General features: G+C 67.3%; 55 protein-coding genes (2 of these 55 only partly in view). 28 read left to right on the forward strand and 27 right to left on the reverse strand.

The features are described from left to right. Both AC0QC4_RS12405 and AC0QC4_RS12410 read left to right on the forward strand, forming a co-directional pair. On the forward strand, positions 1 to 715 hold the end of the coding sequence (locus AC0QC4_RS12405) for a phytoene desaturase family protein (RefSeq protein WP_483660211.1). 893 nt of this gene lie to the left of the window's left edge; only the last 715 of its 1,608 coding nucleotides appear in the window; its start codon lies off the left edge, out of view; the stop codon is at positions 713 to 715. Next, positions 712 to 972 carry a hypothetical protein gene (locus AC0QC4_RS12410; RefSeq protein ID WP_483660212.1) on the forward strand — a complete coding sequence of 87 codons (261 nt, stop codon included), beginning with the start codon at positions 712 to 714 and terminating at the stop codon, positions 970 to 972. Before AC0QC4_RS12405 ends, AC0QC4_RS12410 begins: the two co-directional genes overlap by 4 nt. Here AC0QC4_RS12410 and AC0QC4_RS12415 read toward each other — a convergent pair. Then, on the reverse strand, positions 960 to 2,240 hold the full coding sequence (locus AC0QC4_RS12415) for an APC family permease (RefSeq protein WP_483660213.1): 1,281 nt from the start codon (positions 2,238 to 2,240) through the stop codon (positions 960 to 962). The genes AC0QC4_RS12410 and AC0QC4_RS12415 overlap by 13 nt on opposite strands. Positions 2,241 to 2,332: 92 nt before the next feature. Between AC0QC4_RS12415 and AC0QC4_RS12420 the strand changes: the two genes are divergently transcribed. From AC0QC4_RS12420 to AC0QC4_RS12430, 3 genes are all read left to right on the forward strand, one after another. Next, entirely contained in the window at positions 2,333 to 3,943 is a 1,611-nt protein-coding gene (locus AC0QC4_RS12420; RefSeq protein WP_483660214.1) for a tetratricopeptide repeat-containing sulfotransferase family protein, read from the forward strand. Between the two features lie 160 nt (positions 3,944 to 4,103). Next, positions 4,104 to 6,632, forward strand: coding sequence for a TonB-dependent receptor (locus AC0QC4_RS12425; protein ID WP_483660215.1), 2,529 nt, complete (start codon positions 4,104 to 4,106; stop codon positions 6,630 to 6,632). Between the two features lie 104 nt (positions 6,633 to 6,736). Beyond that, positions 6,737 to 6,979: a hypothetical protein gene (locus AC0QC4_RS12430; protein WP_483660216.1), complete on the forward strand. Its 243-nt coding sequence runs from the start codon at positions 6,737 to 6,739 to the stop codon at positions 6,977 to 6,979. Positions 6,980 to 7,188: 209 nt separating this feature from the next. Here AC0QC4_RS12430 and AC0QC4_RS12435 read toward each other — a convergent pair whose 3' ends face one another. Both AC0QC4_RS12435 and AC0QC4_RS12440 read right to left on the reverse strand, forming a co-directional pair. After that, the gene (locus AC0QC4_RS12435; RefSeq protein WP_483660217.1) at positions 7,189 to 10,260 is read right to left on the reverse strand and encodes a VIT domain-containing protein; all 3,072 of its coding nucleotides are present in this window, start codon (positions 10,258 to 10,260) and stop codon (positions 7,189 to 7,191) included. Positions 10,261 to 10,349: 89 nt separating this feature from the next. Next, on the reverse strand, positions 10,350 to 12,059 hold the full coding sequence (locus AC0QC4_RS12440) for an alkaline phosphatase family protein (protein ID WP_483660218.1): 1,710 nt from the start codon (positions 12,057 to 12,059) through the stop codon (positions 10,350 to 10,352). Between the two features lie 168 nt (positions 12,060 to 12,227). On the opposite strand from AC0QC4_RS12440, the gene AC0QC4_RS12445 reads away from it, so the two are divergent. The 9 genes from AC0QC4_RS12445 (at position 12,228) to AC0QC4_RS12485 (ending at position 23,844) form a co-directional block, all read left to right on the forward strand. After that, positions 12,228 to 14,327, forward strand: coding sequence for a protein-disulfide reductase DsbD family protein (locus AC0QC4_RS12445; protein ID WP_483660219.1), 2,100 nt, complete (start codon positions 12,228 to 12,230; stop codon positions 14,325 to 14,327). Between the two features lie 66 nt (positions 14,328 to 14,393). Then, positions 14,394 to 15,164, forward strand: coding sequence for a TlyA family RNA methyltransferase (locus AC0QC4_RS12450; protein WP_483660220.1), 771 nt, complete (start codon positions 14,394 to 14,396; stop codon positions 15,162 to 15,164). Beyond that, the gene (locus tag AC0QC4_RS12455) at positions 15,164 to 15,730 is read left to right on the forward strand and encodes a TspO/MBR family protein (RefSeq protein WP_483660300.1); all 567 of its coding nucleotides are present in this window, start codon (positions 15,164 to 15,166) and stop codon (positions 15,728 to 15,730) included. Before AC0QC4_RS12450 ends, AC0QC4_RS12455 begins: the two co-directional genes overlap by 1 nt. Positions 15,731 to 15,777: 47 nt before the next feature. Further along, entirely contained in the window at positions 15,778 to 16,074 is a 297-nt protein-coding gene (locus AC0QC4_RS12460) for an accessory factor UbiK family protein (protein WP_483660221.1), read from the forward strand. A 124-nt stretch (positions 16,075 to 16,198) separates the two neighbouring features. Then, positions 16,199 to 16,699: a type III secretion system chaperone family protein gene (locus AC0QC4_RS12465; RefSeq protein WP_483660222.1), complete on the forward strand. Its 501-nt coding sequence runs from the start codon at positions 16,199 to 16,201 to the stop codon at positions 16,697 to 16,699. Further along, positions 16,696 to 17,511 (forward strand): pyrroline-5-carboxylate reductase family protein, encoded by an 816-nt coding sequence (locus tag AC0QC4_RS12470; RefSeq protein WP_483660223.1) that lies wholly within the window; start codon positions 16,696 to 16,698, stop codon positions 17,509 to 17,511. Before AC0QC4_RS12465 ends, AC0QC4_RS12470 begins: the two co-directional genes overlap by 4 nt. Before the next feature lie 92 nt (positions 17,512 to 17,603). Continuing rightward, positions 17,604 to 19,316 (forward strand): type I secretion system permease/ATPase, encoded by a 1,713-nt coding sequence (locus tag AC0QC4_RS12475; RefSeq protein WP_483660224.1) that lies wholly within the window; start codon positions 17,604 to 17,606, stop codon positions 19,314 to 19,316. After that, positions 19,313 to 20,701: an HlyD family type I secretion periplasmic adaptor subunit gene (locus AC0QC4_RS12480; RefSeq protein ID WP_483660225.1), complete on the forward strand. Its 1,389-nt coding sequence runs from the start codon at positions 19,313 to 19,315 to the stop codon at positions 20,699 to 20,701. Before AC0QC4_RS12475 ends, AC0QC4_RS12480 begins: the two co-directional genes overlap by 4 nt. 41 nt (positions 20,702 to 20,742) lie before the next feature. Beyond that, positions 20,743 to 23,844 (forward strand): DUF2339 domain-containing protein, encoded by a 3,102-nt coding sequence (locus tag AC0QC4_RS12485; RefSeq protein ID WP_483660226.1) that lies wholly within the window; start codon positions 20,743 to 20,745, stop codon positions 23,842 to 23,844. 51 nt (positions 23,845 to 23,895) lie between these two features. Here AC0QC4_RS12485 and AC0QC4_RS12490 read toward each other — a convergent pair whose 3' ends face one another. Continuing rightward, on the reverse strand, positions 23,896 to 24,498 hold the full coding sequence (locus tag AC0QC4_RS12490) for an SOS response-associated peptidase (protein ID WP_483660227.1): 603 nt from the start codon (positions 24,496 to 24,498) through the stop codon (positions 23,896 to 23,898). A gap of 212 nt (positions 24,499 to 24,710) precedes the next feature. On the opposite strand from AC0QC4_RS12490, the gene AC0QC4_RS12495 reads away from it, so the two are divergent. The 5 genes from AC0QC4_RS12495 to AC0QC4_RS12515 all read left to right on the forward strand — a co-directional run bounded on the left by AC0QC4_RS12495 (position 24,711) and on the right by AC0QC4_RS12515 (position 28,819). Then, positions 24,711 to 25,367: a hypothetical protein gene (locus AC0QC4_RS12495; RefSeq protein ID WP_483660228.1), complete on the forward strand. Its 657-nt coding sequence runs from the start codon at positions 24,711 to 24,713 to the stop codon at positions 25,365 to 25,367. Further along, entirely contained in the window at positions 25,345 to 26,838 is a 1,494-nt protein-coding gene (locus AC0QC4_RS12500; protein ID WP_483660229.1) for a DNA-packaging protein, read from the forward strand. The genes AC0QC4_RS12495 and AC0QC4_RS12500 overlap by 23 nt, the downstream gene beginning before the upstream one ends. A 48-nt stretch (positions 26,839 to 26,886) precedes the next feature. After that, positions 26,887 to 27,192: a hypothetical protein gene (locus AC0QC4_RS12505; RefSeq protein ID WP_483660230.1), complete on the forward strand. Its 306-nt coding sequence runs from the start codon at positions 26,887 to 26,889 to the stop codon at positions 27,190 to 27,192. 38 nt (positions 27,193 to 27,230) lie between these two features. Further along, a complete protein-coding gene (locus AC0QC4_RS12510) occupies positions 27,231 to 27,545 on the forward strand; it encodes a DUF2793 domain-containing protein (RefSeq protein ID WP_483660231.1) in 315 nt (104 codons plus the stop codon). Positions 27,546 to 27,694: 149 nt separating this feature from the next. Further along, positions 27,695 to 28,819, forward strand: a complete 1,125-nt coding sequence (locus AC0QC4_RS12515; protein WP_483660232.1) for an OmpA family protein — start codon at positions 27,695 to 27,697, stop codon at positions 28,817 to 28,819. Positions 28,820 to 29,025: 206 nt separating this feature from the next. Here the strand turns inward: AC0QC4_RS12515 and AC0QC4_RS12520 are convergent, their stop codons facing one another. The 8 genes from AC0QC4_RS12520 to AC0QC4_RS12555 form a co-directional block, all read right to left on the reverse strand. Then, positions 29,026 to 29,499, reverse strand: a complete 474-nt coding sequence (locus tag AC0QC4_RS12520; RefSeq protein WP_483660233.1) for a pyridoxamine 5'-phosphate oxidase family protein — start codon at positions 29,497 to 29,499, stop codon at positions 29,026 to 29,028. Between the two features lie 141 nt (positions 29,500 to 29,640). Further along, complete coding sequence (locus tag AC0QC4_RS12525) at positions 29,641 to 30,228, reverse strand: carboxymuconolactone decarboxylase family protein (protein WP_483660234.1); 588 nt, start codon at positions 30,226 to 30,228, stop codon at positions 29,641 to 29,643. After that, on the reverse strand, positions 30,228 to 31,409 hold the full coding sequence (locus AC0QC4_RS12530) for an acetyl-CoA C-acyltransferase (protein WP_483660235.1): 1,182 nt from the start codon (positions 31,407 to 31,409) through the stop codon (positions 30,228 to 30,230). The genes AC0QC4_RS12525 and AC0QC4_RS12530 overlap by 1 nt, the downstream gene beginning before the upstream one ends. Beyond that, positions 31,402 to 31,965: a carboxymuconolactone decarboxylase family protein gene (locus tag AC0QC4_RS12535; RefSeq protein ID WP_483660236.1), complete on the reverse strand. Its 564-nt coding sequence runs from the start codon at positions 31,963 to 31,965 to the stop codon at positions 31,402 to 31,404. The genes AC0QC4_RS12530 and AC0QC4_RS12535 overlap by 8 nt, the downstream gene beginning before the upstream one ends. A 13-nt stretch (positions 31,966 to 31,978) precedes the next feature. After that, the gene (locus AC0QC4_RS12540) at positions 31,979 to 32,437 is read right to left on the reverse strand and encodes a MaoC family dehydratase (protein ID WP_483660237.1); all 459 of its coding nucleotides are present in this window, start codon (positions 32,435 to 32,437) and stop codon (positions 31,979 to 31,981) included. A gap of 128 nt (positions 32,438 to 32,565) precedes the next feature. Further along, positions 32,566 to 33,732, reverse strand: coding sequence for a mechanosensitive ion channel family protein (locus AC0QC4_RS12545; RefSeq protein WP_483660238.1), 1,167 nt, complete (start codon positions 33,730 to 33,732; stop codon positions 32,566 to 32,568). A 74-nt stretch (positions 33,733 to 33,806) separates the two neighbouring features. Next, positions 33,807 to 35,225 carry a putative O-glycosylation ligase, exosortase A system-associated gene (locus AC0QC4_RS12550; RefSeq protein ID WP_483660239.1) on the reverse strand — a complete coding sequence of 473 codons (1,419 nt, stop codon included), beginning with the start codon at positions 35,223 to 35,225 and terminating at the stop codon, positions 33,807 to 33,809. A gap of 12 nt (positions 35,226 to 35,237) precedes the next feature. Next, positions 35,238 to 35,387, reverse strand: a complete 150-nt coding sequence (locus tag AC0QC4_RS12555) for a hypothetical protein (protein WP_483660240.1) — start codon at positions 35,385 to 35,387, stop codon at positions 35,238 to 35,240. A gap of 68 nt (positions 35,388 to 35,455) precedes the next feature. On the opposite strand from AC0QC4_RS12555, the gene AC0QC4_RS12560 reads away from it, so the two are divergent. Together AC0QC4_RS12560 and AC0QC4_RS12565 are read left to right on the forward strand one after the other, a co-directional pair. Continuing rightward, positions 35,456 to 36,715 carry a TIGR04063 family PEP-CTERM/XrtA system glycosyltransferase gene (locus AC0QC4_RS12560; protein WP_483660241.1) on the forward strand — a complete coding sequence of 420 codons (1,260 nt, stop codon included), beginning with the start codon at positions 35,456 to 35,458 and terminating at the stop codon, positions 36,713 to 36,715. Beyond that, positions 36,712 to 37,863 carry a hypothetical protein gene (locus AC0QC4_RS12565; RefSeq protein WP_483660242.1) on the forward strand — a complete coding sequence of 384 codons (1,152 nt, stop codon included), beginning with the start codon at positions 36,712 to 36,714 and terminating at the stop codon, positions 37,861 to 37,863. Before AC0QC4_RS12560 ends, AC0QC4_RS12565 begins: the two co-directional genes overlap by 4 nt. Positions 37,864 to 37,870: 7 nt before the next feature. On the opposite strand, the gene AC0QC4_RS12570 is transcribed toward AC0QC4_RS12565, so the two are convergent. Both AC0QC4_RS12570 and AC0QC4_RS12575 read right to left on the reverse strand, forming a co-directional pair. Then, the gene (locus AC0QC4_RS12570) at positions 37,871 to 38,191 is read right to left on the reverse strand and encodes a hypothetical protein (RefSeq protein ID WP_483660243.1); all 321 of its coding nucleotides are present in this window, start codon (positions 38,189 to 38,191) and stop codon (positions 37,871 to 37,873) included. Then, positions 38,191 to 38,397: a hypothetical protein gene (locus AC0QC4_RS12575; RefSeq protein WP_483660244.1), complete on the reverse strand. Its 207-nt coding sequence runs from the start codon at positions 38,395 to 38,397 to the stop codon at positions 38,191 to 38,193. Before AC0QC4_RS12575 ends, AC0QC4_RS12570 begins: the two co-directional genes overlap by 1 nt. Before the next feature lie 111 nt (positions 38,398 to 38,508). On the opposite strand from AC0QC4_RS12575, the gene AC0QC4_RS12580 reads away from it, so the two are divergent. After that, positions 38,509 to 39,180, forward strand: a complete 672-nt coding sequence (locus tag AC0QC4_RS12580) for a S24 family peptidase (RefSeq protein WP_483660245.1) — start codon at positions 38,509 to 38,511, stop codon at positions 39,178 to 39,180. 25 nt (positions 39,181 to 39,205) lie between these two features. Here AC0QC4_RS12580 and AC0QC4_RS12585 read toward each other — a convergent pair whose 3' ends face one another. The 7 genes from AC0QC4_RS12585 to AC0QC4_RS12615 form a co-directional block, all read right to left on the reverse strand. After that, the gene (locus AC0QC4_RS12585; RefSeq protein WP_483660246.1) at positions 39,206 to 40,123 is read right to left on the reverse strand and encodes a glycine zipper 2TM domain-containing protein; all 918 of its coding nucleotides are present in this window, start codon (positions 40,121 to 40,123) and stop codon (positions 39,206 to 39,208) included. Between the two features lie 136 nt (positions 40,124 to 40,259). Further along, positions 40,260 to 40,751, reverse strand: a complete 492-nt coding sequence (locus tag AC0QC4_RS12590; RefSeq protein WP_483660247.1) for a GAF domain-containing protein — start codon at positions 40,749 to 40,751, stop codon at positions 40,260 to 40,262. Between the two features lie 118 nt (positions 40,752 to 40,869). Continuing rightward, positions 40,870 to 41,295 carry an alternative ribosome rescue aminoacyl-tRNA hydrolase ArfB gene (arfB, locus tag AC0QC4_RS12595; RefSeq protein WP_483660248.1) on the reverse strand — a complete coding sequence of 142 codons (426 nt, stop codon included), beginning with the start codon at positions 41,293 to 41,295 and terminating at the stop codon, positions 40,870 to 40,872. 6 nt (positions 41,296 to 41,301) lie between these two features. Next, on the reverse strand, positions 41,302 to 41,976 hold the full coding sequence (locus tag AC0QC4_RS12600) for an RluA family pseudouridine synthase (RefSeq protein WP_483660249.1): 675 nt from the start codon (positions 41,974 to 41,976) through the stop codon (positions 41,302 to 41,304). 26 nt (positions 41,977 to 42,002) lie between these two features. Further along, entirely contained in the window at positions 42,003 to 42,812 is an 810-nt protein-coding gene (locus tag AC0QC4_RS12605) for a DODA-type extradiol aromatic ring-opening family dioxygenase (protein ID WP_483660250.1), read from the reverse strand. A 5-nt stretch (positions 42,813 to 42,817) separates the two neighbouring features. Beyond that, positions 42,818 to 43,417 (reverse strand): NAD(P)H:quinone oxidoreductase, encoded by a 600-nt coding sequence (wrbA, locus tag AC0QC4_RS12610; protein WP_483660251.1) that lies wholly within the window; start codon positions 43,415 to 43,417, stop codon positions 42,818 to 42,820. A gap of 132 nt (positions 43,418 to 43,549) precedes the next feature. Then, a complete protein-coding gene (locus AC0QC4_RS12615; RefSeq protein ID WP_483660252.1) occupies positions 43,550 to 44,245 on the reverse strand; it encodes a pirin family protein in 696 nt (231 codons plus the stop codon). Between the two features lie 110 nt (positions 44,246 to 44,355). On the opposite strand from AC0QC4_RS12615, the gene AC0QC4_RS12620 reads away from it, so the two are divergent. Both AC0QC4_RS12620 and ctrA read left to right on the forward strand, forming a co-directional pair. Further along, entirely contained in the window at positions 44,356 to 45,318 is a 963-nt protein-coding gene (locus AC0QC4_RS12620; RefSeq protein WP_483660253.1) for a LysR family transcriptional regulator, read from the forward strand. Positions 45,319 to 45,433: 115 nt separating this feature from the next. After that, the gene (gene ctrA, locus AC0QC4_RS12625) at positions 45,434 to 46,141 is read left to right on the forward strand and encodes a response regulator transcription factor CtrA (protein ID WP_483660254.1); all 708 of its coding nucleotides are present in this window, start codon (positions 45,434 to 45,436) and stop codon (positions 46,139 to 46,141) included. 130 nt (positions 46,142 to 46,271) lie between these two features. Here the strand turns inward: ctrA and AC0QC4_RS12630 are convergent, their stop codons facing one another. After that, entirely contained in the window at positions 46,272 to 46,715 is a 444-nt protein-coding gene (locus AC0QC4_RS12630) for a PilZ domain-containing protein (protein ID WP_483660255.1), read from the reverse strand. Positions 46,716 to 46,900: 185 nt separating this feature from the next. Here AC0QC4_RS12630 and AC0QC4_RS12635 point away from each other — a divergent pair, with 185 nt between their 5' ends. Then, positions 46,901 to 47,299: a hypothetical protein gene (locus AC0QC4_RS12635; protein ID WP_483660256.1), complete on the forward strand. Its 399-nt coding sequence runs from the start codon at positions 46,901 to 46,903 to the stop codon at positions 47,297 to 47,299. Here the strand turns inward: AC0QC4_RS12635 and AC0QC4_RS12640 are convergent. From AC0QC4_RS12640 to rsmI, 4 genes are read right to left on the reverse strand one after another with little or no spacing between them, the layout of a single operon-like run. After that, a complete protein-coding gene (locus tag AC0QC4_RS12640; protein ID WP_483660257.1) occupies positions 47,271 to 47,876 on the reverse strand; it encodes a DedA family protein in 606 nt (201 codons plus the stop codon). The genes AC0QC4_RS12635 and AC0QC4_RS12640 overlap by 29 nt on opposite strands. A 42-nt stretch (positions 47,877 to 47,918) precedes the next feature. Next, the gene (gene gshB / locus AC0QC4_RS12645) at positions 47,919 to 48,875 is read right to left on the reverse strand and encodes a glutathione synthase (protein ID WP_483660258.1); all 957 of its coding nucleotides are present in this window, start codon (positions 48,873 to 48,875) and stop codon (positions 47,919 to 47,921) included. A gap of 4 nt (positions 48,876 to 48,879) precedes the next feature. Next, positions 48,880 to 49,236 carry a YraN family protein gene (locus AC0QC4_RS12650; RefSeq protein WP_483660259.1) on the reverse strand — a complete coding sequence of 119 codons (357 nt, stop codon included), beginning with the start codon at positions 49,234 to 49,236 and terminating at the stop codon, positions 48,880 to 48,882. After that, positions 49,233 to 50,081, reverse strand: a complete 849-nt coding sequence (gene rsmI / locus AC0QC4_RS12655; RefSeq protein ID WP_483660260.1) for a 16S rRNA (cytidine(1402)-2'-O)-methyltransferase — start codon at positions 50,079 to 50,081, stop codon at positions 49,233 to 49,235. Before rsmI ends, AC0QC4_RS12650 begins: the two co-directional genes overlap by 4 nt. Here rsmI and AC0QC4_RS12660 point away from each other — a divergent pair. From AC0QC4_RS12660 to AC0QC4_RS12670, 3 genes are read left to right on the forward strand one after another with little or no spacing between them, the layout of a single operon-like run. Then, positions 50,080 to 51,276, forward strand: a complete 1,197-nt coding sequence (locus AC0QC4_RS12660; protein WP_483660261.1) for a penicillin-binding protein activator — start codon at positions 50,080 to 50,082, stop codon at positions 51,274 to 51,276. The two genes, rsmI and AC0QC4_RS12660, sit on opposite strands and share 2 nt — an antisense overlap. Positions 51,277 to 51,307: 31 nt before the next feature. Beyond that, positions 51,308 to 52,087 carry an ATP-binding cassette domain-containing protein gene (locus tag AC0QC4_RS12665; protein WP_483660262.1) on the forward strand — a complete coding sequence of 260 codons (780 nt, stop codon included), beginning with the start codon at positions 51,308 to 51,310 and terminating at the stop codon, positions 52,085 to 52,087. Then, on the forward strand, positions 52,084 to 53,649 hold the full coding sequence (locus tag AC0QC4_RS12670; RefSeq protein ID WP_483660263.1) for an ABC transporter permease/substrate-binding protein: 1,566 nt from the start codon (positions 52,084 to 52,086) through the stop codon (positions 53,647 to 53,649). The genes AC0QC4_RS12665 and AC0QC4_RS12670 overlap by 4 nt, the downstream gene beginning before the upstream one ends. Here AC0QC4_RS12670 and AC0QC4_RS12675 read toward each other — a convergent pair. Continuing rightward, positions 53,625 to 54,573: the 3' portion of an amidase gene (locus tag AC0QC4_RS12675; RefSeq protein ID WP_483660264.1), read on the reverse strand. 668 nt of this gene lie beyond the right edge of the window; only the last 949 of its 1,617 coding nucleotides appear in the window; its start codon lies beyond the right edge, outside the window; its stop codon occupies positions 53,625 to 53,627. The genes AC0QC4_RS12670 and AC0QC4_RS12675 overlap by 25 nt on opposite strands.

Raw genomic sequence — 54,573 nt, forward strand, 5'->3', positions numbered from 1 at the left:
GGCTTTGCTCTATCGCCAGCTGGTCGAGCGCAGCGACATGCCCGAAGCCTTCGCGCGGCGGATGGACGGCTACAAGACCGGCAGCGGCACCTTCCGCATGAATGTCGCGCTGTCCGAACTGCCTGATTTCACCGTGCTGCCGGGCAAGTCGATGGCCGAGCATCATACCTGCGGCATCATCATTTCTCCCACGCTCGATTATATGGACAAGGCGTTCACCGACGCGCGGGCCAAGGGCTGGTCGGACGCGCCGATCGTCGAGATGAAGCTGCCGACGAGCGTCGATGACAGCCTCGCCCCGCCGGGCCAGCATATCGCCAGCCTGTTCTGCCAGCAGTTCGCACCGGTGCTGCCCGATGGCCGTTCATGGGACGACGAGCGCGAGAAGGCGGCGGAGGTGATCATCGACACAGTGACGCAGCACGCGCCCAATTTCCGTTCGTCGATCATCGCCACGCAGATCCATTCGCCCAAGGATCTGGAGCGCAAATTCGGGCTGATCGATGGCGACATCATGCACGGCCATCTGACGCTCGACCAGATGTGGTCGGCGCGGCCGGTGCTGGGCCACGGCGATTATCGCGCGCCGATATCGGGTCTCTACATGTGCGGATCGGGCACGCATCCCGGCGGCGGCGTGACCGGCGCGCCGGGGCATAATGCGGCGCAGGAGATATTACGGGATCGGAGTTTCGTAGGGCGGTTGTTTGGGTGATGCAGGAAAAGCCATTTACCTTTCAGCCACGTTGGAAAGAGGAATTGGTCGTGACCGGCCAAGGAGGCGCTTTTGTGCTGGAGCTACCGATGGGCATCCTCTCGGTCTATCTTCCGACGGAGGGACGGTGGGCCGAGGCAGCACCGATCTGGGCTCGCGATCAGTGGGTACAGCTCCGGGCTGAACTGCTGACCTGGTGCGCAGACAACAACGCTCAATTTCATGAAGACCCGGCAGCTTCAGTTTATTGCGACTGAGTCCTCGACTGGCCCCGCAACCAATAGAGTGGCAGCGCCGTCAGCATCAAGCCCAGACTCAGCGCGCTGACCTCTATCCCCGCGCCGACCATCGCGACGAGCGAGAAAGCGAGCCCTGCCCCCGCCGCAACCACCGCCACGCGCCGCACCAGCGCGGCGATGCAGATGGCCGCGAACAGCCACAGCGAGGCCGAGGTCGTCAGCAGGGCAACGAAGGTGAAGACGCCGCCCAATGTCGGGCTGCTGGTCGAGAGCACCAGCAGGCTGGCCAGCACGGAGGAGGCGAGGAGCAAGCGCACCGGCACGTCGCGTGCGCCGGTCTTGGCCAGCCACGCGGGCAGCAATCCGGCGCGGGCCATGCCGAGCGGGACTTCGCCCTGCAGCAGCACCCAGCCGTTCAATGCGCCGATGGCGGCAATCGCGGCGAAGGCGGCAACCGCATAGCCGGCGCTCGCCCCGGCCCAGGTGCGGATGAACAGCTCGAACGGCGCGCTGGACGCGGCAAGCTGGTCTGCCGGCAGGGTCAGCGCGATGCCGGAGCAGACGATGATGTAGAACAGGCCGGTCAGCGTCGTGCCGATCATCGTCGCCCGCATGATGGTGCGGGCGGGGTCACGGACGCGCTCGGCGGCGATCCCCGCGCATTCGAAGCCGAGCAGCGGGAACAGGGTGAGGGTGACCGCAGCGAACAGTCCGGCAGTCCAGCCATCGCCGGCGGGTAGCGGCGGCAGCGGGGCCTGTCCGGTCGGGACGATCACGGCGAGGATGATGGCGACGGCGATCAGCGGCAGCAGTTTGAGGATGGTGGTCAGCACCTGGAAGCGCCCTGCCGCCGCCGCGCCCGCCAGATTGAGCGCGGTCAGGCACCAGAGGATGGCGACGGCGGTCATCGCCCCGGTCAGCGGGGTGGCATCGAGCGCGGGGAAGAAAACGCTGAGATAGCTCGCCGCCGCGATGGCAATGGCGGCGACGGCGGCCCACACCGATACCCAATAGCTCCAGCCGACCAGCAGACCGGGAATCGGGCCCAATATCGCGCCGCAGATGGCGACGATGCCGCTTTCCTGCGGCATCGCCTGTGTCAGCCGGGCAATGGCAAAGGCGATGCACAGCGCGCCGGCAATGCTGATCGCCCATGCCAGCACCCCCGTCCAGCCATAGGGCGCGATGGAGACGGGCAGCAGGAATATGCCCGACCCGATCATTCCGCCGACGATCAGGGCGGTGGCGGTCCAGAAGCCGAACGGGCGCTCTGCGGTGTCGGTCATGCTCTTATCCCCCCAGGGTCCTGACCCTGGAGCCAGAGTGGCAGATAAGCATGGTTTGATTGCTGTGGCGAATCCCGGCTAGTGCACCGACGATGACGACCGCTCCCCGCACCGATTGGCTCGCCACACGCGGCCGCTACCATCCGCGGCTGATCGAAGCGGCGCTAGCCCTCGCTGACAACCGGCTGCCTGAAGCCGAGCCGGTGCTGCGCGCGCATCTCAAGGAGCGGCCGTTCGATGTGGCGGCGATCCGCATGCTTGCCGAACTGGCCGGGCGCATCGGCCGGTACAAGGATGCCGAGACGCTGCTGCGCCGGGCCATCGAGCTTTCCCCCGCTTTCACCGCCGCACGCGCCAATCTCGCCATCGTGCTGCACCGGCTCAATCGCCCGGCGGAGGCGATTGCCGAGCTCGACCGGGTGATGGCCGAGCGGCCTGACAATCTGGGCGATGCCAATCTCAAGGCCGCAGCCTTGGGGCGGGTCGGTGGATTCGATGAAGCGATTGCCCTCTACGAGACGGTGCTGGAGAAGGCGCCGCACCAGCCCAAGGTGTGGATGAGCTATGGCCATATGCTCAAGACGGTCGGTCGGCAGGCCGATGGTATCGCCGCCTATCGCCGCGCCATCGCGCTGACACCGGAACTGGGCGAGGTGTGGTGGAGCCTCGCCAATCTCAAGACGGTCCGGTTCGACGATGCGGATATCGCCGCGATGCAGGCGCAGCTGGCGCGCAACGACATTGCGGACGAGGATCGCTTCCACCTCGATTTCGCGCTGGGCAAGGCGTTCGAGGATCGGCGCGAGGCGGCGATTGCATTCGGCCATTATGCCGCCGGCAATGCGCTGCGGCGGCAGGCGCTCAGCTATGACGCCGACGAGACCGCGGCCTTTGTCGACCGGTCGATCGCTGCCTTCGACGCGGCGTTCTTCACCGCGCGCGCCGCCCAGGGCTGCGATGCGGCGGATCCGATCTTCATCCTCGGCATGCCGCGCGCGGGATCGACGCTGGTCGAGCAAATCCTCGCCAGCCACAGCCTGGTCGAAGGGACGTCCGAACTGCCCGACATTCCCGCGCTGGCACGGACGGTGGAGAATTATCCGCATGGGCTGGCGAATGTGCCGCCCGAGCGGCTGCGGGCGATGGGCGAGGAGTATCTGGCGCGCACCCGGGTGCAGCGACGTACCGACCGGCCATTCTTCATCGACAAACTGCCCAACAACTGGGCGCACGTACCGCTGATCCTCTCGATCCTGCCCAAAGCAACGATCGTCGATGCGCGGCGGCATCCGCTGGGCTGCTGCTTTTCCAACTACAAGCAGCATTTCGCGCGCGGGCAGGCGTTCAGTTATGACCTGACCGACATGGGGCGCTATTACCGCGACTATGTGCGGCTGATGGCGCATGTCGACCTGCAGGCACCGGGGCGGGTGCACCGGGTGATCTACGAAACGATGGTCGACGATACCGAGGCCGAAGTGCGCGCGCTGCTGGCGGCGTGCGGACTCGATTTCGAGCCGGCCTGTCTCGAGTTCCATCGCACCGAGCGGGCGGTGCGGACGGCAAGTTCGGAGCAGGTGCGCCAGCCGATCTATCGCAGCGGCACCGAAGCACACGAAACGTTCATGCCCTGGCTGGGACCGCTCGAGGCGGCGCTGGGCGACGTGCTGACGGGCTACCCGGCGGTGCCCGTCAGCGTCTAAGGCGCTTTGCTCGCACAAGGGCGCCACAGGGCATGCGGGCGTGGCAAGATTGTCACTTAATTCCTTGGAAATGACGCGGGGCGTGTCATCCGCTTGACGCATATTATGCAGCGCGACACTCTGGCGCAGGTAAATTGCTTATGCCGGGGGGCTGCGCCTTATGATTTCGTTCCGTCGTTCCGCCATCGCCATCGGCTTGCTGGCGACCACTGCCTTGCCGACGGCGGTGGTGCAGGCGCAGGAGGCTCCGCAGGCGGAGGCCGACGATTATGGCGACGACATCATCGTCACCGCGCAGAAGCGCGAGGAGAATCTGCAGGACGTGCCGATCAGCGTGCAGGTGCTCGGAACGCGCCGGCTCGACCAGCTGAACATCGTCAACTTCAACCAGTTCACCGCGCTGCTGCCATCGGTGGCCTTCCAGTCGTCGCAGCCCGGCCAGACCACCGTCTATTTCCGCGGCGTCGCCTCGGGCGGGGATGGCAACCACTCGGGCTCGCTGCCGAGCGTCGGCGTCTATCTCGACGAGCAGCCGGTGACCACCATCGGCGGCACGCTCGACGTGCATGTCTATGACATTGCGCGGATCGAGAGCCTCGCCGGGCCGCAGGGCACGCTCTATGGCGCGTCGAGCCAGGCCGGCACCATCCGCATCATCACCAACAAGCCCGATGCCTCCGAATTCTCCGGCCGGGTCGATGGCGAGATCAATACCGTCAACGAGGGCGGCATCGGCGGGCGGATCGAAGGCGTGATCAATACGCCGATCAGCGAAACCGCGGCGTTGCGCGTGGTCGGCTTCTATCGCCGCGATGCGGGTTTCATCGACAATGTCCCCGGCACGCGCAGCTTCCTGCCGCGGCCGGGTGGCTTCACCATCAACAACAATGCCTTCGTCGAGGAGGATTACAACGATCTGGAGGTCTATGGCGGGCGCGCCGCGCTGCAGATCGATCTCGACGAGAGCTGGACGGTCACGCCGACAGTGCTTTATCAGGAGATGCACTCGACCGGGAGCTTCGGCTTCGATCCGCAGGTCGGCGATCTCGAGGTGCAGCGCTTCGGGCCCGAGTTCCGGAACGACCGGTTCGTGCAGGCGGCGCTGACCATCGAGGGTGAGATTTCCAACTGGGACATCACCTATGCGGGCGCCTATCTCGACCGCAAGGTCAACCAGTCGAGCGACTATACCGACTATGCCGAGGCTTATGACTCGCTCTATTCATCGGTCGGTGGTGTCGCCGGCTATTTCTATTTCTCGGACGCCGCGGGCAACCCGATCAGCTCGCGTCAGCAGGTGCTCGGCTCCGACCATTTCAGGAAGCTGAGCCAGGAACTGCGCATCGCCAGCCCGCAGGACGAGCGACTGCGGTTCGTCGGTGGCGTCTTCTACCAGCGGCAGTCGAACCAGATTTTCCAGGACTATCAGGTCGCCAACCTCGCGCCGCTGCTCTCGGTCAACGGTCGCCCCGGTACGCTGTGGCTGACCCGGCAGGAGCGTATCGACCGTGACTATGCCGCCTTCGGCGAGGTCAGCTTCGACCTTACCGACAGCCTGACGCTGACCGCAGGCGGGCGCGTGTTCAAATATGACAATACGCTGATCGGCTTCTTCGGCTTCGGCCGCAACCCGGCCTTCATCCAGGGCGCGATGGGCAACCCGCCGCCCAATGCCGCTGGCAGCAGCCGTACCGGCGTTGCCGGATGCTTTACGCAGAGCGGCGTGCGGCTGCGCGAGGCGCAACTGGCCGGGCAGGCCAACACCACGCTGATTGCGGGCAGCGTGCCCGGCACGCCGTGCACCAATCTGGGCGTGTTCGAGAATGGCGAGGTGGTGCCGGTGCAGGCGGAGGACGATGGCTTCACCCATCGCCTCAACCTCAACTGGGACGTGACCGAAGATGTTCTGCTCTACGTCACCTGGTCGCGCGGCTTCCGCCCGGGCGGCATCAATCGGCGCGCCGACGTGCCGCCCTATGATGCCGACTATCTGACCAATTACGAATTCGGCTGGAAGACGACGCTGGCGCCCGGCCTGAGGCTGAACGGCGCCATCTATCAGCAGGATTGGGACGAGTTCCAGTTCAGCTTCCTCGGGCCGAACAGCTTCACCGTCATCAACAACGGCCCGAACGCTCGCATCAGGGGCATCGAGGCAGACGTGAGCTATACCGCCGGCGGGTTCAACCTGACGGCGGCGGCAAGCTATACCGATGCCGAAACGCGGCAGAATCTGTGCGCGATTGCCGACCCCACCTACACTTGCACGGGTCCGGACAATTTCATCACTGCCCCGCGCGGGACCCGGCTGCCGATCACGCCCAAGTTCAAGGGCAACATCACCATGCGCTATGGTTTCGGCATCGGCGATGCGGATGCCTATGTGCAAGGGGTGCTGGCGCATCAGGGGTCGGCCTCGTCCGACATCCGCACCAACGTGCAGCAGGTCGGCACCGGCGACTTCGTCAATCCTGCGGCTCTACTCGGGCGGTTGGAGAGCTGGACGACGGTTGGCCTGTCCTTCGGGCTCGATTGGCAGAGCTGGACCTTCCAAGCCTTTGCCAGCAACCTGTTCGACGAGCGGGCCCAGCTTTCCCGCTATCAGCAGTGCGGCAGCTGCGGCCAGCGGCCCTATATCGTCCCCACCCAGCCGCGCACGCTGGGCATTCGGGCAGGCTATCGCTTCTGACGCGTGCGCCGGCGGGAATATTTCTCGCTGGCGGCGCATCCTTGGCCGGTGAAGGCCGTTGAACGGGGAAGAGCCAGTATTCCCCGTTCGATGGAGTTGCCGCCATGTCCCTGTTTCGCCTCCTTGCCGTCGCCGGTGGCGGCTATGCGCTGTGGCGCTGGACCCAGTCCCGCGAGGCCCGAGCCGAGCCAGCGGCGTTTGCGAAGGGTGAGAGCGCCCACGGCAATTTCGACCAGACGCGCAATGCCGGCCCCGATGCGATGCGGGACACACCGCGCCGCGATTGGGACAAGGTCGACCAAGCGGTCGACGAGAGTTTTCCGGCAAGCGACCCGCCGTCCTATTGAGACGGTCGATCAGGCCTGACCACTAAGCCAGCAGCCTGAGGCAGACCCTTGCCGGAGCCCTGCGCCAGTCGAAGGGCGCTTCGCTGGTCAGGCGCAGTCTTCGACGGCAAGGCGTGCTTCGACACGCTCAGCGCTGTGGGTGCGATCGCGTCACCAGTCACTCGCCTGCACTGCGCGTGGGGCGAGCCTGCTCCCTCAGTCCGCCTGGATCAGCGCACGGTAATCGTGCCGACCCGGCGCATGCCGTCGTCGGTCGGGTCCATCTCGACGTCGATCAGCTCCTCGCTCTGATCGGCCCGGCCGAAGTTGCGGATGATACGCGCCTGCACGGTCGACGGACCGTTAGGGTTGGTGCGATCGGCGGCGAAGCTGTCGATTTCTATGGTGTAGGTGCCGCGCGGGGCCACTCGCAGCATGAACTCCTCCGGCCCGAACCCGTTGGTGACGTCCGCCGTCAGGCGGCCGCCGGTCTGCGACAGGCGGTTGGAGTAGCCGACACGCTCGCCATCCGGCTGCGTGATCCACAGATCGAGATCGGTGCGCGGCGTGTTCCATTCGACGACGATGCGGATGTCGACATCGAGCATGGCCACCAGCGGAGCGGGCAGGGCATGCTCCGACCCGCCGAGCGCGCGATAGCGCTGCACCGCGAGATTGGCGTCCATCAGCGCCAGTGTCTCGAAACCGCGATAATGCTCGCGGCGTACGGTCAGCACCGCATCGGCAAGCAGTTCGATAGCGCTGCGCAGATCCGCCAGCGCGGCATCGCGGTGACCCGCTGCCCGGTGCGCCTCGGCGCGTGCCATCAGCACCAGCGCGCGTTGGCGCTGCGGCTGCGGGCGTTCGCTCTCGCGATCGGCAAGCTGGGCATAGAGCGCGAGCGCGCGATCGAGATCGCCATAGCGGACCAGCCGACCGGCGACGATTTCCAGCGTCTGGTTGTCCCGCGCTTCGAGATCCAGAGCGGATTCGACAGCGCGGCGGGCCTCGGCGGCGCGCTGGTTGCGCCAGTGCCATTCGGCGAGATCGAACCAGAACAGCGGCAGGGCACCATGACGTGCGCGCTGCCGTTCGGCTTCCTCCGCCCAGTTCGCACCGGCCGCGTCGATGGCGACAATCCACGGGCGTTCGGGTGACCATTCGACGGTCTGGATGCGCCCCGACGTGGGTTCGGAATCGTCGCTCGAGCGGGCGCTGGCAGACGACCCGTCGGCCGGGGCGGGTGCGTTGCCTGCCAGACTTTCCTCGCTGACTACCGACACCGCCACCGGCGCGTCGAATTGCGGCTCGTTCAGGCGGGTGGCTGTCACGACGATGTTGTCCCCGGCCTCCTCATCGGCCGAGCCCGGGACCGGCGGCGCCATGGCTGGCGGCGGTGGAGGAGGGGGCGGCGGGGGTGGTGGAGGGGGAGGATGTGGCGGCGCGGGCGGCGGCGGGACACTGAGCGGGATGGCTGCCACTTCGGTGTCATCGCCACCATAGCTTTCCACGGGCGCGCTGCGTGTGCGCGGATCGGAATCGAACTTCTGCGTCCACCAGTTGCGCGTTTCCGACCATTCCGATGCCACCTGATCCAGTCGACCGGCTTGCTGCGCGGCGATCTGCCTATCGGCTGCGGCGCGTAGCGCGGCATATTGGTCGAACAGGGCCTTGGGATAATTGGCCGGCGGCGGGATGTTGGCCTCGACATAGTCGGCGGGCGCTTCGAGCACGATGAACGAGGCGTAGGGAGAGGCGACCGAGTAGCGGCGCGCCAGTGCGACCAGCGCTGCGGTAGCCATGTCGCTGGCGCCAGCCCCGATCGTCCGGCTTGCCCAAAGCGCACCGGTGCCGGAGAAGAGCGGAGCAGCGGTGGCGGGGCGCGGATAGGTTCCCTCCACGCGATTCCCGACCATGCGGCGCAATCCGCCGCGGTCGGGCATGCGGCCGATCATCCGCCACTGGCCGTTGCCGCCATCGACCACCACCGTGTCGATGATGTTGCCCTCGTCATCGACAATGCGGCCGGTACGGCGCTGGGCGCGGGCGATGGCATTGCGCGCTTCGCTGGTCGACATCCGCGTGAGTTCGACGAACGTCCCGTCGCCCTGCTCCGCCACCGCAGCCAGCCAGCCGCGATCGACCTCGCGATCGGAGGCGACGGTGTGGGTACGGCACGGCAGGCGGAAGCCGGCGCGCGAATCGATGGTGGCGCGCCCGTCGCTGACGAGGACGCACACCGCGTCGCTGTGGACCGGAACCGCGGCTAGGCCTGCATAGCTGGTCGCTCCGCCATAGCGGATGCCGCGAATGCGCGTTTCCAGATCGGCATCGCTGGTGACGCGGACGGTTTCTACACCGCTGCTGTCGAACAGCGTCAGCATCACGCCGTCATCGCCATAATGGGTGACCAGAGCGCGCACGAGCCGCAGCTCAGCATCGATATCGTCGTCGGCGCGGCTGGTGGAGCGGTCCCAGAAAATATGCAGCGGGTCGTTGCTGGGTGCCGCCACTGCGCCGAGACGGCTGGGGCGCGGCAGGATTTCGAAGAAACTTTCGCCATTGGCGTGGCGGCTGAGCACCAGCGGGTCGGCGGGGACGGCGGGGACCAGACGCAGTTCGCCGCCAAGCCGGGCGTCCCAGCGGTCGAGCGTGAAGCGGCCATCGCTCCAGCGGCCGCTGACGCCATCGGGCAGCACCACCCGGGGCGGGGTGCCGGCATCGGCCTCTATGGCAAGGGTGAACCGCCCGACACGGGCGGCCGGGCGCAGCGGCAGGACATAGCCGCCGTCGGCCACCGGTGAGGTCATCACCAGCCGGATGGTGCGGCTGCCGCGCGCCGGGATGGGGAAGATGCGGGTGGAGAACCGGTCGCTCCACGTCACTTCGGCCAGACCGGGGTCGATGCGCTGGACAACGCGGCGCTGATACGCCTCGCGCGCCTGATCGCGCCCGGCGAGGACGCCATCGATCAGGTCCGGCCCGACATCGAGCGCATAGCCGGTGATGACCGAGCCGGCGGGCATGTCGAAAGAGAAATCGCCTTCGAGCACGTCGGCGCTGTCATTGCGGAAGGTAGCGGTCATCCGCGTTTCGGCAACGCCGCCACGGATGCGCACATCGAGCGCGAGCACTTCTATCGCGAGCTGGCGGCTGGTGGTGCTGTCCGAGCGGACACCGCGCACATTGCCGGTCAGCGCCAGCGTCGGCTGGGCCGCCGCCCGTTCGCTCCGCGCCGTCTGCGCGTGCAGCATCGCGGGAGTGCCGAGCGTGACCAGCGCGGTCAAGGGCAGCAGTGTCAAGCACTTGCGCCAATGTGACATGATGATTTCCTCCCCTGTTCGGCTGCTGCAGTGTCACAGCTTCCGGCTGTAGGGAAGATGAACGGCGGTCAGGGCGCCGGGCAGCTGCTGGCCTGGCCGGCGACGAGATCGAGGCAGCGGCCGTCGATGCTGCTGCTGTCGACCGGCAGGCCGATGAGCGCGGCGAGGGTCGGCAGGATGTCCACCACCATCACCGGATTGGGCTGTTCGAACGGGCGCAGGCCGGCGCGCCAGAACAGGATCGGCACGCGCCGGTCATAATCCCAGACCGAACCGTGCGTGGCGATGTAGCCGAGGCCGGTCTCGGGGATCGGCGTAACACGATCTTTCAACACCAGCAGCAGATCGCCCGAGCGTTCCGGATCATAGTTGGCGCGCAGCCGTTCGGCGATGGTCCACAGCTCGGGCGACCGGCGCGAGACCGACATCGCGGCAATGTCGCTGCCGCGCCAGACATGCTCGACTTGGCGATGCGCGCTGAGACGGCGGACGGCGGCGTCGATAACCCGGGTGCGCTGTTCGGGAGAGAGGGCGCGGCTGACGTAGAGATCGCCGAACGGGGCGTCGCCATAGAGCAGCGGCCCATCGAGGGTGATGCCAAGCTCGGCCTTGAGCGCATTGCCGAGCGCTTCGGGGGCAAGCGCGGGGTCGACGCGTTCGGCCGATGGAATGGCGTTTTCCCGGTTGCGTTCGGGCGTGTCGTGTCCGCCATGATCGGCGGTCAGCACCACGGCATAATCGATACCGGTCGCGTCCATGCGCGCGAAGAAATCGCCGAGCTCCCGGTCGAGCGCGAGCATCTGGATGCACATTTCCGCGCCTTCGGTACCGGTGGCGTGGCCGACATAATCGGTGGCGGACAGGCCGAGGATCAGCAGGTCGGTCTGCGGGCCTTCGCCCAGATGCCGCGACTGGCGCAGCGCGGCACCGGCGGCGAGCACGGTGCCGTCAGCTTCGGGGGATGCGAGGAACATGCGGAAGTTGGTCGAGTCCGTGCCGCCCGGCCGGGCAAAACGACCGGTCCCGACGGTACGATTGCCGACCGCGACCGGATAATCGCGCGCGGCGCAGGCCTGTGGCAATTCGAGCGCCGGGCGCGGGGTGGCGATGGCTTGCGCGACCGCGCCGGAAATGCGTGCGACATCGGGCGCGGCCTCGCGACCGCGGAAGCTGGCGAGGCCGGTGGGGGCGAGCCACCATAGTTCGTCCGCCTCGCGTCCGCCCATCATGATTGCGGCGCGATCCTTGCCGGCGACCGAGATGACCTGCGTGCGCGGATCGGCGGCGCTCATCCGGTCACCCAGCGTGGGCACGCGCAGATACTGGTTGGAGGGTGCATAGCGGCCTGATGCCGAAGAGGTGCCTTCGACGGTCGGGTCTTCGGAACAATAGACGCGCTTGTCATCGCGCGAGAGGCCGAGATCGAACCAGTTGTTGGCAATGATGCCGGTGCGGCTGGGGAGCGATCCGGTGAGGATGGTCGAATGGCCCGGGCAGGTTTCGGTCGCGGCATGTGCCTGATAGCCCGACGGGAAGACGATGCCGCCAGCAAGGCGGGCGAGGCCACCGGTGAACAACTGGCGATATTGCGCGAACAGATCCGCGGAAAACTGATCGACCGAGATGGCGATGATCAGCTTGGGCGGGGTGGCCGGCGCGCCTTCGGCAGGAGCGGGCGCGGGCGTGGCGGCGGCGGGCATCGGCGCCGCCTGCTGGGCAACCGCCGCCGAAGTCGCGGTAGCCGCGAGTAACGCGAAGGCGGAAATCAACGAACGCATGGCGACACTCCTGCTTTTGAACATTCTTGCGGCAGCCGCTTACCGCGCACAAGCCTATGGACTCGCTCTGCGCCGACAAGCGGTTATATCGCAAGTGCCAACCGACATGCGCCCTGGATGGTGCGCGCCCGATGAGGATTGCCCGTGCCCGTTTGCAATGACCGTTCGATGACCATCTGGTCACGCCTGCTGCTGGTGCTGGCATTGGCTTTCACCGCGATGGGCGTCCCGGTGCAGGCGCAGGTCGGTCCCGGACCGCATATCCGCCACAGCATCGTTGCCGAGAGCGCCGCACCGGCCCCGGGCAGCAGCGTCGACGTCGCGCTGGTGATGGTGCCCGATGCAGGGTGGCACGGCTATTGGAAGAATGGCGGCGATGCCGGGTTCGGCATGCAGATCGAATGGACGCTGCCGCCGGGGGTGAGCATCGGCGAGCTCAACTATCCGGTGCCCGAGACGCTGGTCATCGCCGGGCTGATGAACCATGTCTATGAGCATCCCTATGCGCTGATTGCGCCGCTGCGCATCGCCGGCAATGTCGCGCCGGGAACGCGTCTACCCATCCGCGGCGAGGCGACGTGGCTCGCCTGCACCGATCAGGTGTGCGTGCCGGAAACCGGGACTTTCACCCTCGACCTTACCGTCGGTGACGGCCGCATCGACGCGGGCACGCGCTCCCGGTTCGATGGCTGGCGGATGGCGCTGCCGCAACCGCTGGGCAGCCCGGTGACCTATCAACGCGAAGGCGATTCCTTGCGCCTCGGCATCCCCTATCCGGCTGGGCTCGCGATCCGCGCGCCACACCTGTTCGTCGCAACGCAACGCGCCGACCAGCCGGGGGCGGCGCAGGGGTTCAGCCGCAGCGGCGACCTGTTGATCGTCGAGACCAAGGCCGGATCCGACCTTGGCAATCTGCGCTCGTTCGACGCGCTGATCGCGACGGGAGACGGGCGCGGCTTCAGCTTCACCGCAGAGCCCGGCAATGTCCCGCCGCCGGGCGCGCCGGTCGGGGCCGATGTGCAGGAGGCGATGGCGCAGTTCAACTGGGGGCTGTTCCTCACTGCGCTCGCCGGAGCAGTGATCGGCGGTCTCATCCTCAACATCATGCCCTGCGTCTTTCCAATCCTGAGCCTGAAGGCGCTAGCACTGGCGCGTGCCGGGGGCGAAGCGCGCGAGGCGCGGATCGAGGGTTTTGCCTATACGGCAGGCACCATCTTCACCAGTCTCGCACTCGGCGCGGTGTTGCTGCTGCTGCGCGCGGGCGGCGAGGCGGTCGGTTGGGCCTTCCAGCTGCAGAGCCCGCCTTCGGTGCTGTTGCTGATCGTGCTGACCGCAGCCATTACCGCCAATCTCGCCGGGCTGTTCGAGATCGGATCGCTGTCGTTCAACTTCGGTCGGGCGTCCACCGCTGGCGGCACGCCGGCGAGCCCGGCCAAGCAGGCATTCGGCACCGGGGCGCTAGCGGCTTTCATCGCGACGCCGTGCAGCGGACCGTTTCTGGGGGCCGCGCTTGGCGCGACGCTGGCTTTGCCGGCCTGGGCAGCCTTGCCGATCTTCGGCGGGCTGGGCCTCGGCCTCGCGCTGCCCTTCCTGCTGCTCGCCCTCATTCCGCGCCTGCGCACGCGGCTGCCCAAGCCGGGGCCGTGGATGGAACGGATGCGGCGCTGGCTGGCCATCCCGATGGTGCTGACTGTCGCTGCGCTGATCTGGCTGCTGGGGCGGCAGGTCGGGCTCAACGGCTGGCTGGTCGGGGCGGCGATGGCGCTGGTCACCTTCGCGCTGGCGTGGCTGGCGGGCCGGCAACAGGGCGGCGGGCGGCATGCCGGGCCGGTCTTCATCGCCATGGCTGCGGCTATCGTGCCAGCCGCGCTGCTGCTGCCGCAGCCTGTGACCCGCGATGGCGCGGCGCTGGCTCAGGCGAGCCTGCTAGAGGCCGAACCGTGGAGCGCGGCCCGGGTCGCGGCGCTGCGCGCCCAGGGGCGTCCGCTGTTCGTCTATTTCACCGCCGACTGGTGCGTGAGCTGCAAGGTCAACGAGGCGAGCTCGATCGAGCGCGAGGAAACGGCGGCGGCCTTCCGCGCGGCCGGGGTGAAGACGCTGGTCGGCGACTGGACCAATGCCGACCCCGAGATCACCCGCGAGCTGGCGACACACCAGCGCAACAGCGTGCCGCTGTACCTGTGGTATCCGGCCGGCGGGGGCGAGCCGCAGATCCTGCCGCAAGTGCTGACCCCTGGTTTGCTGACGGGGCTAGCCGCGCAACCTTGACTTCGCGCCGCGACTGCCCTGAGCGTGGCAGGAGACGGTCGGAGGGAATAGCATGGCCTTGCCAACATGAAGACGCGCGCCGACCAGCGCATCGTCGACCTGGGCCTTGCCGAAAGCCGCGCGCGGGCGCAGGCGCTGATCATGGCGGGGCACGCCTTCCTTGGCGATCGCAAGATCGACAAGCCGGGGCAGCAAGTGCCCGCCGACGCGTCGATCGATGTGCGCGGGCGCGACCACCCGTGGGTTTCGCGCGGCGGGATCAAGCTCGATCACGCCCTGGCCGCGCTGGGCTGGGACGTCAGCGGGGCTGTAGCGATCGATGTCGGGAGCTCGACTGGCGGCTTTACCGACGTGCTGCTGAGCCGGGGCGCGGCCCGGGTCTATGCGGTCGACAGCGGCACCAACCAGCTGGCGTGGAAGCTGCGGCAGGATGCGCGGGTGATCGTGCATGAACAGACCAGCGCCCGCATCCTGACCGCTGAGCATATTCCCGAGCCAGTCGACCTCGTCGTCTGCGACGCGAGTTTCATCGCGCTGGCCAAGGTGCTGCCGGTGCCCTTGTCCTTCGCCCGAGCGGGCACGCGGCTGGTGGCGCTGGTCAAGCCGCAGTTCGAGGCAGAGCGGCACGAGGTGGGCAAGAAGGGCGTGGTGCGCGACGAGGCGGTGCACGCCCGGGTATGCGCTGCAGCGGCGGCATGGATCGTTGCGCAGGGGTGGCGCGTTGAGCCGCTGATGACCAGTCCGATCACCGGCCCGGAAGGCAATGTCGAGTTTCTGCTTGCCGCCACCCGCGTCGGCGATGCAATAGCCGACACTGAAACGATGCAAGGTGCATGATGACCGAAATCGCGTCCCCCGGGCAGCTGCGCATGTCCTATCTGCGCTGGGCGCTGGTGACCGTGCCGCTGATCGTTGCCATCGGATCGCTGGTCGGGCGCTTGTCCAACAGCGGCTTCGGCAATGGCTGGTTCGACGCGCTCGACATCCCGCCGATCATGCCGCCGGGCTGGGCGTTCGGCGTGGTGTGGCCGATCCTCTACATCCTGCTCGGCCTCTCTTTGGCGATGATCCTTAACGCGCGCGGCGCTGCCGGGCGCGGGGCGGCAATCGGGCTGTTCCTGCTGCAGCTCATCGCCAATTTCCTGTGGAGCCCGCTGTTTTTCGGCATACACCAGATCAGCGCCGCCTTCTGGCTGATCCTGTTCATCCTGACGACCGCGGCAGCGACGACATGGCTGTTCTGGGGCATTCGCCGGGCGGCGGCGTGGCTGATGCTGCCGTATCTGGCGTGGCTGAGCTTTGCCGCCGTGCTCAATTATCAGTTCGATGTGCGCAACCCTGACGCGGAAACCCTTGTGCCACCGGCTGCCAGCGCCAATATCAGCATCGGGCAAGGGGAATAAGGCGGTACGGCAGAGGGCCGGCCGCGCTGATTTCCGGAGTGACGAACATGCAGAGCCAAGGCAAATTCTTCGACGATCTTTCCAAGGTGCTGAACGGCGCGGCGGGCACCTTTGCCGGGATGGCGCGCGAGGCGCAGGCCAATGCCCGGGAAAAGGCGCGCGACTTTGTCGGTGGCGACTTCGTGACGCGCGAGGAATTCGATGTCGTCAAGGACATGCTGGCCGCTGCCCGCGCCGAGATTGCGGCGCTCAAGACCCGCGTCGACGTGATCGAACGCACCGGTGCGGCTGCGGCGTCCGAGGCGCCTGCTGCTCCCAAGGCGGCCAAGAAGCCCAAGGGCTGAGCCTGCCTGCCGCAGTGCGGCGGAACGGCGGGTACCCGTTCCGCTTCGCTCGCAATGGCGCTTTTCTGTGTATAACTGCGCGGCAGCATTGCGCGCCGCCATCGCCGTCGCGTAGAGCGGACCCATGACTCCCGACGACCATATCGACGAGGACGGCGGCGAGCCGATCGAGATGCTGGAACGCTATTGCGATGCGCATGGCTGGCCGCACGAGCTGATCGGCGACGACGAGATCGTCATGCAGGTGCAGGGCAGCTGGACCAACTACGAGCTGCGCGGGGTGTGGCGCGCCGAGGATGGCGTGCTGCAGATCCTGCTGTTCCCTGAAATCAAGATCGTCGACGAGCGGCGCGTCGCCGCGCTCGAGGCGCTGGCGCTGATCAACGAGCAGTTGTGGATGGGCCATTTCGAGCTGTGGTCGGCGAGCGGGATGATCCTCTATCGCCACGCGACCTTGCTGGGTGTCGACGGCAGCCTGCCGCTCGACATGGCCGAGACGCTGGTCGGGACCGCCATCGACGAGGCCGAGCGCTTCTATCCGGTGTTTCAGTTCGTGCTGTGGGGCGGCAAGTCGCCGACCGAGGCGATTGCCGCAGCGCTGATCGAGACGCGCGGCGAAGCATGACCGGCGCACTGCCGCTGACCGGGCTCGACTGCCGCATCACCATGTTCGGCTGCGGCACGATGGCGGGGGCGATGCTGCGCCGCTGGCTGGCCTGCGGGCTCGACCCGGCGCTGGTCACGGCAATCCGTCGCAGCGATGCGCCCGTCGCGCCTGGCGTGGCGCAGCGCCGCGATGCCGAAGGGCTGACGCCGCCCGACCTCTTGGTGATCGGCATCAAGCCCCAGCAATATCGCGACCTGCTGCCTGCCATCGCCCCGCTGGCGGGCCCGCAGACGCTGGTCGTTTCCATCCTTGCCGGCATTCCGCTGTCGACATTGTCTGCCGACTGGGCGGGTGCGCGGGGCGTGGTGCGCGCCATGCCCAATCTGCCGGTCGAGACCGGGCAGGGGGTGGTGGCGGTGGCGCGCGGTGCCGGATTGACGGACGAGACGCCTGCGCTCGATTCGCTGCTGGCGACGCTGGGGCTGGTTTATCCGGTCGGCGACGAGCGCGGGTTCGACGATGTCACCGCGCTGGCGGGATGCGGCCCGGCCTTTGCCTATCGCTTCATCGATGCGTTGGCGGCGGCCGGCGCGGGGATGGGGCTCGATGCCGGCGATGCCGACCGGCTGGCGCGCGCGACAGTTGCCGGAGCGGCGCTGACGCTGCTGAATTCCGCGGATAACGGGCGCGCGCTGGCCGATGCGGTGGCAAGTCCGGGCGGGATGACGCGCGCCGGGCTGGATGTGCTCGACGCCGATCGACGGCTGGAGCGACTGATTGCCGAGACACTTGCCGCTGCGGCGGAGCGGGGCCGCGCCCTCGCGCAATAGAGGCGGCGCGCCGCGCCGATGGTTTGACTTGTGCGACAGGCCCTTTTCCATGCTATGACGCTGGGACGACAACAACCGGAACCTTGTCTGCCTTGAAACTTCTCAACGTCAACTGGTCCGGTGAATTGGGGCGCGCGCTGGGCCAAAGCCGGCGCGGCCTGATCGGCGTCGGCCTGCTCAGCGCCGGGCTCAACATCCTGCTGCTGACCGGCTCCATCTACATGATGCTGGTCTATGACCGGGTCTTGCCCTCGGCCAGCCTGCCCACCCTGTGGGGGCTATTCGTGCTGGCCTGCATGCTGTTCCTGTTCCAGGCAGGGTTCGACGTGCTGCGCGCCTGGCTGCTGTCCGACATCGGCGGGGCGATGGAAAGCCGGATGCTGCCGCGCGTGCTCGACGTCGCGCACCGGCTGGCGATCAAGGCGCCCGATACGGCGCGCGGGCAGAGCCCCATTCGCGACCTCGACCAGATCAAGCAGTTCATCGCCGGCCCCGGCCCGGGCGCGCTGATCGATCTGCCCTGGGTGGTGCTGTTCCTGGCCGTGCTGACCCTGATGCATGTCTGGCTGGGCCTTGTCACCTTTCTGGGGGCGGTGGTGCTGGCGATCACCACCTGGCGGTCCGACAAGATTACCCAGCATTACACCGGCGAGCTGACCGGCATGCAGGTGAAGCGCGCGCAGGCGACCGAGCGGTTGCGCCGGCATGCCGAACTGATCCAGGCCAATGGCATGGTCGGCGCGATGACCAACATGCATGGCGGGCTGAGCATGAAGCTGGCCGAGATGCAGCGGACCTTTGCCGAGAAGCTGTCCTCGATGCAGGGCGGCAGCCGCGTGTTCCGCATGTTCCTGCAGTCGCTGATCCTGACCGTCGGCGCGCTGCTGGTGCTCGACGGACAGGCGACGGCGGGCATCATCTTCGCTTCGTCCATCCTCTCCGGCCGCGCGCTGGCGCCGATCGACCAGGCCATCGGCCAGTGGCGCAATTTTGCGAGCGCGCGCGACAGCTGGAACCGGCTGGAGACCACCTTCGAGAAGCTGCCCGCGGAAGGGCCGCGCATGGCGCTGCCGCCGCCGAGCCGCAGCCTTGCCGTCGACCGCATCGGCATCGTGCCACCGGGCAGCGACCGGCTGGCGGTTGCCGAACTGTCGATGTCGGCGGGGGCGGGCCATGTCGTCGGCATCGTCGGGCCGAGCGGCAGCGGAAAATCGACGCTACTGCGCGCGATCGTCGGCGTGTGGCCGATCGTGCGGGGCTCGATCCGTGTCGATGGCGCGAGCATCGACCAGATTCCCCCCGACGTGCTGGGCCGCCATATCGGCTATCTGCCGCAGAGCATCGACCTGTTCGCCGGCACGGTGGCGCAGAATATCGCGCGCTTCCAGCCCGATGCCGAGGCCGGGGCAATCATCAACGCGGCGCGGCTGGCCGGGGTGCACGAGCTGATCCTGTCATTGCCCGACGGCTATGAGACCGAACTGGGTGAGGAAGGCGGGCGGCTGTCTGCCGGCCAGCGCCAGCGTATCGGCCTTGCCCGCGCGCTCTATGGCGACCCGTTCCTGATCGTCCTCGACGAGCCCAACAGCAACCTCGACCCCGCAGGCGAGGGCGCGCTGGTGCAGGCGATTCTGGCGGCGCGGCAGCGCGGCGCCATCATCCTGGTGGCGACGCACCGCCAGTCGGTGCTCGACGCTGCGACCCATGTGCTGTTCGTGCGCGATGGCAAGGCCGCCGACTTCGGCCTGCGCGACGATGTGCTTTCCAAGATACGCCGGGCAGCGGCACCAGGGACCACCCAATGAACCAGATGATGCCGCCGCCGGTCGATGGCGATCCTGCGCCCGAGCCGGGCAAGGAGCTGACGCTGGCGCATGCCAATCTGCCGATGGTCATCCCGCAGCCGCTGGAAGAGCGGCTGGGCCGCCGCCTGCGCTGGGCGGCGATTGCCGGTGGATCGCTGATCATCCTGTTCCTGCTGGCCGCGACGCTGATCCGCATCACCGGTGCGGTGGTGGCGGGCGGCGCCGTCGGCGTCACCTCCCAGATCAAGGTGATCACCCACCCGACCGGCGGTGTCCTCTCCGAACTGCTGGTGCGCGATGGCGCGCGGGTGGAGGCGGGCCAGCCGCTGATGCGGTTCGACACCAATGTCAGTGCGATGGGCGCCGAATTGACCGGTGCCTCGACCGACGAGCTGCGCGCGCGCCGGGCGCGGCTGGAGGCCGAGCGCGACGGGGCGGCGGCGATCCGCTTCCCCGACGAGCTGCGGCGGAGCGACAGTCCGGCGGCCGCTGCGGCGATGCTGCGCGAGCAGCGCCTGTTCAGCCTGCGCCGCAACGAGCAGTCGGCACAGGCGCGGCTGCTGCGCGAGCGCGAGCAGCAATCGCTGGCCGAGATCGACAGCTATCAGGCGCAGATCGCCGCGGTGCGCGAGCAGGAGCGGCTGATCGCGCCCGAGCTGGAGGGTTTGCGCGAACTGTACGATCGCAAGCTGGTGACGCTGAACCGGCTCAACCAGCTCGAGCGGACCGCGGTGAGCCTGGAGGGCACGGCAGCCTCGCTCGAGGCCAATATCGCCCAGTCGCGCGCACGGATCGCCGAAATCCGCCAGCAGCTGGTGACCAACGAGACCAATGTCCGGTCCGAGGCGGGGACCGAGCTTGCCAACATCATCAATGCGCTGAACGATGCCGAGGTGCGCAGCGTCAGCGCGCAGGATTCCTTCGACCGCAGCGTGCTGCGCGCGCCGCAGGCTGGCATCATCGACCGCATCGCCTTTTCGACAGTCGGCAGCTTCGTGCCGCCTGGCCAGCCGATCATGCAGATCGTGCCGACCGGCGACGACCTGCAGATCGAGGCGCGGGTGAGCCCGGCGGACATCGACCAGCTGCGCGTCGGCCAGCCGGCGCGGATCCGCCTGACCGCCTTCAACATGCAGACGACGCCCGAGTTCGACGGGCGGCTGACCTTCGTTTCCGCAGAGCGGGCGACGGACGAACGTACCGGCGAGAGCTTCTATCGGGTGCGGGTGTCGATCGATGCGGCAGCGGTGAAGCGCGAGACCGGGCTCGACCTCTCCCCCGGCATGCCGGCAGAGCTGTTCATCACCACCGGCGACCGGACCTTGCTGTCCTATCTGCTGAAGCCGCTGTTCGACCAGATGGGTCGCGCCTTCCGGGATCCCTGATTTGACCGATTGGGCAGGCGGGGCAGGGGGCTGAGGGCGGCATGACCGAACTGCTGTTCCTGTGCCTGCTGGTGGTCATCGCCGTGCTCGGCAATGTGCGGGGACGGCTGAAGCTGGCCGAGCAGCGACTGGCGGCGCTCGAAGCGCGCGAGGCGGCTGCCAAGGGTGGGTTTGCGAACGATGCGGCTGCGCCAGCGACTGTCGCGCGGCCGCCGGACAGCGCGGTGCCCGAGCGGGCCAGCGCGCCTGCGCCCGAGCCGCCGGCAGATGCAGGTCCGCCCGAGCGGCAAGCGCCCGATGTCGAACCGGCTGCTTTGCCGGAGGTCGCAACGCAGCCGGCGATGGCGAGCGCCGGGGAGGCGGAGCCGGTCGCGCTCTCTGCGCCATTGGCCGAGGACCGCGCCGATGCAGAGCCAGCGCGCCCGGGCAGGGCGAGGACGACATCGCCGCCGCGGCCGGCTTTCTCGTTCGAGGATTTCTTCGGCCGGCGTCTGCCGATCTGGGCCGGCGGCATCACTCTGGCGGTGGCCGGGGTGCTGATCGTAAACTATGCCCTTGCTGCCGGACTGCTGACCCCCTGGGTGCAGGTGGCGGGCGCGCTGATGTTCGGTTTCGGGCTGCTGGCGGGGGCGGAAGCGGCGGCGCGCAATGCCATCCGCGTCGGCGACCCGCGCGTCGCGCAGGCGCTGGCCGGGGCAGGGCTGGCGACGCTCTATGCCGCAGCCTTCGTGGCGGGCAATGTGCATGGGCTGATCGGGCCGTTGGTGACTTTTGCCGCGATGGCGGCGGTGACGGCTGGCGCGCTGGCGCTGGCCGGGCGATTTGGCGCGCCGACCGCTCTGCTGGCGCTGGCGGGCGGCTTTGCCACTCCGGCGCTGATCGGGAGCGCCGAGCCCAATATCCCGCTGCTCGCCGGCTATCTGGCGCTGACTGTAGCAGGACTGACAGTGGTCGGGCGCGGGCAGCGCTGGGCGTGGCTGGGCCTCGCCACGCTGGCGGGGGGTGGCCTTTGGACCTTGGCGCTCATCGCATCGGGCGCTCTCGATGTCGCCTCTACCTTGTCCGTTGGCCTGCTGGTCATCGCTCTTGCCGTAGCGGTGCCGTTGCTCGGCCATATGGGGACGCGCGACTGGCTGGTGCGGCAGCTGGCGCTGCTCGCAGGGCTGGCGCAGCTTGGCGCTATGGTCGCGAGCGGCGGCTATGCGCTGACGACCTGGGGGCTTTATCTGCTGCTGGCGGTGGCCGGGCAGTGGCTGGCGTGGCGCGAGCCCGGGCTGGCGCTGATTCCGCGTCTGTCGGCAGGGCTCGCCGCAGCCTTGCTGTTCCTGTGGCCCGAGCCGTCGGCAGGAGACTATGCGCTGGTCGGGCTGGCGATGCTGGCAGTGCATGCGCTGCCCGCGCATCTCAGAGTGTGGCGGCAGGGCGGGCGGGCTGCGGCGGCGGACGTGAGCGCGCTGGCGCTGGCGACATTCTTGCTGCCGTGGTGGCGCTATTATGCCGCGCCGGTCTTTGCCGATGGGACGCCGGACGCCGTCTGGCCGGTCGCCTGGATCGCGCTGGGCGCGGCGGCGGTCAGCGGAATCGGGCTGGTTACCGGCTGGAGGAGCGCGGAGCGGCAGGGCGACATGCGCTATGTGCAACTGGCGACCGTCAGCGCCGCGCTGATCGCTGCCGCCGGGGCGCTGGGTCTGGCAAGTTGGGCGCTGCCGCTGGTCTTTGCCGGTCTCGCGCTGCTGTTGCTGCTGGGCGGCGAATGGGCCGAGGATGCGCGGTTCGAGCTGGTAGCGACAGTATTTGGCTGCATCGGCTTCGTGGCGCTGATGGTGAGTGGGGTCGCTCCCGAGCAGGAGGTGCGGCGGCTGTTCGGGCAGGGCGATGGCGCCCCGGATTGGCTGGCGCTGCTGCGCTGGAGCGGCATCGGCGTGGCGCTGGCGATAATCGGCTGGCGAGCGAAGCAGGCGCAACTTGGCGCGATTGCGCAGCTCGTCGCGGCGATGGCGGGCTATGGCGCGCTGGCGCAGATCTTGCCGGTTCGGGCCTTGCAGTTCGCCCCGGCGCTCGCGTTGATCGGCCTGGCCCTGTGGACGCGCGTGGCGGCCTGGCCGCGTCTGGCCCCTGCCGTTGCGGTGATGCTGGCCGCGCTGATCGGCTGGGCCCTGCCGGTGTTCGCGCAATGGGCGGTGCCGGCGCTCGAATCGCTGGCGGGGCAGCCGCTGATCGTCGATGACTTCTTCCCCAGCGCCAGCATGCTGGCGCAGCGCCTGCTGGTGCCGGCCATCCTGCTCGGCGCGGCTTGCTGGCTGCTCGGTGGGCGCGCGGGCCGGGCGTTGCTGGGCGGGATGGCGGGGATCGCAGGGGTGCTGGCGCTGGTCGCGCTGCACGGGCTGTACCGGCATGGCTTTGCCGCCGCCTGGCCGGGCGATTTCATCCTGACCGGCATTCCGCAGCGGCTGCTGTGGGCGGCGTTGCTGATCGGTGCGGCATGGGGCGTGGGACGTCTTGCGGGCGCGGCAGCGTGGCGCAAGGCCGCAGTGACCGGCCTTGCCGGAACGGCGCTGGCGCACGCCATCTGCCATGGGCTGATCATCCACCATCCGCTGTGGGCCGAGCAGGCGGTGGGCGGGTTGCCGCTGCTCAACTGGCTGATCCCCCTGCACCTGTTGCCCGCCATCGCCGCATGGATTGCCTTGCGCGAGCATGGCTTCGTGGCGAAAGCGCTCGACCCGGTGGTGCAGGTCGGCGCGATGCTGCTGACCGCGCTGCTCGGCCTTTCGCTGCTGCGGCAGGTTTTTTCAGGAACGTTGCTGATGGCGACGCCGGTCGGCCAGAGCGAGGAGGTGCTGCGATCGCTGCTCGCCATCGTGCTGGCCATCGGCTTCCTGCTGTGGGGCGCGCGGATGCGGCGGCGCGACTGGCGCATAGCCTCCCTGCTGCTGATGCTGGCCGCGGTTGCCAAGGTCTTCCTGTTCGATGCCGCGGGGCTGGAAGGGCTGGCGCGGATCGCCTCGTTCGTCGCGCTGGGCTTCAGCCTGATCGGCATCGGCTGGTTCTATGCGCGCCAGTTGCGCAGCGAACGGCCGGCGGCGGAAGACGAGGGCGGAGTGGCGCAGGGCGAGGATGCGGGATCACGACCGCAGCACTGAGCTTGCTTCGACGGGCCCGGCACTAAGGACCATTATTGGCCGGGGGCTGTTTTACAGCAGGCGGGAGGAGAGGGGTTCGCTGGTTTCGGCCATGAGCTGCGAGGGGTAGGGTTCGACGAGCTTTTGCGCATCGGCCCAGTCGGCGGTCAGCCAGCGGTCATGGTCATAGCTGTGCAGGATCAGCGGCATTGCCTTGGGGTGGACCGCGCCGACCAGCGGGTTGGGTTCGCAGGTCAGGAAAGCAAAGCTCGGCACCTCATGGTCGCGCCAGATGCCGGCGAAAGCGAAGACGGGCTCTGCCGGGAGCGAGAACCAGTGCTGGCGGCGCGCACCCTTGACCCCGCCCCATTCCATGAAGCTGGTGACGGGGACGAGGCAGCGCAGCTCCGGATGGCGCAGCGTGCCGACCCAGAAGGGCGACGCGAGGTTGCGGACATTGGTGACCGGGCGGCCGCCCTCCGCCGCGATGCGCGGCGGCGGGGGCACGCCCCACAGGCGGGGGACGAGGCGGCGCCCTTCCCGGCCGGAGATGATGACGGGGGCAAACTTGCCGGGCGCGACATAATCGCCGGTCCAGGCATCGCGCCCCGGATCGGCATCGAACAGGCGGGCGATGTCTGCCGCGGGACGATCCAGCCGGTAGAGATTGCACATGCGGCGGATGATGGCGGATTTGCGCGCTGTGGCAAAGCGGCGGCCATAAAATAACCAGATAGGCACAAATATCTTGACAGCGTCACGCTGTTATGGCACTATCTGTCCATAGTCGAAAAATGCGAGTCGCCGCAGCGGCGCGGTCCCCCTCAGTCGGGGAGCGCGCCTTTTTTGTGCGCGGGTGGCGGACTGGGCGGACAATGGAGGCCGGCATGGCACAGCAGCGGGACGCGAAGGGACGGTTTGTTTCTGCCGATGGTGCCCGCCCGGCACCGGCGCGTGCGGGCGGGAAGGGCAATACGGGAACGGGCAAGGTGAGGGCGGGCAGGCGGCGGAACCGGCGGCGGCCGCTGATCCTGATCGGCGGGGGGCAGGGGGCCGAAAAGATCATCCGGCTGGAGCAGGCGCGCAGCAACAGCTTCACTGCGAAGCGCAAGGCGCGCTTCCTGACGGTGCTGTCCGAGACCAGCAATGTCAGAGCGGCTGCGGCGGCGGCGGGGATCACCTCGGAGACCGCGTACCAGCATCGACGGCGCGATGCGGCCTTCGCCCGGGGGTGGGAGAAGGCGCTGGCCGATGCGATTGCCGATCTGAAGATGCTGGTGGCGCATCAGGGCCGGTTCGGTGCGATCGACGAAGTGTCGACCCGCACCGATGCCGACGGCGTGCGGCATGTGCGGCGCACGCGGCAGGTGGCGGATTCGGCGCTGCGCACGCTGGTGCAGGCGGCGGGGCGGGCGGCGCTGTCCGATGCCGAGGACCGCGCCGAGGCCGAGGCGCTGGAGCGCGAAATCCAGATCGATGCCGCGGAGCGCATCATGCTGCGGCGAATCAGGGAGATGGCGGATGACCCGGCTGACGGCGAGTGAGCGGCGGCGCGCCAGCCACCGCGCGCTCTGGGAGGCGGACCATCCGGAGGAAGTGACCGCGGTGCGCGAGCGGCTTGGCGAGGCCAACTGGGCGCATATGGCGTCACGCTGGACCAGCGCGGCGCGCAAGGCGCAGACGCCGCCCGAGGGCGACTGGCGGGTGTGGCTGATCATGGCCGGGCGCGGGTTCGGCAAGACGCGGGCCGCGGCCGAGTGGATCGACGCCGAAGCCAGGGCGCGGCCGCGCAGCCGCATCGCGCTGGTCGGAGCGACCATCGACGATGTGCGGCAGGTGATGATCGAAGGGGAGAGCGGCTTGCTGTCCTGCGCCCGGACCCGCCCGGCGCCGATCTGGAACCCGTCGCTGAGGCGGCTGATATGGCCGGGCGGGGCGATGGCGATCTGCTATTCGGCGGCCGAGGCCGAAACATTGCGCGGGCCGGCACATCATCTGGCATGGGCCGACGAGGTGGCGCGCTGGGACGCGGGCGGCGGCGCCCGGGGCGACGGGCCGGCGGCGCGGACGCGCGGACAACGGGCGTGGGACAATCTGCTGCTGGGGCTGCGGCTGGGCCCGGCGCCGCGCGTGGTGGCGACGACGACGCCGCGCAACGTGCCGGTGCTGCACAGCATCCTGGCGATGGACGGGCTGGCGCTGAGCCGCGGGGCGAGCGCGGACAATGCGGATAACCTTTCGGGTTCGTTCATTGAGGCGATGCAGGCAATTTATGGTGAGACGGCGCTGGGGCGGCAGGAACTGGGCGGTGAGCTGATTGCCGATGTGCCTGGCGCGTTGTGGACGCGCGGGATGATCGAGCGGTGCAGGATGGCGAGCGTTCGTGCTGTACCGCCCCCCTCTCCAAGCGTCGCTAGTCAGCAAGCTGACAACCTTCGCTATCCTCCCCCTCAAGGGGGGAGGGATGAGGTGAATGCAGACGGCCTGGCCTTGTCTCGGGTGGTGATCGGGGTCGATCCGCCGGCGTCCAGCACCGGGGATGCGTGCGGGATTGTCGTGGCGGGCGTGCTTTCCTGTCCTGAACCCGAGGGTTTCGAATTTGTCGTGCTGGCGGATGCCAGTGTCGAGCGGGCTTCGCCGGAGCGCTGGGCGCGGGCGGTGGCCGAGGCGGCGATGCGATGGGGTGCGGATCGCATCGTCGCCGAAGCCAACCAGGGCGGCGAGATGGTGCGCCGCGTGCTGGAAGCCGAGCGGCGGTTTCTGCCGGTGGAGTTGCGGTTCGCGTCGGTGGGCAAGTCTGCGCGGGCCGAGCCGGTGGCGCTGGCCTATGCGCGTGGCCGGGTGGCGCATGCCGGGGTGTTTGCGGCGCTGGAAGATCAATTGTGCGGGATGCAGGCGGGCGGCGGTTATGCGGGGCCGGGGCGTTCCCCCGACCGGGCGGACGCGTGCGTGTGGGCGCTGGCGGAGCTGATGCGGGTGGCTGAGGCTACGGGGCCGCGCGTGCGGATGGTGTGAGGGCTTAACTCCTCTCCCGCAAGGGGAGAGGTGCTGGGATGGTGCTTCATGAACATATTCGGATGGAAGGGCTGGGGCCGTGGGGCCCGGCCGGTGCTGGCGCGCGGGTGGGTAACAGGGTGGCCGCAAGAGGAGCGGGTGCCGGTGAGTTATGCCGAGCGGGTGCGCAGTGCCTATGAGGTCAATCCGCTGGCGCAGCGGGCGGTAAAGCTGGTGTGCCAGGGTCTGGTGGAGGCTCCGTTGGTCGGCGAGAGCGATGCAGCGGTGGCGCTCGTCACCGCGCGCTCTGGCGGGCAGGCGTTGCTGGAGACGGTGGCTCTGCATCTGCTGCTGCATGGCAGGCGCTGGCGCTGATCGACGGCTGTATTGCGCCGCTGGTCGAAGCGGTCGGGGTGACCGTACCGCCGACCGAGCCGATCGCTGGGCAGCAGTGGATCGTCGGTGCTGCTGCGGGGGGCGCGTGGAGCGGCGAGGACGGCAGCCTGGCCTGGTGGAGCGGGGCCGGCTGGCGATTCGTGGCGCTGCCGACGGGGGCACAGGTGACCGAGCGCAGCGGGCTGCGGACGTGGCGGCAGACCGCCGACGGCTGGACCGCTCCGGCAAGCGTGGCGGCGCCGAGCGGGGGCAGCGTGATCGATTCTGAGTGCCGCACGCAACTCGCCGCGGTGATTGCGGCACTGGTGGCGGCAGGTCTTTTGAGCGGGTGACGACAAGCTTGTAGAAACAGTAGTTTGGTGCCGCAACTAGTGTTGCGCAAAGGCAACAGTCGCGAAAAACCCGGCTTGCACGGCAACCTTTGTCCGAGTAAGGCTTTGAGCGAGCGTTCTTACCGTTCACTTGAGAAGGGGATTATCCAATGAGGAAGCTTGCCGTAGCTATGGCACTGGCTTCCACTGCCCTCGCGTCGCCCGCACTGGCTGCTGACGATGCATGGTATGTGGGAGTCGAAGGCGGCGTCATGATCGTCGAGGACCTGAGCCTCGATATCGGCGCCAACAACGACGCTGCGACCGTCGACCAGGATTATGGTTATGATTTCGGCGGCTATGTCGGCTATGACTTCGGTGGGTTCCGTGCGGAAGTCGAAGTCGGCTACCGTCAGGCCGATGCCGAGAGCATCACGGTTGCCGCTGGCGGCATTCCGGACGGTGCCGGTGGCCCGCTGTTCTTCGGTCGTACCGCAACCAATGGTCAGGCGAGCGCGCTCAGCTTCATGCTGAACGGCATGCTGGACTTCGGTGAGGACGATGGCCTGCAGGGTTATGTCGGCGGTGGTGCCGGTGTTGCCCGCGTTTCGGTCGAAAACGTTTTCGCCAACCCGGCTTGGCTCGATGATTCGGACACCGGTTTCGCATGGCAGGCGATCGCCGGCGTGCGTGCGCCGATCACCGACAACATCGACGTCGGCCTGCGCTATCGCTTCTTCAACGCCGACAATGTCGACCTGGTCGACATCCGCGGCCGCGACATAAGCACGCGCTTCCGTTCGCACTCGCTGCTGGGCACCTTCACCTACAACTTCGGTGGCGAAGAGCCGGCTCCGCCGCCTCCCCCGCCGCCGCCGCCCCCGCCGCCGCCTCCTCCGCCCCCGCCGCCTCCGCCTCCGCCGCCGCCGCCTCCGCCGCCGCCGTGCAACAGCGGTCCGCACATCGTGTTCTTCGATTGGGACAAGGACAACATCACTGCCGATGCTGCCCAGACCCTGAACGCGGCCGTGTCGGCTTACGCGAGCTGCGGCAACGCTGCGGTGATGATCGCCGGCCACGCCGACCGTTCGGGTGCGACCACCTACAACGTGGGCCTGTCGAACCGTCGTGCGACCAACGTCCGCAACTATCTTGCGGCCCGCGGTATCCCGGCTGGTGCGATGACCACCCGCGCGTTCGGCGAAACGCAGAACCTCGTGCCGACCCCGGATGGCGTCCGCAACGACCAGAACCGTCGTGTGGAAATCACCTACGGTCCGGGTGCAGGTCGCTAAGCGACGTCGCGACTGACAAGATTGAGGGCGGTGCCGAAAGGCGCCGCCCTTTTTCTTTGGTCCGTCGATTGCGTGGCCAAGTGCCTAAGAGACCGGCGCGCGTGCGCGGGCCCAGCGAAATACTCCAGAGGGACTGAGCACTACAAATTCGGCCCGCCGTGCGTGACACGGCGGGCCGATTTCGGTTTGCTGACCGGGACGTTCGATCAGCCGTTGGCGAGGCTGACTTCGGCATGACGGCCGAGTTCGTCGCCGTTCATGGTCATGCCGGTCATCATCTTGAACAGGCCCTTGATGCCCATGTCAGCGGTCCAGATCTCGGCGTCGCCCAGATCGAAGCGCAGCAGCAGCAGCTTCGGGTCGCTCTTGCCGCCTTCGTACCAGGCCTCGATGCTGTTGTTCCACAGCCGGTCGAGCACGGCGCGATCTTGTTCCTCGCTCAGCGTGCCGGCGACGCAGGCGAACAGGTCATGCCCCTTGCTGGCGAACTGGACCATCGCCGGACCGCCCGGTGCCAGGCGATTGTCGCGCGCGGTGAAGAACCAGAAAGCGCCATGGGCGTCCTTGTCCAGCTGGGCGTTCATTGGCAGGTTGTGCATCGGCTGGCCCTCGAGGCCGACCATCACGAACGGGCTGGCGGCGAGGCTTTTCCAGAAATCATGTTTGATATCGTCGGTCATCGTAACTCTCCTGTGGGGACGACAGGAGAATGATCGGATGGGCGAAGGGTTGCCTCGCCTGTCGAATCCTCCGCAGCACCGGCGCTGCCGACGGGCGGCCGTTGCGGCGCGCGCTTCGAGACGTGCGCGAGCCCTGATCCGTTACTGGCGGATCAGATCGGGATCGACCGGCGCGCCATCCTCATACTGGACGCCGAAGCTGTTCAGCATCATCGACACCTGGGTATATTGGCCGACGGTGAAGACCAGATCCATGCGCCCCTTGTCACCGAGGCCGACGAGCGCAGCCCAGTTGGCATCGGAAATATGATGATCGCGCACAAGATCGTCGGTGGCGCGCAGCATGGCGCGATCGAGATTGCTCCACTCGGGCGCATCCGGACCGAGCTTGATGCGTTCGATCTCGACTTCGCTCAGTCCGCAGTCGAGCCCGATGCGGCGATGCTGCATCCATTCATAGCCTGACCGGCAGTTGTAGCCGGTGCGCAGGATGACCAGTTCGCGATCCCGCGGGCTGAGCGCGTTGCGCTTGGAGAGGATATAGTTTCCCCAGCCGAGGAAACTGGTCAGCGCGCTCGGCGCATGGGCGAGCGTGCGGAAGATATTGAGTATCCTGCCGCCGCCGACCCTTCCCCCGCCAGTGGAGAGGAAAGGATCGAGGGCAGCCTGCTGATCGGCATCGAGCCGGTCGAGACCGACCGGCTCGATACGCGGAGCGGTCAGCCGCATCAGAGGACTTCGAACAGACCCGCTGCGCCCTGTCCGCCACCGATGCACATGGTGACCACGACATATTTGGCGCCGCGGCGCTTGCCCTCGATCAGCGCGTGGCCGGTGCAGCGCGCGCCGGTCATGCCGAAGGGGTGGCCGATCGAGATCGAGCCGCCGTTGACGTTGAGCAGCTCGTTGGGGATGCCGAGCTTGTCGCGGCAATAGAGCACCTGCACGGCGAACGCTTCATTGAGCTCCCACAGCCCGATGTCGTCCATCTTGAGGTTGAAGCGCTCGAGCAGCTTGGGAATGGCAAAGACCGGGCCGATGCCCATTTCATCGGGCTCGGTACCGGCAACGGCCATGCCGACATAGCGGCCGAGCGGGGTCAGGCCGCGCTTTTCGGCAACCTTGGCTTCCATCAGCACCGCCGACGACGAGCCGTCGCTGAGCTGGCTGGCGTTGCCGGCGGTGATGCAATGGCCTTCCCCCATCACCGGCTTCAGGCTGGCAAGCCCTTCGAGCGTGGTGTCCGGGCGGTTGCAGTCGTCGCGGGTGGCGGTGACTTCCTTGTAGGAGACTTCCTTGGTCTCTTTGTCGACGACCGCCATGGTAGCGGTGCAGGGCACGATCTCGTCATCGAATTTGCCGCTTGCCTGGCCGGCGGCGGTGCGCTGCTGCGACTGCAGCGAATATTCGTCCTGCGCTTCGCGGCTGATGTTGTAACGCTTGGCAACAACCTCAGCGGTGCCGATCATCGGCATGTAGATGTGCGGGTGCATTTCGAGCAGTTCGCGATCGGGCTCGACGAACAGCTTGCCGCTGCCGACACCCTTGGAAATGGTCTCGACGCCGCCGGCGACGCAGATGTCCATGTTGTCGACGATGATCTGCTTGGCTGCCGTGGCGATGGTCATCAGACCCGACGAGCACTGGCGATCGATGGTCATGCCGGGGACGGTGACGGGCAGGCCGGCGCGCAGCGCGGCGAGGCGGGCGACGTTGGTTCCCGTAGACCCCTGCTGGACAGCGCAGCCCATGATCACATCGTCGATCTCGCCACCTTCGAGCCCGGCGCGCTCGACTGCGGCCCGGATCGAGAAGGCACCGAGCGTCGCGCCGGTGGTGTTGTTGAAGGCGCCCCGCGCCGCCTTGACGAGCGGGGTGCGGGCTGTGGAAACAATGACGGCGTCACGCATGATTTGACTCCTTGGCAGCCGGAAAACGGGCCGCAGTGGCTTCGAGTGGAAGATCGAGCGCGCCGCAGATCAGCGCCACGCCATGATAGAAAGCGGTCAACTGGATGATTTCAAGAGCCTGCGCCTCATCGACATGCGCACGCAGACTTGCCCATTCAACGTCGCTCAACCGCTTGTGGTCGAGCAAGGCGTCGACCGTGGCGATGAGGATCTGCTCATCGTCGGTCCATAGCCCATTGTCTGCCGCGCCATGGACGGTTGCAGCGACCTGATCGTCCGTGAGGCCGACGTGGCGGGCAAAGCCGCTGACATGGACACCCCATTCATATTCGCAACCGCTGCGCGCGGTGACGCGCAGGATGACGATCTCGCGCTGGCGCATCGACAGCGGGCTATGCTTGTCGAGCAGCGAGCCGCCGCCGAACTTGCTCCAGGCACGATCATGCTTGGCGAGCGTGGTGAACAGGCGCAACGGCTCCGCCCCGCGCATCAGCACTTTCATGTGCGCGGCGAAAGCCTCCGGATAAGGCTGGGCGAGGGGTTCGATACGGGCCATCGGTCGGTCGGCTTCAGACAAAGAACTGGCTGATCCATTCCGCGATCAGCGCCGGCTTGTCCTCGCCTTCGATCTCGACGCTGAATTCGAGCGTCTGCTGCCACTGGCCGGGACGCTTCTCCTCAAGATCGAGCAGCTTGAAGTGGCCGCGAACGCGCTTGCCCGAGCGTACCGGCGTCAGGAAGCGGACTTTGTTGCCGCCATAGTTGACGCCCATCTTCACGCCTTCGACCCGCGGGCAATCCGACTGGGCCATCAGCACCGGAAACAGCGAGAGGGTGAGAAACCCGTGGGCAATGGTGCCGCCGAACGGCGTCATCTTCGCCATCTCTTCGTTGATGTGGATGAACTGGTGATCGCCGGTCGCGTCGGCGAACTTGTTGATCATCTCCTGATCGACCAGCAGCCATTCCGACGTGCCGAGCGTTTCGCCGACCTTGGCCTGCATGTCCTGAGCTGTGATGGTTGCCATTGGCTGTTCCCTTCCCTGCCAATTGTCCTTTGCCAGTGCGGCCGCGCAATCCCCTCAACAGGATTCGGTCCGTTGGCAATGGCAGCCTCTTGGCAGGGTCTGGGACGATTATCAAATCTGCGGTTTGGTCATCTGCCGGAATCCTGCTCTCCCGCCGGCGGGGCCCAGGGCATGACCAACGTGCCGTCGGGAGCGGCCGCGTAGCTCACCTGAGTGGGATAGGCGAAGGCGATGCCATCGGCGGCGAACCGCTCGATCAGCGCCATGCCGATGCGGTGGCGTGCCTCGAAGGCGACGGCATAGTCCGGGCTGTGCACATCGAACTGCAACTCATAGTCGATGCTCGAAGCGCCAAAGCCGGTCATGCCGCAGCGAACCAGGCTGTGCCCTTCGCGCTCGACCAGCTCGCGCGCGATGTCGGGCACGCGGCGCAGCCGCTCCAGCGGCGTTTCGTAGGTGACACCGAGCACCAGGCTCATCCGGCGGCGTTGCAGCTGATCGAAATTGGCGAGCTCCTTGCCCAGCAGCGCGGTGTTGGAGACGATCAGCTCCTCCCCGGTGAGCGCGCGCAGGCGGGTCGATTTGAGGCCGATGCGCTCGACCGTGGCGGAGCGCCCGTCGAAGCCGATCGTCTCGCCGCGCCGGAACGGCCGGTCGAAGATGATCGACAGCGAGGCGAACAGGTCTTCGAAGATGCCCTTGGCCGCGAGGCCGATGGCGATGCCGCCGATGCCGAGACCGGCGACGAGACCGGTCACATTGACCCCGAGATTGTCGAGCACGACGATGCTGGCGATCGCGAACAGCGCGATGCTGACCAGCACGTTGATCAGCGACATGGCGTTGGACAGCAGCTCGTGACCGCCGTTGCGCGCGCGATGGCGGACGATGCCCATCACCACTTCGCGGGTCCAGATCGCCGCCTGGAAGGCGAAGGCAACGATGAACAGGAAGCGCACGACAGTGGAGATGACGTCTGGCGGGTTGGCGAATCCGACCACCAGACGCAGCGACACCATGATCAGGAAGAAATGGCGGGTGCGGGCGAGCACACGCAGCGTGGTCGCCCAGACGCTGTCGGTTTCGGGCTGACGCGCCGCCGCCTTGCGGATGGTACGGCGGATGTAGCGCAGCACCAGGTAGAGCAGCAGCCCGGCGCCTGCTGCGAGCACTATCTCCAGCCAGTGGAGCGCCAGCCAGTTCTGGACATAGGTCACGTCGCCCTGAAGCTGGGCGAAGGGATCGACCGGACGTGCCGTTGCGGGCGGGGCGGCAGCAGGCGAGGGTGGCGACATGACGAACAGGTGTTTCCCTATGGGGTGAATATCAGCGGTATAACCGCCTGATGCCGCATTCGGCTCCCGTTCGTCTATCCCCGGCCGCCCCACATGCTGCCCGGAGCCAGTTCCGGATTACGCGCCGCCAGCGGTGCCGGGCCTGCGGGCGCATCGCCGAGCTGGTGGACGATCGGTCGCCATTTCGCCTCCGCCTCGCGCCGGCGCAGATAGGTCCACAGCGACATCTGCATCGCCAGCAGCATGTAGATGAACGGCTGGAAGGCGATGCCGACGAACATCGCGCCGAGCAGATAGACGATATGCCCGCCCTGCAGCGCGGTTGCGAGCGGGCGCACCCAGGCATTGTCGGGCGAGGTGTTGCGATAGCGGCGGCGCAGCTTTTCCATGCGGACCTGACAGACGATCTGCAGGTAGAGCCATAGTGCCAGCCCCGGGAAACCCTGCTCCCCCAGCATCTCGAAATAGCTGTTATGGAAGGCGCGGGCCCTGTCGGTGTAGGGCAGGATCTCGCGACTGGTCGATCCGCCCGCCTCGCTGACCACCACCTTGTTCACCTGCAGCTCGTTGGCGCGGTACATTTCGAAGCCGCCGCCGAGTGGATTGTGCAGCGCGTAATTCCACGTCCAGCGCCATACGGCCACGCGGGTCGAGGCGGATTCGTCGCTTTGCCAGTTGGTGATCGTATCCATGCGCGCGGCAAAGGCCGCCGGCACCAGCGGCAGCGCGATCAGTCCGATCGCCGCCACCCCCCCGACATAGGCCATACGATGCTTGCTGTCCCTGAGGCCGAGCACCGCAAGCAGCGCCGCACAGACCAGGCCGGTGCGCGCCTGGGTGCCGACGGGAATAAGCAGGCAGGCAAACACCAGCGCCAGTGCAAAGCCCCAGACGTAGCGACTGGGCGGATAGATGGTGCCGTGGCGCGCCAGCCACAGGATCAGCGGAATGATGGCGATGGCGACGGTCGAGAAGATCGATCCTTCGAACAGACCGCTGTTGTCGTCGAGCAGCAACTGCAGCGAGCCATAGCCCGATCCGCCCATAGCCGTCTTGATGCCGCCGGTGATGGCAAGCGTGCCGGCGGCGAGCACCATGGTCAGCGCCAGCGCCTCGATGCGCAGGCGGGTGGTGAGGGTGAGCGGCAGGAAGATCGACCAGACCAGCGCCTTCCACACCCACTCCCATTTTTCCTGCGCTTCGACCGGAAAGTCGGCATAGTGGGTCGTCACCGCGCAATAGGCGAGCAGGGCGACCAGCACCAGCTGCAGCTGGTCGAAGCGCATGCCCTTCTTGCTGTCGGCCACCAGCCAGCTCAGCACGGCGCAACTGAACACCACCAGCGAAAGCGGCACGCTCGCCAGCAACGAATAGCTCAGCCGTTGCGGCGCAACGATGTCGACGTAGCAAAAGGTGAGGATGAACAGGAACGGCCGCTTGATCGCCAGCCCGAGGATGGCGACCAGGAACAGCAGGAAAAAGACGTCGCGCATGCGGCCCGGCCGTCAGTCGCGGCGGCCCTGCCAGCCGAAGCCGGGCGGGGCATGCTTGAGGCCGGGGGCGGCTTCATCATCGAGATCGTCACGGCTGCGCAGGCGCCAGAAGGCGACCAGCAGCAGCGTGTGCGTGAGGAAGATGGAGAAGGCGTCGATCATCTGGAAAGGGCGCTTAGCCTGAACGGGGTTGACGGCGGCTTAAACTTTCCCTGCCAATCAAGCGAGTCATGACCCGTGTGCTGCACATACTCGACCACAGCCTGCCTGCGCAGAGCGGTTACACCTTCCGCACGCGCGCGATCCTCAAGGCGCAGCAGGCGCTGGGGTGGGAGGTTGCCGGCGTCAGCAGCCAGCGCCACCCGCTGCCCGGACCGGACGAGGAAATCGTCGATGGCCTGCGCTTTTTCCGCACGCCGGGCCAAGCGCACGGCCCCAGCCCGCTGCGCGAATGGCGCGAGATTCGTGCGCTGGCGCAGCGCATCGACGCGGTGGTGCGCAGCTTCCGCCCTGACATCCTGCACGCCCATTCGCCGGTGCTGACTGCGCTCGCCGCGGATGGCGTCGCCAGGCGCCACCGGCTGCCGCTGATTTACGAGATTCGCGCGTTCTGGGAGGATGCGGCGGTCGGCAACGGTACCGGGCGCGAAGGCACGCTCAAATATCGCGCGATCCGGGCGCTGGAGACGCGGGCGGTGCGGCGTGCCGATGCGGTGGCGGTGATCTGCGATGGCTTGCGCCGCGACTTGGTGGCGCGCGGCATCGATCCCGCCAAGATCATGGTATCCCCCAATGGCGTCGACCTCGACCTGTTCGGTGAACCGCCGCCGCGCGATACGGCGCTGGCGGGACAACTGGGGATGGACGATGCCGATGTCATCGGGTTCATCGGCAGCTTCTACGATTATGAAGGGCTCGATGTGCTGCTGGCGGCGATGCCCGAGCTGGTGCGCGCGAATCCCAGGCTGCGATTGCTGCTGGTCGGCGGCGGGCCGATGGATGCCGCCTTGCGCGCCCAGGCCGCGGCGTCGCCGGTCAGCGGCGCGATCCATTTCATCGGCCGCGTCCCCCACCAGGAGGTCGAGCGCTATTACAGCCTGATCGATGTGCTGGTCTATCCGCGCAAGGCTATGCGGCTGACAGAGCTGGTCACCCCGCTCAAGCCGCTCGAGGCGATGGCGCAGCGCAAGCTGGTGGCCGCCTCGGACATCGGCGGCCATCGCGAGCTGATCGAGGACGGGGTGACCGGCACGCTGTTCGCACCCGATTCGCCGATGGCGCTCGCGACGGCGATCGCCGGAATGTTCGCCGAGCGTGCCGATTGGGACCATCGCCGTGCCGTCGCCCGCGATTTTGTCGAGCGCGAGCGTAACTGGTCGTCAAACATTCGCCGTTACGAGCCTGTTTACCAGCGCTTGCTGGCACGGCATGGACAAGTGGACAGGATGGCCGACGTCGGCCGCACGGTCCGCAAGACTGGGACGATATGAGCGAACGCTATCGAGTGACGAGGGAAACGCCGCGCTGGGCAGTGCCATTCGGCGCATCCGGTGTGGCGGTCGCGGCCGGGTTGCTGACGGCGCTCGTCGTCGCGCTGCTGCCGCGCGCGTGGCTGGAGGCGGCGGCGTTCCAGCTCTATCTCGATCTCGTCATTCCTTCGGCGCGTGCGCCGTTGGGCCTCACCGCGCAGCTGATCGCGGCCGCAGTCGCCGGGCTGGTCGTTGGCGGCTTTGCCTTGCTGGCGGCACGCCTGCTGGGCGTTACCGCAGCGTCCTTCGGCCTTGCCGACCTGCTCGCGCGGCTGCGCGGCGATACCGCTGCCGATGAAGAGGATGCGCCGCCGCTGCGCGCTGCAGACCGCCACCCCGACGCGCCGGCACGCCGCCCTTTCTCGGCGGCCCGCGACATTCCGCAGGATTACTCCGGCACCACTATCGACGCCCGCCCGCTGATCCATGACGAGGACGAGGACGAACTGCTGCTCGACCTGCCGCTCGCCGAGGACGCCCCGATGATGGAACCGCTCGTCGACGAGCGGCCGGCCTTTGTCGCATCGGCGGTCCGCTTCGATGCAGAGCCAGTCATCCGGCCACAGGAACGGGCACCTTTCGTTGCCGCGAACGACCGGCCGGCGGCACCGGCCCCAGTTGCGGATATTCCCTTCGATGTACCCGCCCCGACGCTCGACGACTGGGAAAGCGGTCGCTTCGATCCGGTCGAACCTTCGTGGGTCGAGCCTGCCCCCGGCCCGGCCGCACCAGCCGAACCTGTGTCTGTCGAGGAAACGCCGGCGGCCGCATCGGCCGAGCCAGCCGTTGTTGATGAGGATGATCTGCCCGCCACCACGGTTCCGCCGCGCTGGACGACGCGCGTCGCTGCTCCGCCGCCACCGCTCGATCTGTCTGCGGCCCGGCTTGACGAGCTGATCGCCCGCCTCGAATCCGGCTGGGCGCGGCGCTCGGCGGCTGGCAGCAGCGCAGCAATGCCGGTCGATGCGGACAGCGGGGAGAGCATGCTCGCCCCCGCCCCCGCCGACATTGCGGAACCTGTCGCGCCAGCCGACCCGGCCTTTCCGCACGATCCCGCGCTCGCCGCCGCGCTGGCCACACTGCGCAAGATGAACCGCGCCTCGGCCTGATCGCCGTTCAATCGGCGACAATGGTCAGTAGCTCGACGCGCAGCGCGGCGGTTTCGCCGGGCGCGCCCCGGTCGACCTGCGCGCTGCAGTCGGCGACTATCTCTCCATGCAGGTCGAAGTCATATTCGGGCAGCAGCGCGCTTGCCTGCACCGCTGCGGTCACCGGCGCGAGGATTTCGACGATGTGACGCGATCCGCTGAAGGTGGCGCTGGCCCAGCTGCGCTGCTGCGCCGCAGCCAACTCCGCACGGTCGCCGCACAACGCGAGGATCTGCCCGATCAGCCGATGCGCGACCGTGTGGCGATTGGGGACGGAAAGGCTGTTCATCAGCGCACCTCCTGTTGTTTCGATCGGACTGTGTTCATGAAATGTTCCACACGGCACCGCAGGGGAGTCCCGGGTGTGCGTCCGCGCCTGAGGTCCGTAACAAAGCTCGGATCGTTGAGCGCGCGTCGCCCCAGTTTGCTGGCCGGCATCCCGGTTTCGCGCAGGAAGCGTTCGACGATCATCAACAGCGGTCGTTCGGGGGGCATGTCGATCTCCTTTGGCTCGATCGGGTTGAGGCGCCGAGTCGCCCGTTGACTCGGTGATTGCTCGTCAATCTCCTACTTGTCTAGGAAATTTCCTATTGCTATTGTCCCGTCATGACATCCGCCGCTTCCGCTGCGCCTGACGAAGGGCCACGCGCGCTGCTCGATCGCCTGATCCGGGAGCGTGGCGAGGATTACGCCGGCCTGTCGCGGCTGGTCGGGCGCAACGCCGCCTATATCCAGCAATATATCAAGCGCGGTTCGCCGCGCCGGCTGGGCGAGCGGGAGCGCGGCATTCTCGCAGCCTATTTCCGGGTCGACGAACATCTGCTCGGCGGCCCGGCGCGGCGCGCGACCATGGCACCTGCGTCGACCATGCGCGCCGTCCCCTCGCTCGATGTCGGTGCCGCGGCGGGGGCAGGGGGCCTTGCCGAGGATGAGGCGGTTGCCTCGATCATCGCGTTCGACGAACGCTGGCTGCGGCAGCTCACGCGGCAGCCCGACCGACTCTCGATCATCCGCGTCGAAGGCGATTCGATGGTTCCGACGCTAGGCCATGGCGATGACATCATGGTCGACGCCGCCGATGCTGCCGACCGGTTGCGTGACGGCATCTATGTGCTGCGGCGCGACGGGCTGTTGCTGGTCAAGCGCCTGGCGACCAGCGCGGTGCGCGGGCGGGTCACCATCATCAGCGACAACCCGGCCTATCCGCGCGAGGCGGACGTGCCGGTCGCTGCCATCACGATTGTCGGGCGCGTGGTGTGGGCGGGCCGTCGCCTGTAGCGGCAGCGACCCGCCTCGCCAAGGATCAGCGGCAGACGCAGCGCGGACGCGGGCGCGGCGCGGGCGCACGACGATGTACGCGGCGCGGTGCGGTGCGGGCGCGCTGTGCCGTCGACACGACCGTCGAGGTCTCGTAGGTGGTCTCGGTTTCCTCGATGATGATCGGGGCACCAGGAATGACGATGGTGGTCACCCCGCCGCCATAATAACCGCCATCCTGATAGTAGCCGCTTTCGTAGCCGTAGCTGCTGCCGGCTTCATAAGCATAGCCGCCTCGATAGCCGTAACCATCATAGCGACGGTCTTCATGCCGATAGCGGTCGTGCCGGTAATCGCCATGGCGGCCATCGCGCGAATCGGTGCGCCGCCAATAATCCTGGCAGCGGCCATCCTCGGCACGGTCGATGATCGCGCCGGCAATGGCGCCACCAGCGGCGCCGAGCAGCGTGCCTTCGGTGCGGTTGCCGCGGCCGGCGATGCGGTTGCCGGCAACCCCGCCGACCACCGCGCCGATGGCGGCACCACCGACACCGTCATCGCGGCGGCACAGGCGCGCCAGATCGGCATCGGAATAGTCACGGCGAATTTCCCGCCGCTCTTCCCGCTGGTAGCGCCGGTCGTCGCGACGCTCGGCTTCGGGCGGCGGCGCATCGTAGCGCGCGCCGCGACCGGCGTCGTAGGCGCCTTCGTAGGTGCCGTTGTAGCGCCGCCCTTCGGCGTCTTCCCAGCTGCCCGACCATTCGCCCTGCCAGCGACCGCGATAGTCGCTTTCGGCAAGCACCCGGTCATCGCCGCTGCGGTAAACCGCTTCGTCGCCGCTGCTCGCACCGCTCACCACGATGACGCGCCGTTCGGTGTGCTGGCCGCCGTCGTGATTCGCCTTGGCCGCGTCGGCCGAAATGGCGGCGACTGCGGCGATACCGACTAGGAGCAAGGTGCGCATGGGCGATGGCTTTCCAGCTATGGTTACCGAATGGCAACCGGATATGGTTTCCACAGCGTTAGCAAATATGCAGCGGACATGCGACTGCCCGCGCCGGTCGGCGCCTGTCCCGATACGGGTCAGCGGTTAACTGTCGTCAGCGCGGTTCGGCGAGGCGCGCGGCAATCCGGCCGATCAGCTTGTCGGCGCCCGCAGCGTCATCTGCCGCGAACCGGCCAGGCAAGGGGCTGTCAAGATCGAGCACCCCGATCAGCCGGTCCCCGACAACCATCGGCACGACCAGTTCGGATCGGCTGGCCGCGTCACAGGCGATATGGCCGGGGAAGGCGTGGACATCCTCGATGCGCTGGGTGGTGCGGGTCCGCGCCGCCGCGCCGCACACGCCGCGGTCGAGCGCGATGCGGATGCAGGCGGACTTGCCCTGGAACGGCCCGAGCACCAGTTCGGTCCCGTCGAAACGGTAAAAGCCAGCCCAGTTGAGATCGGGCACCGCCTGCCAGATCAGCGCTGCGACATTGGCCATGTTGGCAACCGCGTCGGCCTCTCCGGCGGTGATGGCATCGGCGGCGGAGGCAAGATCGTCCCACAGGGTGACGGGGTCGGTGGCGGCAAAGTCGAAGCTGTACATCCGGTTCCATTATCCCAATTCGTCATGCCTGCGAAGGCGGGAATCCAGCTGATCATGCTGCCATATCGTCCGGCCGGAAATGGCGCCCGGCCTTTACGGGAATGGCGCAATCCCTACCCTATTCCGCCGTTACCCGCCCGCGCCCGGCCTTGATTCCGCTGCGCGCCTTCTTGGCATCCACCCGCCGCGCCTTGGCCGCCTTGCTCGGTTTGGTCGGCCGGCGCTTCTTGGGGACGATGGTGGCGGCACGGATGAGCTCGAACAGGCGCTCGCGCACCTCGGCGCGATTGAGTGCCTGCGAGCGTGAGCCCTCGGAGCGCAGGACAAGGATGCCGTCGCTGGTCATCCGCCGCCCGGCGAGGTCCTGCAGCCGCTGCTTGACGGCATCGGGCAGGCCAGGGCTGGCCGCGACGTCGAAGCGCAATTGCACCGCGCTGTCGGTGGTGTTGACATGCTGTCCGCCTGCCCCGGTCGAGCGAGTGAAACTCTCGACCAGTTCTTCGCTATCGATGCTGATGCTGCGGGTGACGGCAATCAGGGGCATGGTGCATCAATCCGCGTCAGGGTCCGTGAAGCCCAGCGCCTTGAACCGCTGCGGCATCGGCGCATGTGCCTCGATCAGTGCCTTGCCCGGGCGTTCCAGCCGCAGATGCGACGCATGCAGCATCATCGTGGTTGCCGTCGTGCTTCCATATTGTGCATCGCCGCTGATCGGAAAGCCGATGCCGCTGGCGGCGTGGACGCGCAATTGATGGGTGCGGCCGGTTTCCGGGCGGAACGCCACCAGTGCGCGCCCGTCGGCCGTTCCCATCACGTCCCAGTGGGTGCGCGATGCCTTGGCATCCCGCGTCCCCGCGGCTGCCGGCACGATCCGCCAGCCGTCTTCCTTGGTCGATGTCTTGACCAGCAGCATCTCGACGATGCCCGACTCCTCGGCGGGAACGCCATCGAGGATTGCGAGATAGCGCTTTTCGACCAGCCCCGCCTCGAACGCCTGCCCCAGCCGCTTGTGCGCCTTTTCGCTGCGTCCGAGCATCAGGCAGCCGGAGGTGTCCCGATCGAGACGATGCACGGGGCGGGGCCATTCGCGATAGCCGAGCATCAGCGACTGCAGATGATTTTCGACACTGAGGCTGCCGTCGCGCGGCGGGTCGACCGGCAAGCCCTGCGGCTTGTCGACGATCAACGCTTCGCTGTCGAGGTAAAGGACATGGTCTGCAAGCATCGTAGCGCCATAGGCCAGTCAGGGGCTCAGCCGAAAGCGTAAACATCCATGCCCAGCACCGCATAGGTGGTACTGGCGTGGAGGCGACTGGCCTTGAACGGGCCATCAGTTGCAGTCCCAGCCCCCATTGCGACGAACAGCGGCAGGATATGGTCCATGGTCGGGTGATTGTCGCGACCGTGCGGCGCGCGGTCGACCGTGTGGAGAATGTCGTCGACCGCGCCGCGCGCCATCCGCTCCGCCATCCAATCGCAGAACTGGCTGACCCACGGCAGCGGGGGCGCATCGATCGGCGGGCGCGTGGTGAAGAAAGCCCGCAGATTGTGGGTGATGCTGCCCGATCCCACGATCAGCACGCCTTCGTCGTGCAAGGGCGCAATCGCCCGGCCCAGCGCAAGATGCCATTCGGGTGACTCGCCGGAAAAGATGGTGAGTTGCACCACCGCTATGTCGGCATCGGGATAGACCAGCGACAGCGGCACCCAAGCACCATGGTCTAGCCCGCGCGCCCGGTCCAATCGGGCATCGATGCCGGCGGCATCGAGCAGGGCGGCGATGCGGTCCGCCAGCGGCGGGTCACCGGGCGCGGGGTAGCGCATCGCATAAAGCTCGGGCGGAAAGCCGCCGAAGTCATGGATGGTCGGCGGGCTGGCGCTCGCCGTGATCGCGACATGCCCGCCTTCGTGCGCCGCGTCATGGTGCGCAGACACCACCAGCACCGCGCGCGGACGGGGCAGGCGCGCGCCCAGCCCGGCGAGGAAATCCCGCGCCGGGCTGGGTTCGAGCGCCATCATCGGCGACCCGTGCGATACGAACAGGCTGGGAAGCCGGTCCATGCCGGTCAGGCAGCCAGTTTCGCTGCAGTCCGGGCGACCTTTTCGCCGAGGTAGCGGGCACCGGCGAGATCGGCTTCGCCGGGCTGGCGCGAGCCGTCTCCATCGGCGACGGTGGTGGCGCCATAGGGCGCGCCGCCCTTGACCTCATCGACGCCCATCTGCCCGGCAAAGCCATAGTCGAGGCCGACGATGGTCATGCCGAAATGCAGCATGTTGGTGATAAGGCTGAAAAGCGTGGTTTCCTGTCCGCCATGCTGGGTTGCCGAGCTGGTGAAGGCTGCGCCTACCTTGCCGTTGAGCGCGCCCTTTGCCCACAACCCTCCGGCGGCGTCCCAGAAGGCGGCCATCTGTCCGGCGATGCGTCCGAAACGGGTCGGCGAGCCGACGATGATCGCGTCATAGTCGGGTAGTTCGGCGGTGGTGGCGACCGCGTGGCGTTCATCGGCGCGGAAGCCGGCGCCCGCGGCCACTTCCGCCGGCACGGTTTCGGGCACGCGCCGGATGGTCACCTCTGCCCCGGCGGCGCGGGCGCCATCGGCAATGGCTTCGGCCATGGTCGCGAGGTGGCCGTAAGACGAATAATAGAGAACCAGAACCTTGCTCATGATTGCATTCCTTTCGGGTTGGGCATTTCAACTCCGCCATTCGCGCGAAGGCGGGAATCCATCGCCTGACCTTGCCATGGACATCGTCAGGTGATGGGCGCCCGCCTTCGCGGGGAGGCGGAATCTTTCGATCTATTTGCTGTCGACCAGCACCAGCTCGGCATCCTCGATCGCCTCGATGACGATCTCGGTCACATCCCGGATGGCGACGCCGTCACGGGCATTGGCCTCGACGTCGCCAATGCGCACCCGGCCGGTGGCGGGGACCAGATAGGCATTCCGGCCTTCGCCGAGCGTGTAGCTGACCCGCTCGCCGGCTTTGACGGTCGCACCGGCCACCCGGGCATCGGCGCGGATCGGCAGCGCATCGTCTCCGGCGATGCCGCTCGCCAGCGTGGCGAAGGCGCCGCTGCGGTCGGCCTTGGGGAACTGGCGCTGCCCCCAATTGGGTGCCCCACCGGCGGCATCGGGGATGATCCAGATCTGGAACAGCGTGGTCGTTTCGCTTTCCAGATTATATTCGCTGTGCGTCACGCCGGTACCGGCGCTCATCACCTGCACGTCGCCCGCTTCGGTGCGGCCGACATTGCCCAAGCTGTCGCGGTGGGTGATCGCGCCGCTGCGGACGTAGGTGATGATTTCCATGTCGCGGTGCGGATGCGGAGGGAAGCCGCTCTGTGCCGCGATCGTGTCGTCGTTCCACACGCGCAGTGCACCCCAGTGCATCCGCGCCGGATCATGATAGCCGGCAAAGCTGAAATGATGATTGGCGTCGAGCCAGCCGTGGTTGGCCTTGCCGAGCGAGGAAAAGGGGCGGACTTCGATCATGTCGTTCTCCATCGGGAGCTGTTTGGTTGACACCTATCTGGAGCACCGGGTTGTCTTTGAAAACAGAAACGATAGAAAGACATTCTTTCTGAAAGTGGCGGGATAGATCGATGGCATTGCCGGATTACGAAGGCTGGGCCCTATTCGCAGCCGTGGCAGACAGCGGCAGTTTTCGTGCCGCTGCGCAAGCCAGCGGCCTGTCCGTCCCCACCGTGTCCAAGGCGGTATCGCGGCTGGAAGCGCAGTTGGGTGTGGCTTTGTTCCATCGCACCTCCCGGCGCGTCACCCTGACCGCTGCCGGAGAAGGGCTTGCGGTGCATGCCCGGGCCATCGTCGCCGGCGGGCTGGAGGCGGAGGAAGCTGCGCGCGCCGATGCCGGCCAATTGGCCGGGCCGATCCGCATCACTGCGCCACTCAGCCTAGGCCTGTCGTGCCTCGGTGGCCCGCTGGCGGCGTTCCTGGCAGCACACCCGGCGGTCACTGTCGATTGCATCCTGTCCGATGCCCAGTGCGATCTGGTCGCCGACGGTATCGATCTGGCGCTGCGGATCGCCGGGCTTGCCGATTCCAGCCTGATCGCGCAGGCGATCGCGCCCATCCCCGCCGCAATGGTCGCCAGCCCCGGCTATGTCGCCCGTCATGGCGATCCGCGCCATCCCCGCGATCTCCAGCAGCACCGGCTGCTTGGCTATGGCCATGCCAACCGTGCCGCGCCGATACGCCTGACCGGACCGGACGGGGAAACGATCGCCGTCCCGCCGACCGGCCCCTTGTTCGTCAACAATGGGGAATTGATGCTGCCGCTGCTGTTGGCGGGGGAGGCCATGGCCATGCTGCCGGTTTTCATCTGCGGGGAAGCGCTGCTGGATGGCCGGCTGGTCAAGGTGATGGAGGACTGGCATCCGGCGGCGATGTCGCTGAGCCTGGTGACACCGCCATCACGCTTGCGGCCGGCCCGTGTGCAGGCGCTGGCCCGGCATCTGGTGCAGACCCTGCGCGCCGATCCGCTGCTCAGCGCGCACCTGTCGAGCGGGCCGGTGCGGCCGACAAATGCTGTCAGCGCACGACGTTAATCATCCTTTGTAAAAAATTAACCTTTTCGCTTCATACCCGATAAGGTTAATGGTTCATGTCGGGTTGCCGTACAGGTCGGCGAACGGGGTGAAACAATCCAAGGGGAACAGCCGCATGCGCGTGCTCTTGATCGAAGACGAACCGACGACGGCGAAGGCCATCGAAACGATGCTGACCGTCGAAGGCTTCAACGTCTACACCACCGATCTGGGCGAGGAAGGCCTCGATCTGGGTAAGCTCTATGATTACGACATCATCCTGCTCGACCTGAACCTGCCCGACATGCACGGCTATGACGTGCTCAAGAAGCTGCGCACCGCCAAGGTCTCGACCCCGGTGCTCATCCTTTCGGGCATTTCGGAAATGGACAGCAAGGTGCGCTCGTTCGGCTTCGGCGCGGACGATTATGTCACCAAGCCCTTCCACCGCGAAGAACTGGTCGCCCGCATCCAGGCAGTGGTGCGCCGTTCGAAGGGTCATTCGCAATCGATCATCCGTACCGGCAAGCTGGCGGTGAATCTGGATGCGAAGACGGTCGAAGTGGATGGCAACCGCGTCCATCTCACCGGCAAGGAATATCAGATGCTCGAGCTCTTGAGCTTGCGCAAGGGCACGACGCTCACCAAGGAAATGTTCCTCAACCACCTCTATGGCGGCATGGACGAGCCTGAACTCAAGATCATCGACGTGTTCATCTGCAAGCTGCGCAAGAAGCTCAGCCTGGCTTGCGAAGGCGAGAATTATATCGAGACCGTCTGGGGCCGCGGTTATGTGCTGCGCGATCTCGACGAGAATGGCGAGGTTGTCCGCGAGGTCGCCTGACCCGGCTTTCCGCCATCATCAAGACCAAGCAAAAAGCCGGTCGGTCCTGCCGATCGGCTTTTTTGCAACCGGAATTCAGATGGTGGCAGAGGCGGGCGAGGGTCCGGTCGTGCGGCCGGCGCAGACGGAATCAGCCGTTCTCGGTCCAGCTGCTGCTGCGCAGCACTTCGTCGCGGTGGCTGCGCTGGAAACCGGTGCGGGAGGTGCTTGCGGTGTGGCGCAGGCGGTGGAAGCTGAGCTCGGCATCGCGCGGCACTATGGCGGCCGCCCCGTCGGCACTGCGCTGGAGCTGCTCGGGGGCAATCCGCTCGTCGAGCGATAGGCCGAACGTGTTCTTGCGCACCCACCGGACGATCGCGCCAACATCCTGCCCGTTGGGCAGATGGATGGTGACATGTTCGCACGGCAGCAGCTCGATGTCGGCGCGCGCCCCGATGCCGTGCGGCGAAAGGTTGCGGACGACGATCTTCACCCGCTGATACCGGCTGCTGGACAGCTCGATTGCCACGAGTTTGGCGACGCGCGGCTCGCGCGTTTCGCTCTCGGCCGCCGGCGCAGGATGTTTCCAGCTCATGTCCATGGCAGCATATTTGCCCGCAGGGGGTAAAAAATCCGTTCATGAGCCGGACCTTGGCAGGGCCTGCTGTCGCTTGGGACGCGTTGTCTGGCGCAAGTTTTCCGCGCCGCTGCCGTAAATCCCTGCATTGCCATTCACTGCATGGGAAAATGCATATGTCGGGATTGCCTCTGCCAGGCGGCATGCCGGTCGACCCATCGATGCTTGCCGACCCGCCTGTGGGTCCGGTCGGTGCGGACCGTATCGCGCTCGTCCGCCGGCGATTGGCGATCGGCCGCTATCCGGTCGATGCGCAGACTCTGGCGGCGGAGCTTTTGCGGTCGTGGCCCGGGTCGATGACCGATCTCAGCCACAGGGCCCGCGGTTTCCTCGCGCAAGCCATCGGCAAGCTGGAGCCTGCCTTGGCGATGACTCTGCAGCTTCTGTATTGCGAGCAGCTCGGCCCATCGGGCAGTGCGGCCGTGCTTGGATGGCCACCCGCCCAGATCGACGCAGCCCGCCAGGCCGCGCTGATACGGCTGACCATGCTGCTGGAAGAAGAGGCGAGCCGCCTCACGCTCCCCCGCGCGGCTTCCAGGTGAAGACGCGCCATACATAGACCAGAATGATGACGAGACCGGTCAGCACGGCGACTGGCCCCGTGTAGCGCTCCAGCTCGTCGAAATTGGTGCCGAGATAATAGCCTGCGCCGATCAGCATGATGTTCCAGATCGTCGTCCCGGCCAGCGTGTATAGCAGAAACTTGACCCGGCCCATGTGGGCAAGACCGGCGGGCAGAGAGATCAGGGTGCGCAGCAGCGGCGAAAAACGCACGGCGAACACCACCCAGTGGCCATGGCGGCGGAAGAAGGCGTTCATCTGCTCGACATCTTCCCATTCGAGCGTCAGCCAGCGGCCCCAGCGATCGACGAACGGGCGGAGTCGCTGATAGCCGAAGCTGCGCCCGATCATGTACCAGACATAGTTGCCCGCAGTCGAACCGAGCGAACCGGCGACGAGCAGCGGCCAGAATTCCATCCGGCCGTTGGCGACATTGATGCCGCCGAGACCCATGATCAGCTCCGACGGGATGGGCGGGAAGATGTTTTCCAGCGCCATCAGGAAGAAGATGCCGACATAGCCGCCGGCAGCGATGATGTTGAGGATCCATTCGGTCATGACGGGGGAGAACCGTTCAGTCTGGGGGAAGTTGCGCCGGGCTCAGCGGCGATCGGCAAGACGGCGGTCGATGGCGTCCCAGATCAGCCCGGCGGTGTCGGTGCCGTTGAACCTGTCGATTGCGACGATACCGGTCGGCGATGTCACATTTATTTCGGTCAGCCATTCCCCGCCGATCACGTCGATGCCCACGAACAGCAAGCCGCGCCGCTTCAGCTCGGGGCCGAGCGCTGCGCAGATTTCCTGCTCGCGCGCGGTCAGCGTGGTCGCTTCGGCGCGACCGCCGACAGCGAGGTTGGACCGGATCTCGCCTTCACCCGGCAGGCGGTTGATTGCGCCGGCGACCTCACCGTCGACCAGAACGATGCGCTTGTCGCCCTGCGCCACCGACGGCAGGAAGGCCTGCACCATGTGCGGCTCGACATAGGCGGCGTTGAATACCTCGAGCAAGGCCGAAAGGTTCGCACCATCGCTGCCGACCTTGAAGATCGCCTTGCCCCCGTTGCCATGCAGCGGCTTGATGACGATCGCGCCATGCTTTTCCAGAAACTTGCGAGTCGCGCCGAGCGAGCGGGTGATCATCGTCGGCGGCATGAAGCGCGCATAATCCAGCACGAACAGCTTTTCCGGCGCGTTGCGCACGCTTTCCGGATCGTTGACGACCAGTGTTTCGCCCCGGATGCGTTCGAGCAGGTGGGTCGCGGTGATGTAGGAAAGGTCGAACGGCGGGTCCTGCCGCATCCACACGACATCGGTGTCGCGGCCCAGATCGAGCAGTACGGGCTCGGCTGCCGTAAAATGGTTGCCCGGCTCGCGCCGGACGATGACCGGGGTTGCCATCGCATACAGCCGCCCATCCTCCCAGGTCAGGTCGGGCGCGGTATAGTGATAGACGCGATGCCCACGCGCCTGCGCGCCGAGCATCAATGCGAAACTCGAATCGCCAGCAATGTTCAGCCCCTCCATCGGGTCCATCTGGAAAGCGACGGAGAGTGTCATCTGATCATCCTTGTCCGGTCCACACGTTCGCCAGATGGTGCGGCCAGCGGCCGGGCGCAAGCAGGATCACGTCGATACGGATCGAGTCCTGCGGTTTGGCAAAGCGCCGGCTGAGCTGGTGCATCGCCGCTGCCACCCGCCGCAGGCGATACTGGTCGATGGCATGGTCGAGGTCCTCGCCCCTCGCGCGCCACTTCACCTCGATGAACGCCAGCGTGTCGCCGCGCCGCGCGACGATGTCGACTTCGCCGCCCCGCGCCTTGACCCGGCGGGCAAGGATCCGCCAGCCCTTCAGGCGCAGCAGCCAGGCAGCCAGCGTCTCGCCCCGCCGTCCGCGTTGCTCGGCCCGCGCGCGGTTCACCGCTTGCCAGTCAGCTCTAGCGCACGGGCGTAGGCGACCTCGCGCGCGATACCGAGCGCCGCCGCGACGCGCTTGGCGGCCTTTGCTGCAGGCGCGTCGGCCAAGGCGTCGCGCAGCGCGGCGTCGATGCTGGCGTCGTCGGCGTCCGGCCGCACGGCGTCGCCCGGCGGCGCCACGACAATGACGATCTCGCCCCGCGGGGCTTCGGCATAGTGGGCTGCCAGCTCGGCAAGGGGACCGCTGACAGCCTCCTCGTGCAGCTTGGTCAGTTCCCGCGCGACCGTGGCCTCCCGTGCGCCTAGCCCCTCGGCAAGCGCGGCAAGGCTGGCAGGCAGCCGCGGGCCGCTTTCGTAGAAGATCAAAGTGGCCTTGATCGCCGCCAGCTCGGCGATGGCATCGGCCCGCGCCTTGGCCTTGGCCGGCAGGAACCCGGCGAACAGGAAGCGGTCGGTCGGCAAGCCCGACAGGGTGAGGGCCGCTATCGCAGCGCACGCGCCCGGTACCGTGGTCACCATCCGCCCGGCGGCGCGGGCGTCGCGCACGAGCCGATAGCCGGGATCGGAGATCAGCGGCGTTCCGGCATCGCTGACCAGAACCACCACCTCGCTCGCCATGCGTTCGACCAGCGCCTGCCGGGCGCGATCGTCGGCATGGTCGTCATGGCGCAGCAGCGGAGCCTTGAGGCCCAGCAAATGCAACAATTTGCCGGTAACGCGCGTATCCTCGCAGGCCACGAGATCGGCTGCGGCAAAAATGTCGCGGGCGCGCGCGCTGATGTCGCCAAGGTTGCCGATTGGCGTCGCGACAATGTAAAGGCCGGGTTGGGTTGAGGGAGACGACGACATGACGGCACTCATGGCAGAGCGCACAGGCTGGCGGCAAGCGTCGCAGACGATGCGCTGGCTGGCGATGATGGGCATGGCCACGCTGCTGGCGGCCTGCCAGACCATCGTGCCGCGCAGCGATGCGCCGCAGACCACGGCGCCGGTCGTCACCCAGCCGCAGGTCACGCCGGGCCTGCCGGTTGATACCGAACGGCATCGCGTCGCGCTGCTGGTGCCGCAGACCGGGCCCGACGCGCCGGCCGGCACCTCGATCGCCAACGCCGTCACCCTGGCCTTGCTCGATTCGCGCAGCGACCGGGTACGCATCACCACCTACGATACCGCCGGCGGAGCAGCCGCTGCCGCGCAGCAGGCGATTGCCGAGGGCAACAAGCTGATTCTGGGCCCGCTGCTCGCCGATGACGTGCGCGCCGTGCAGCCCATCGCGCGCGCCGCCAATGTCCCGCTGCTCAGCTTCTCCAACGATTCGAGCGTGGCTGGCAACGGCACCTATCTGCTCGGCTTCGAGCCTGGCCAGGCGGTCGAGCGGGTCGTCGCGCATGCGCGTAGCGCTGGCTTGGGCCGGTTCGGCGCGCTGGTGCCGCGCAGCACCTATGGCGAGCGGGCGCTGGCAGCGATGCGGACGGCGGTCGAAGAAGCCGGCGGTACGCTGGTGGCATTCGAAGCCTATGACCGCTCGGCCGCCGGCCTTAGCGGTGCCGCCCGCCGGCTAGGCCGCACGGCTGGTCTCGATGCGATCCTGGTGGCCGATTCGGGCACCAACGCCATCCGTGCAGTGCCGATCCTCAGGGAAAGCGGCGCGACCACGGCGCGGATATTGGGCACGGAATTGTGGAACACCGAATCCAACCTCGGCGGCAATGCGGCGATGCGCGGCAGCTGGTACGCCAGCGTGTCCGACACGCTGTTCGGCCAAATGGCCGCGCGCTACCGCGAACGCTATGGCCAGTCGCCCTACCGCATCGCCAGCATGGGCTATGATGCCGTGCTGCTGACCGTGCGCATGACCCGCGACTGGCGGCCCGGCACGGCCTTTCCGCAGAACCGGTTGTTCGCCTCCGATGGCTTCGGCGGCATCGACGGGATTTTCCGTTTCGACAACCGCGGCATCGCCCAGCGCGCGCTGGAGGTCAGCGAAGTACGGCAGGGCGGCGTGGCGGTCATCGATCCCGCCCCGACGCGGTGGGACAATTGATCCCGCCTGCCACGGCACCTGTGCAACCGGCATGAGCGACGCCCGGCCCGGCGGCCCGACGGTGGATCTTGCCGCCGTCACCAAGCGGTTCGGTGCCGGTGTCGCGCTCGATTCGATATCGCTGAGCATCGCCGCCGGGCAGTTCATCGCGCTGGTTGGCGCGTCGGGCTCGGGCAAATCGACGCTGGTCAAGCTGATCAACCGGCTGGTCGAGCCCGATGCCGGGACGGTGCGGGTCGGCGGCGAGGATGTCTCCGGCCTCGCGCTCGCGCCGCTGCGGCGAGGGATCGGCTATGTGTTCCAGCATGTCGGGCTGTTCCCGCACATGACCGTGGCCACCAATATCGGCATCGGGGTGCGCATTTCTGGCGAACGACTGCCGCACAGCCGGGTCGAAGAGCTGCTCGATCTGGTGGCGCTGCCGCGCGACTTTGCCACCCGCTATCCCGAGCAATTGTCCGGCGGGCAGGCGCAGCGGGTGGGGGTGGCGCGCGCGCTGGCCGGCGGCGCTTCGCTGCTGCTGATGGACGAGCCGTTCGGCGCCCTGGACCCGGTGACCCGGGAAGGGCTGGGCCGCCAGATACGCGGGCTGCATGACCGGCTGGGGCTGACCACGGTGATGGTCACCCATGACATGGCCGAAGCGCTGCTGCTCGCAGACCGGATCGTGGTGCTCGATGCGGGGCGCATCGTCGCCGATGCAACACCGGAACGCCTGCTGGCCGATCCGGGGCATCCGGTCGCTGCTGCGCTGGTCGATGTGCCGCGCAGCCAAGCAGCAGCGATTGCGGCGATGGAGCAGCGCGCATGAGCGCCTGGGCTGCGGCATTCGAGCGGGTGCCGGAATTGCTGCTGGCCCATGTGCAGATCAGCTTTTCGGCACTGGCGCTCGGCACCGCCTTGTCCGTGCCGCTGGCGGTCGCCGCACACCGCAACCGCTGGCTGGCGAGCGGCATATTGGGCTTCGCGAGCTTCGTGCAGACCATACCCAGCCTGGCCCTGCTCGCGCTATTCTTCCCGATACTGGTCGGGCTCGGCACGCTGTTCGGGGATTGGCTGCGCCCATTGGGTTTTCTGCCTGCCCTGCTGGCCTTGACCCTCTATGCACTACTGCCGATCCTGCGCAACACCGTCACCGGGCTGGCGGCGGTCGACCCATCGGCGCGGCTGGCAGCCGACGGCCTCGGCATGACCGCGCTGCAGAAGCTGTCGATGGTGGAACTGCCGCTGGCCCTGGCCACCATCGTCGCTGGCATTCGCACCGCCGCGGTCTGGACCATCGGCGCGGCGACGCTGGCCACCACGGTGGGCCAGCCGAGCCTTGGCGATCTGATCTTCGCTGGCCTGCAGACGCAGAACTGGCCGCTGGTGCTGGTCGGCTGCGGTGTCTCTGCCGCGCTGGCGCTGTCGGTGGATGCCGCTATCGGGCTCGCGCAATGGGGCATCAACAACCGCTGGCGCTGGACCGCGGCGACCGCGCTCGGCGGTTTCGCCGCGGTGGTGATCGCGGTGCTGGCACCGATGGCGATACCCCAGGGCGACCGTATCGTCATCGGCGGCAAGGGCTTTTCCGAACAATATATCCTGCAACGGCTGATCGGCGCGCGGCTGGAGGCCGCCGGATACGATGTCGAATATCGCGACGGTCTCGGCTCGGCGGTGGTGTTCGGGGCGCTGTCGAGCGGGGACATCGACATTTCGGTCGACTATGCCGGCACGCTGTGGACCAACGAGATGCAGCGCAGCGACACGCCCGCACGCGCCCCGATGGTCGCCGAGATCACCCGCTGGGCACAGGCGACAAGCGGCGCGCGGGTGCTGGGCAGCCTGGGGTTCGAAAATGCCTATGCTTTTGCGGTGAAGCAGGAAACGGCGGATCGTCTGCGGCTGGCCAGCCTGGCAGACCTGTCGCGCGCAGCGCCCCAACTGGTGCTGGGCACCGATCCCGAATTTCTCGAGCGGCCCGAATGGGCCAGCGTGCGGCGGACCTATGGGATAGAGTTCCGCGCCGGCCGCTCGTTCAGCCCCAGCTTCATGTACAATGCGCTGGCCAGCGGAGAGGCGGATGTCATCACCGCCTATACCAGCGACGGGCGGGTAGCGGCGGACCGGCTGGTGATCCTGTCCGATCCGCAACAGGCGATTCCCGCTTATGACGCGCTGTTGATGGTCAATGCCCGGCGCATCGGCGATGCGCGGCTGATGGCCGAGCTGCAATCGCTGGTCGGCGCCATCCGCGTCGAAGACATGCGCACCGCCAACTACCAGGTCGACCGGCCGACCGACAAGCGCACCCCGGCGCAGGCGGCGGCATGGCTCGAATCACGTCTGTCTGCGCATCCGGCCGCTCAGGGCGCCACCGTCGCCCGATAGGTGGGCCGCACGCGCTGGCGGCTTGCAGTCTCATAGACATGGCCGGCGGCGAGCACCCTTGCGTCGTCCCAGGCGGTGCCGATGAAGCTGATGCCGACGGGCAGGCCTTCCACCGCGCCCATCGGCACGGTCAGGTGCGGATAGCCGGCAACGGCGGGCAGCTGGCTCGCCGACGGGCCGGCGAAATTGTCACCGTTGACCAGATCGATGCTCCACGCCGGGCCGTTGGTGATGCCGACCAGCAGATCGACTCCATGCTCGCGCAGAAGCCGGTCGATGCCGTCCGGTCCCGCCAGCCTTCGCGCAGTGTCGCGGGCGGTGATGTAGGCCGGATCGTCGAGCCCTGATTTGCTTTGTGCCAGCTCGAACAGATTCTGGCCGAACCAACGCAGCTCAGCGGGTGTGGCGGTGTTGAAAGCGATCAGGTCGGCGAGCGACTGCGGCCCCGTATCGCCAGGGCGGCTGGCGAGATAGGCGGCCATATCGGCCTTGAGCTCGGTGAATAGGATCTCGCCTTCCAAGTCGCCCAATGTCTCGAAGCCGGTGCGGGTGTCGGCGATATCGACGATGATCGCCCCCTGCGCGCGCATCACCTCCAGCGCGGATTCGAACAGGGCGGCGATATCGGCGCGGCTGCCGAGCCGGTCGCGCATCACGCCAATACGGACCCCGCGCAAGCCATCTGGCGAGAGCTGGCCTTCGAATGTCGCCATGCGAAGATCAGCTTCGGCGGTCGTCGGGTCGGCCGGATCGGGACCCGTCATCATGTCGAGCAGCAGCGCGGCGTCGCGGACGCTGAGCGTCATCGGCCCGGCGGTGTCCTGGCTGTGGCTGATCGGCACGACGTAGGTGCGGCTCACGAGGCCGAGTGATGGTTTGAAACCGACGATGCCATTAGTTCCTGCGGGGCAGACGATCGAGCCG

It is taken from the genome of Sphingomonas sp. jy18, from assembly GCF_056931895.1.

What these genes read in the sequence shown, in the direction of transcription:
- AC0QC4_RS12555 (WP_483660240.1), bottom strand. Translation starts at nt 35,387, where the DNA reads ATGATCGACGCCTTCTCCATCTTCCTCACGCACACGCTGCTGCTGGTC.
- AC0QC4_RS12570 (WP_483660243.1), bottom strand. Translation starts at nt 38,191, where the DNA reads ATGAACAGCCTTTCCGTCCCCAATCGCCACACGGTCGCGCATCGGCTG.
- AC0QC4_RS12495 (WP_483660228.1), top strand. Translation starts at nt 24,711, where the DNA reads ATGGCACAGCAGCGGGACGCGAAGGGACGGTTTGTTTCTGCCGATGGT.
- AC0QC4_RS12515 (WP_483660232.1), top strand. Translation starts at nt 27,695, where the DNA reads ATGAGGAAGCTTGCCGTAGCTATGGCACTGGCTTCCACTGCCCTCGCG.
- AC0QC4_RS12560 (WP_483660241.1), top strand. Translation starts at nt 35,456, where the DNA reads ATGACCCGTGTGCTGCACATACTCGACCACAGCCTGCCTGCGCAGAGC.
- AC0QC4_RS12660 (WP_483660261.1), top strand. Translation starts at nt 50,080, where the DNA reads ATGACGGCACTCATGGCAGAGCGCACAGGCTGGCGGCAAGCGTCGCAG.
- rsmI (WP_483660260.1), bottom strand. Translation starts at nt 50,081, where the DNA reads ATGTCGTCGTCTCCCTCAACCCAACCCGGCCTTTACATTGTCGCGACG.
- AC0QC4_RS12525 (WP_483660234.1), bottom strand. Translation starts at nt 30,228, where the DNA reads ATGCGGCTGACCGCTCCGCGTATCGAGCCGGTCGGTCTCGACCGGCTC.
- AC0QC4_RS12575 (WP_483660244.1), bottom strand. Translation starts at nt 38,397, where the DNA reads ATGCCCCCCGAACGACCGCTGTTGATGATCGTCGAACGCTTCCTGCGC.
- AC0QC4_RS12565 (WP_483660242.1), top strand. Translation starts at nt 36,712, where the DNA reads ATGAGCGAACGCTATCGAGTGACGAGGGAAACGCCGCGCTGGGCAGTG.
- AC0QC4_RS12455 (WP_483660300.1), top strand. Translation starts at nt 15,164, where the DNA reads ATGACCGAAATCGCGTCCCCCGGGCAGCTGCGCATGTCCTATCTGCGC.
- ctrA (WP_483660254.1), top strand. Translation starts at nt 45,434, where the DNA reads ATGCGCGTGCTCTTGATCGAAGACGAACCGACGACGGCGAAGGCCATC.
- AC0QC4_RS12550 (WP_483660239.1), bottom strand. Translation starts at nt 35,225, where the DNA reads ATGCGCGACGTCTTTTTCCTGCTGTTCCTGGTCGCCATCCTCGGGCTG.
- arfB (WP_483660248.1), bottom strand. Translation starts at nt 41,295, where the DNA reads ATGCCCCTGATTGCCGTCACCCGCAGCATCAGCATCGATAGCGAAGAA.
- AC0QC4_RS12620 (WP_483660253.1), top strand. Translation starts at nt 44,356, where the DNA reads ATGGCATTGCCGGATTACGAAGGCTGGGCCCTATTCGCAGCCGTGGCA.
- AC0QC4_RS12540 (WP_483660237.1), bottom strand. Translation starts at nt 32,437, where the DNA reads ATGGCAACCATCACAGCTCAGGACATGCAGGCCAAGGTCGGCGAAACG.
- gshB (WP_483660258.1), bottom strand. Translation starts at nt 48,875, where the DNA reads ATGACACTCTCCGTCGCTTTCCAGATGGACCCGATGGAGGGGCTGAAC.
- AC0QC4_RS12615 (WP_483660252.1), bottom strand. Translation starts at nt 44,245, where the DNA reads ATGATCGAAGTCCGCCCCTTTTCCTCGCTCGGCAAGGCCAACCACGGC.
- AC0QC4_RS12450 (WP_483660220.1), top strand. Translation starts at nt 14,394, where the DNA reads ATGAAGACGCGCGCCGACCAGCGCATCGTCGACCTGGGCCTTGCCGAA.
- AC0QC4_RS12640 (WP_483660257.1), bottom strand. Translation starts at nt 47,876, where the DNA reads ATGACCGAATGGATCCTCAACATCATCGCTGCCGGCGGCTATGTCGGC.
- AC0QC4_RS12440 (WP_483660218.1), bottom strand. Translation starts at nt 12,059, where the DNA reads ATGCGTTCGTTGATTTCCGCCTTCGCGTTACTCGCGGCTACCGCGACT.
- AC0QC4_RS12600 (WP_483660249.1), bottom strand. Translation starts at nt 41,976, where the DNA reads ATGCTTGCAGACCATGTCCTTTACCTCGACAGCGAAGCGTTGATCGTC.
- AC0QC4_RS12635 (WP_483660256.1), top strand. Translation starts at nt 46,901, where the DNA reads ATGCCGGTCGACCCATCGATGCTTGCCGACCCGCCTGTGGGTCCGGTC.
- AC0QC4_RS12500 (WP_483660229.1), top strand. Translation starts at nt 25,345, where the DNA reads ATGACCCGGCTGACGGCGAGTGAGCGGCGGCGCGCCAGCCACCGCGCG.
- AC0QC4_RS12580 (WP_483660245.1), top strand. Translation starts at nt 38,509, where the DNA reads ATGACATCCGCCGCTTCCGCTGCGCCTGACGAAGGGCCACGCGCGCTG.
- wrbA (WP_483660251.1), bottom strand. Translation starts at nt 43,417, where the DNA reads ATGAGCAAGGTTCTGGTTCTCTATTATTCGTCTTACGGCCACCTCGCG.
- AC0QC4_RS12465 (WP_483660222.1), top strand. Translation starts at nt 16,199, where the DNA reads ATGACTCCCGACGACCATATCGACGAGGACGGCGGCGAGCCGATCGAG.
- AC0QC4_RS12430 (WP_483660216.1), top strand. Translation starts at nt 6,737, where the DNA reads ATGTCCCTGTTTCGCCTCCTTGCCGTCGCCGGTGGCGGCTATGCGCTG.
- AC0QC4_RS12480 (WP_483660225.1), top strand. Translation starts at nt 19,313, where the DNA reads ATGAACCAGATGATGCCGCCGCCGGTCGATGGCGATCCTGCGCCCGAG.
- AC0QC4_RS12530 (WP_483660235.1), bottom strand. Translation starts at nt 31,409, where the DNA reads ATGCGTGACGCCGTCATTGTTTCCACAGCCCGCACCCCGCTCGTCAAG.
- AC0QC4_RS12425 (WP_483660215.1), top strand. Translation starts at nt 4,104, where the DNA reads ATGATTTCGTTCCGTCGTTCCGCCATCGCCATCGGCTTGCTGGCGACC.
- AC0QC4_RS12535 (WP_483660236.1), bottom strand. Translation starts at nt 31,965, where the DNA reads ATGGCCCGTATCGAACCCCTCGCCCAGCCTTATCCGGAGGCTTTCGCC.
- AC0QC4_RS12670 (WP_483660263.1), top strand. Translation starts at nt 52,084, where the DNA reads ATGAGCGCCTGGGCTGCGGCATTCGAGCGGGTGCCGGAATTGCTGCTG.
- AC0QC4_RS12490 (WP_483660227.1), bottom strand. Translation starts at nt 24,498, where the DNA reads ATGTGCAATCTCTACCGGCTGGATCGTCCCGCGGCAGACATCGCCCGC.
- AC0QC4_RS12590 (WP_483660247.1), bottom strand. Translation starts at nt 40,751, where the DNA reads ATGTACAGCTTCGACTTTGCCGCCACCGACCCCGTCACCCTGTGGGAC.
- AC0QC4_RS12420 (WP_483660214.1), top strand. Translation starts at nt 2,333, where the DNA reads ATGACGACCGCTCCCCGCACCGATTGGCTCGCCACACGCGGCCGCTAC.
- AC0QC4_RS12545 (WP_483660238.1), bottom strand. Translation starts at nt 33,732, where the DNA reads ATGTCGCCACCCTCGCCTGCTGCCGCCCCGCCCGCAACGGCACGTCCG.
- AC0QC4_RS12505 (WP_483660230.1), top strand. Translation starts at nt 26,887, where the DNA reads ATGAACATATTCGGATGGAAGGGCTGGGGCCGTGGGGCCCGGCCGGTG.
- AC0QC4_RS12665 (WP_483660262.1), top strand. Translation starts at nt 51,308, where the DNA reads ATGAGCGACGCCCGGCCCGGCGGCCCGACGGTGGATCTTGCCGCCGTC.
- AC0QC4_RS12630 (WP_483660255.1), bottom strand. Translation starts at nt 46,715, where the DNA reads ATGAGCTGGAAACATCCTGCGCCGGCGGCCGAGAGCGAAACGCGCGAG.
- AC0QC4_RS12460 (WP_483660221.1), top strand. Translation starts at nt 15,778, where the DNA reads ATGCAGAGCCAAGGCAAATTCTTCGACGATCTTTCCAAGGTGCTGAAC.
- AC0QC4_RS12485 (WP_483660226.1), top strand. Translation starts at nt 20,743, where the DNA reads ATGACCGAACTGCTGTTCCTGTGCCTGCTGGTGGTCATCGCCGTGCTC.
- AC0QC4_RS12445 (WP_483660219.1), top strand. Translation starts at nt 12,228, where the DNA reads ATGACCATCTGGTCACGCCTGCTGCTGGTGCTGGCATTGGCTTTCACC.
- AC0QC4_RS12415 (WP_483660213.1), bottom strand. Translation starts at nt 2,240, where the DNA reads ATGACCGACACCGCAGAGCGCCCGTTCGGCTTCTGGACCGCCACCGCC.
- AC0QC4_RS12520 (WP_483660233.1), bottom strand. Translation starts at nt 29,499, where the DNA reads ATGACCGACGATATCAAACATGATTTCTGGAAAAGCCTCGCCGCCAGC.
- AC0QC4_RS12605 (WP_483660250.1), bottom strand. Translation starts at nt 42,812, where the DNA reads ATGGACCGGCTTCCCAGCCTGTTCGTATCGCACGGGTCGCCGATGATG.
- AC0QC4_RS12585 (WP_483660246.1), bottom strand. Translation starts at nt 40,123, where the DNA reads ATGCGCACCTTGCTCCTAGTCGGTATCGCCGCAGTCGCCGCCATTTCG.
- AC0QC4_RS12470 (WP_483660223.1), top strand. Translation starts at nt 16,696, where the DNA reads ATGACCGGCGCACTGCCGCTGACCGGGCTCGACTGCCGCATCACCATG.